41 protein-coding genes and 1 riboswitch are annotated in these 42,029 nt (G+C 67.6%); of the genes, 24 read left to right on the top strand and 17 right to left on the bottom strand.

What is annotated here, in order from left to right:
- The coding region (locus tag HY726_19265) for an adenylate/guanylate cyclase domain-containing protein (protein MBI4611134.1) at positions 1-581 on the bottom strand (581 nt) is incomplete at its 3' end.
- 126 nt (positions 582-707) lie between these two features.
- Between HY726_19265 and HY726_19260 the strand changes: the two genes are divergently transcribed.
- From HY726_19260 to HY726_19245, 4 genes are all read left to right on the top strand, one after another.
- Positions 708-1,049, top strand: a complete 342-nt coding sequence (locus HY726_19260) for a zinc ribbon domain-containing protein (GenBank protein MBI4611133.1) — start codon at positions 708-710, stop codon at positions 1,047-1,049.
- Positions 1,050-1,178: 129 nt separating this feature from the next.
- Positions 1,179-1,445, top strand: a complete 267-nt coding sequence (locus tag HY726_19255; GenBank protein MBI4611132.1) for a hypothetical protein — start codon at positions 1,179-1,181, stop codon at positions 1,443-1,445.
- Positions 1,446-1,872: 427 nt separating this feature from the next.
- Positions 1,873-2,175 carry a type II toxin-antitoxin system Phd/YefM family antitoxin gene (locus HY726_19250; protein ID MBI4611131.1) on the top strand — a complete coding sequence of 101 codons (303 nt, stop codon included), beginning with the start codon at positions 1,873-1,875 and terminating at the stop codon, positions 2,173-2,175.
- Positions 2,162-2,611, top strand: coding sequence for a type II toxin-antitoxin system VapC family toxin (locus HY726_19245; GenBank protein MBI4611130.1), 450 nt, complete (start codon positions 2,162-2,164; stop codon positions 2,609-2,611). The genes HY726_19250 and HY726_19245 overlap by 14 nt, the downstream gene beginning before the upstream one ends.
- A 45-nt stretch (positions 2,612-2,656) precedes the next feature.
- Here HY726_19245 and HY726_19240 read toward each other — a convergent pair whose 3' ends face one another.
- Genes HY726_19240 through HY726_19220 form a run of 5 tightly spaced genes read right to left on the bottom strand, consistent with a single transcriptional unit; the run spans position 2,657 to position 9,947 of the window.
- Positions 2,657-4,354: an amidohydrolase family protein gene (locus HY726_19240; protein MBI4611129.1), complete on the bottom strand. Its 1,698-nt coding sequence runs from the start codon at positions 4,352-4,354 to the stop codon at positions 2,657-2,659.
- A 24-nt stretch (positions 4,355-4,378) separates the two neighbouring features.
- Positions 4,379-5,965, bottom strand: coding sequence for an AMP-binding protein (locus HY726_19235; protein ID MBI4611128.1), 1,587 nt, complete (start codon positions 5,963-5,965; stop codon positions 4,379-4,381).
- Positions 5,965-7,050: a PD40 domain-containing protein gene (locus HY726_19230; protein MBI4611127.1), complete on the bottom strand. Its 1,086-nt coding sequence runs from the start codon at positions 7,048-7,050 to the stop codon at positions 5,965-5,967. The genes HY726_19235 and HY726_19230 overlap by 1 nt, the downstream gene beginning before the upstream one ends.
- On the bottom strand, positions 7,050-8,897 hold the full coding sequence (locus tag HY726_19225) for a M20/M25/M40 family metallo-hydrolase (protein MBI4611126.1): 1,848 nt from the start codon (positions 8,895-8,897) through the stop codon (positions 7,050-7,052). Before HY726_19225 ends, HY726_19230 begins: the two co-directional genes overlap by 1 nt.
- A 54-nt stretch (positions 8,898-8,951) precedes the next feature.
- Positions 8,952-9,947 carry an aldo/keto reductase gene (locus HY726_19220; protein ID MBI4611125.1) on the bottom strand — a complete coding sequence of 332 codons (996 nt, stop codon included), beginning with the start codon at positions 9,945-9,947 and terminating at the stop codon, positions 8,952-8,954.
- 203 nt (positions 9,948-10,150) lie between these two features.
- A riboswitch (cyclic di-GMP riboswitch) is annotated at positions 10,151-10,232 on the top strand.
- A gap of 59 nt (positions 10,233-10,291) precedes the next feature.
- Here HY726_19220 and HY726_19215 point away from each other — a divergent pair.
- The 19 genes from HY726_19215 to HY726_19125 all read left to right on the top strand — a co-directional run bounded on the left by HY726_19215 (position 10,292) and on the right by HY726_19125 (position 29,170).
- Complete coding sequence (locus HY726_19215; protein ID MBI4611124.1) at positions 10,292-11,788, top strand: sigma-54-dependent Fis family transcriptional regulator; 1,497 nt, start codon at positions 10,292-10,294, stop codon at positions 11,786-11,788.
- A gap of 282 nt (positions 11,789-12,070) precedes the next feature.
- Positions 12,071-12,226 carry a hypothetical protein gene (locus tag HY726_19210; protein ID MBI4611123.1) on the top strand — a complete coding sequence of 52 codons (156 nt, stop codon included), beginning with the start codon at positions 12,071-12,073 and terminating at the stop codon, positions 12,224-12,226.
- 123 nt (positions 12,227-12,349) lie between these two features.
- Complete coding sequence (locus HY726_19205) at positions 12,350-12,775, top strand: pilus assembly protein (protein MBI4611122.1); 426 nt, start codon at positions 12,350-12,352, stop codon at positions 12,773-12,775.
- 156 nt (positions 12,776-12,931) lie between these two features.
- On the top strand, positions 12,932-13,753 hold the full coding sequence (gene cpaB / locus HY726_19200) for a Flp pilus assembly protein CpaB (protein MBI4611121.1): 822 nt from the start codon (positions 12,932-12,934) through the stop codon (positions 13,751-13,753).
- A 30-nt stretch (positions 13,754-13,783) separates the two neighbouring features.
- The gene (locus tag HY726_19195) at positions 13,784-14,884 is read left to right on the top strand and encodes a hypothetical protein (protein ID MBI4611120.1); all 1,101 of its coding nucleotides are present in this window, start codon (positions 13,784-13,786) and stop codon (positions 14,882-14,884) included.
- A gap of 17 nt (positions 14,885-14,901) precedes the next feature.
- Complete coding sequence (locus HY726_19190; protein ID MBI4611119.1) at positions 14,902-16,110, top strand: response regulator; 1,209 nt, start codon at positions 14,902-14,904, stop codon at positions 16,108-16,110.
- Positions 16,107-17,486, top strand: a complete 1,380-nt coding sequence (locus HY726_19185; protein ID MBI4611118.1) for a CpaF family protein — start codon at positions 16,107-16,109, stop codon at positions 17,484-17,486. The genes HY726_19190 and HY726_19185 overlap by 4 nt, the downstream gene beginning before the upstream one ends.
- 3 nt (positions 17,487-17,489) lie before the next feature.
- Positions 17,490-18,446, top strand: a complete 957-nt coding sequence (locus HY726_19180) for a type II secretion system F family protein (protein ID MBI4611117.1) — start codon at positions 17,490-17,492, stop codon at positions 18,444-18,446.
- Positions 18,447-18,456: 10 nt separating this feature from the next.
- Positions 18,457-19,407 carry a type II secretion system F family protein gene (locus HY726_19175; GenBank protein ID MBI4611116.1) on the top strand — a complete coding sequence of 317 codons (951 nt, stop codon included), beginning with the start codon at positions 18,457-18,459 and terminating at the stop codon, positions 19,405-19,407.
- A complete protein-coding gene (locus HY726_19170) occupies positions 19,404-20,030 on the top strand; it encodes an isoprenylcysteine carboxyl methyltransferase (protein MBI4611115.1) in 627 nt (208 codons plus the stop codon). The genes HY726_19175 and HY726_19170 overlap by 4 nt, the downstream gene beginning before the upstream one ends.
- Positions 20,031-20,290: 260 nt before the next feature.
- Positions 20,291-20,806 (top strand): pilus assembly protein N-terminal domain-containing protein, encoded by a 516-nt coding sequence (locus HY726_19165; GenBank protein ID MBI4611114.1) that lies wholly within the window; start codon positions 20,291-20,293, stop codon positions 20,804-20,806.
- On the top strand, positions 20,803-22,233 hold the full coding sequence (locus HY726_19160) for a pilus assembly protein N-terminal domain-containing protein (GenBank protein ID MBI4611113.1): 1,431 nt from the start codon (positions 20,803-20,805) through the stop codon (positions 22,231-22,233). Before HY726_19165 ends, HY726_19160 begins: the two co-directional genes overlap by 4 nt.
- Before the next feature lie 535 nt (positions 22,234-22,768).
- Positions 22,769-23,281 (top strand): peptidoglycan-associated lipoprotein Pal, encoded by a 513-nt coding sequence (gene pal / locus HY726_19155; protein ID MBI4611112.1) that lies wholly within the window; start codon positions 22,769-22,771, stop codon positions 23,279-23,281.
- Between the two features lie 211 nt (positions 23,282-23,492).
- A complete protein-coding gene (locus HY726_19150; protein MBI4611111.1) occupies positions 23,493-24,392 on the top strand; it encodes a DUF3568 family protein in 900 nt (299 codons plus the stop codon).
- 516 nt (positions 24,393-24,908) lie between these two features.
- Entirely contained in the window at positions 24,909-25,706 is a 798-nt protein-coding gene (locus tag HY726_19145) for a hypothetical protein (protein ID MBI4611110.1), read from the top strand.
- A 71-nt stretch (positions 25,707-25,777) separates the two neighbouring features.
- On the top strand, positions 25,778-27,814 hold the full coding sequence (locus HY726_19140) for a molybdopterin-dependent oxidoreductase (protein ID MBI4611109.1): 2,037 nt from the start codon (positions 25,778-25,780) through the stop codon (positions 27,812-27,814).
- A gap of 203 nt (positions 27,815-28,017) precedes the next feature.
- Positions 28,018-28,275 (top strand): helix-turn-helix transcriptional regulator, encoded by a 258-nt coding sequence (locus HY726_19135; protein MBI4611108.1) that lies wholly within the window; start codon positions 28,018-28,020, stop codon positions 28,273-28,275.
- A 77-nt stretch (positions 28,276-28,352) separates the two neighbouring features.
- Entirely contained in the window at positions 28,353-28,646 is a 294-nt protein-coding gene (locus HY726_19130) for a nucleotidyltransferase family protein (protein MBI4611107.1), read from the top strand.
- Positions 28,643-29,170, top strand: a complete 528-nt coding sequence (locus HY726_19125) for a DUF86 domain-containing protein (GenBank protein ID MBI4611106.1) — start codon at positions 28,643-28,645, stop codon at positions 29,168-29,170. Before HY726_19130 ends, HY726_19125 begins: the two co-directional genes overlap by 4 nt.
- A 579-nt stretch (positions 29,171-29,749) precedes the next feature.
- Here the strand turns inward: HY726_19125 and HY726_19120 are convergent.
- Positions 29,750-30,835 carry an alpha-hydroxy-acid oxidizing protein gene (locus HY726_19120; GenBank protein ID MBI4611105.1) on the bottom strand — a complete coding sequence of 362 codons (1,086 nt, stop codon included), beginning with the start codon at positions 30,833-30,835 and terminating at the stop codon, positions 29,750-29,752.
- A 199-nt stretch (positions 30,836-31,034) separates the two neighbouring features.
- Between HY726_19120 and HY726_19115 the strand changes: the two genes are divergently transcribed.
- Positions 31,035-31,427 (top strand): carboxymuconolactone decarboxylase family protein, encoded by a 393-nt coding sequence (locus HY726_19115; protein ID MBI4611104.1) that lies wholly within the window; start codon positions 31,035-31,037, stop codon positions 31,425-31,427.
- A 5-nt stretch (positions 31,428-31,432) separates the two neighbouring features.
- On the opposite strand, the gene HY726_19110 is transcribed toward HY726_19115, so the two are convergent.
- From HY726_19110 to HY726_19065, 10 genes are all read right to left on the bottom strand, one after another.
- A complete protein-coding gene (locus HY726_19110; GenBank protein ID MBI4611103.1) occupies positions 31,433-33,592 on the bottom strand; it encodes a hydantoinase/oxoprolinase family protein in 2,160 nt (719 codons plus the stop codon).
- A 14-nt stretch (positions 33,593-33,606) separates the two neighbouring features.
- On the bottom strand, positions 33,607-35,304 hold the full coding sequence (locus HY726_19105) for a hydantoinase B/oxoprolinase family protein (protein ID MBI4611102.1): 1,698 nt from the start codon (positions 35,302-35,304) through the stop codon (positions 33,607-33,609).
- A gap of 18 nt (positions 35,305-35,322) precedes the next feature.
- Positions 35,323-36,264 carry an MBL fold metallo-hydrolase gene (locus HY726_19100; protein MBI4611101.1) on the bottom strand — a complete coding sequence of 314 codons (942 nt, stop codon included), beginning with the start codon at positions 36,262-36,264 and terminating at the stop codon, positions 35,323-35,325.
- Between the two features lie 15 nt (positions 36,265-36,279).
- Positions 36,280-37,158, bottom strand: a complete 879-nt coding sequence (locus HY726_19095) for a polysaccharide deacetylase family protein (protein MBI4611100.1) — start codon at positions 37,156-37,158, stop codon at positions 36,280-36,282.
- Positions 37,159-37,241: 83 nt separating this feature from the next.
- Positions 37,242-37,946 carry an ABC transporter ATP-binding protein gene (locus HY726_19090; protein MBI4611099.1) on the bottom strand — a complete coding sequence of 235 codons (705 nt, stop codon included), beginning with the start codon at positions 37,944-37,946 and terminating at the stop codon, positions 37,242-37,244.
- Positions 37,939-38,796, bottom strand: a complete 858-nt coding sequence (locus HY726_19085) for an ABC transporter ATP-binding protein (protein MBI4611098.1) — start codon at positions 38,794-38,796, stop codon at positions 37,939-37,941. The genes HY726_19090 and HY726_19085 overlap by 8 nt, the downstream gene beginning before the upstream one ends.
- Entirely contained in the window at positions 38,793-39,968 is a 1,176-nt protein-coding gene (locus tag HY726_19080) for a branched-chain amino acid ABC transporter permease (GenBank protein ID MBI4611097.1), read from the bottom strand. Before HY726_19080 ends, HY726_19085 begins: the two co-directional genes overlap by 4 nt.
- A 55-nt stretch (positions 39,969-40,023) precedes the next feature.
- On the bottom strand, positions 40,024-40,587 hold the full coding sequence (locus tag HY726_19075) for a hypothetical protein (GenBank protein ID MBI4611096.1): 564 nt from the start codon (positions 40,585-40,587) through the stop codon (positions 40,024-40,026).
- A 299-nt stretch (positions 40,588-40,886) separates the two neighbouring features.
- On the bottom strand, positions 40,887-41,123 hold the full coding sequence (locus HY726_19070; GenBank protein MBI4611095.1) for a type II toxin-antitoxin system prevent-host-death family antitoxin: 237 nt from the start codon (positions 41,121-41,123) through the stop codon (positions 40,887-40,889).
- 27 nt (positions 41,124-41,150) lie between these two features.
- Positions 41,151-42,029 (bottom strand): branched-chain amino acid ABC transporter permease, encoded by an 879-nt coding sequence (locus HY726_19065; protein MBI4611094.1) that lies wholly within the window; start codon positions 42,027-42,029, stop codon positions 41,151-41,153.

Below are 42,029 nucleotides of genomic sequence, written 5' to 3'. Positions count from 1 at the left end.
GTCAGCCGCCTCCCCTCGAGGCTCTGACGAAACTCGTAGAGGAACCGGGACTTGCCCACGCCGGGCTCGCCCACGATCCCGACCACCTGCCCCTGTCCGCGCTCGATCTGGGCCAGGAGATCGTGCAGGGCGGCCAGCTCGCGCTCCCGCCCCACGAACCGGCTGAGCGGGCGCTCACCGATCGGCTCCAGCGGTGAGCGCCGCGGCCCGACTCCCAGAACCTTATAGGCCGTGATTCGTTCGGTCTTGCCTTTGATCTGGACCGGCTCTAATGCTTCGAGGCGCACGTAGCCCCTGACGAGCCGGCGGGTGGCTTCGCTGACGAGGATGGCGTCCGGCTCAGCCAACTGCTGAAGGCGAGCGGCCAGATGCGTGGTATCCCCAATCGCCGTGTAGTCCATGCGGAGGTTGTCGCCGATCTTGCCCACGACCACGGGGCCCGTGTTGAGGCCCATGCGGAGGGCCAGGTCTTCGCCGAGCGCGGGCCGGTGCTCTTTCAAGGCGCGCTGGATGCCTAGAGCGGCCAGGACGGCGCGGCGGGCGTGATCTTCGTGCGCGAGAGGCGCGCCGAACAACGCCATGAAGCCGTCGCCCAGGAACTGGTTGATCGTCCCCTAGAATAGCGGTGGACCTCGCCGAGGGCCAGCTCAAAGAACTGGTTCAAGAGGGTGTGCATGGCCTCGGGCTGGCTCGCTGGAGGGCCCGGCATGAAGTGCCCCCGGTGCCAGCACGAAAACGCTGCAAGCCTGAAATTCTGCGGGGAGTGCGGCGCCCACCTCGCGTCGGTCTGCTCCGCATGCGGCGCGTCGAATGCTCCGGCCCAGAAGTTCTGCGGTGAATGTGGTGCGCCGCTCACCCAGCCGCCGGCGGAAAAGTTTCCCTCGCCGCAGGCCTACACCCCCCGCCACCTGGCCGAGAAGATCCTGACTTCCCGGGGCGCCCTGGAGGGCGAGCGCAAGCAGGTGACGGTCCTCTTCTGCGACCTCGCCAACTCGACGGCCCTGGCCGAGCGCCTGGCAAGCGGGTACAGGGACAGAACCGTTGGTTGACGCGATCTTAGTCTTGCGCCTACCCGAGGGTCAAGGGGGCGCGAGTCCGCCCCGAGCCATCGCAACTTCTTCCGCACATTATGCGGCGGCGTCAGGGAGGCCGATCAGGAGGCGGGCAGGACCGCGCGCGTGCTCGATGCGCTGGAGAAGATCCGTGAGAAAGTCGGGGAGGTGCTCACCCCGACCGAGCTCCTCCACGTGCTGAAGGCCCGGCTGGGCTGGGATTGGCTCAAGGGCCCGAGACGCCTGGCCAGGCTGCTGAACTGTCTCGGCCTCTTCCGCCAGCAGTGCCGGGAGGGGGCGCGGCGCCGGTGCTGCTACGTGCTCACCGCCGAGACGCTCGCCGACCTCCGGGCGAGGTGTGGCGCTCCCGCCGAGCCCGCTCCCGAGGCGTGAACCATGCTCATTTCCTCTGTTTTCGCCGCTCGATCCGGTGACACGGTGACAACCCGCATTAGTACTGGCGTGTCACCGCTTCATGCAAGTGGTGACGTCACCGGATGCAGAAGCGGTGACAACCCGCACCAATACTGGCCTGTCACCGTGTCACCGCTTCTGCCCCTGAAAACGGAGGAAAGAGGGCTCTCTTGTGAATAGCCTAGCGCCCTGGATCCTCGACTTGGTGAGCCGGCTCTCAGGCCGCGAGGAGCCCGGGCTTCCGAGGATGTTCTCGGCGAGGTTCGCCGGGGCCGCCTCCCCTGGGAGGGTCGAGGAGGGACAACGATAGGGTGGGCCGCCCGGTTGCCCTTCAAAGACTTGACGCAGTTCACGCATTGTAGGATATTTGGACCAAAATGACTAATATAGTCAAAGGAGTGCGGAGATGGCTAAAGAGGTCTCGGTCGGGGAGGCGAAGGCAAAGCTCTCGAGTTTGATCAACGCTGTCGCTTATGGAGGAGAGCGGGTTGTCATCCAGTCCCGGGGCCGGCCTAAGGCGGCGCTGGTCAGCGTGGAAGATCTCCGTCGCCTGGAGGGGGTCCGTCCCGTTCGGCCTTCCACCCCTCAACGAGCCCTCGCGCTCGCCCAGGCCGATCGGGTGAGGCAAGCCCTTGAAGGCTTCAAACTCACTGACTCGGTGGAAGAGCTGGCTCGGATAAGGGAGGAACGCCTGCGTGGTCTCCGCTGACTCCGCTCGCCCGGCGGGCGTGGTGGTTGACGCGAGCGTTGTCTTGAAGCTGCTCCTCCCCGAAGAGCGGAGCGCGGCGGTCCGTCACCTCTGGGGCCGGTGGGTTGAGCAGGAAGTGGAGGTCGTTGCTCCGTTTCTGCTCGCCTACGAGGTCATCGCGGTGCTGCGAAACAAGGTCTTTCGGCGAGAGCTTCCACCCGAGGCGGGTGAGGCCGCGTTTGTCGCCTTCCGGACCCAGGAGATCTTGCTGCTGCATCCAGACGGAATAGAGGAAACGGCGTGGAGACTCGCCAAGCAGCTGAATCTTCCTACCAGCTATGACGCGGCGTACCTGGCGTTGGCGGACCTCATGGAGTACGAGTTCTGGACAGCCGACCGCCGCTTCGCTGCCGGCGTTCGAAAGAAGTTGCCGAGAGTTCGACTGATCGGCCGCTGACCTACTCTGTCAGGGCCATGTCGATGGCGAAGCGGAAAGCAGATCTCAGCCTGTTGGCGTCCGCGGGCGGAGGACTCGACCGGGCCCCGGTCCCTCAGGAGAGATAAGCCGTCCATCGCGGATCAGCGCACGGCCGTTGACGAAGGACCAGCGGATGCCGCTGGCGCGCTGGACCAGGCGCGGCCCGCCATCGGGGAGGTCGTAGACCAGCTCGGGCTCGTGGTCCGCGATCGCGTCCGGGTCAAAGACGACGATGTCGGCGGCGAGCCCGGGGGCCAACCGCCCGCGATCGCGGATTCCGAACACGTCGGCCGGCATTGAGGTGATGCGGCGCACGGCCTCCTCGAGGGAGAGCGCCTTGCGCTCGCGCACCCAGTGGCCCAGCAGCCGGCTCGTCTGGCCGGCCTCGCAGAAGAGCGTGACGTGGGCCCCCGCGTCCGACAGGCCGAGCAGCGACCGCGGATGGGTGAAGATCTCGGCGACCGCCGCCGCGTCGGTGTTCAAGATCGCAACCGTGAACTCGGTCTTGAGGTCCTCGGCCAGGGCCAGGTCGAAGAAGGCGTCGATGACGTCCTTCCCCATGGCGGCGGCAACGTCGGTCATCGTTCGACCTACGAAGCCGGTGTGAGCGGGGTCGCGCACCGCCTTCACGCGCAGCGGGGCGGTGTCGCCCTCGAAGAGCGGCGTCCGGCCGACCGTCGCGCGGAACTCGGCGCGGAATCCCGCGTCCTGGAAGATGGCGCGCCACTCGGAGAGCGGCGCCTCGAGGACGCGGCGCCACACCGGGAAGCGGAAGAAGACGAAGGCGCCGGTGAGGTCGAACGTGGCGGTGAGGGGCGAGCAGGTTCCCTGGGGGTAGATGAGGATGCCTTCGCGGTGGAGCGCCTCGATCCGCGCGAGGATCGTGCGGTGCTCCTCCGGTTTCAGCGGGTTGTGCCGGAGCGACACCAGCGTGACGGGCCGCCGGGCCGCCCGCGCCAGCTCGACGAACCGGTCGATCTCCGCGACCCGGTCCGGGCGGGTGCCCCCGATCGTCAGCTCCAGGATCCCGCGCCTGGTCTCCCCCATCAGCGCGACGAGCCGCGTCAGCTCATCCTCGGTGGCGAGGCGGGTCGGGACGGGCCGGCCGCGGTCGCCGACATGGTTCGTGTTCGTGGAGGAGGAGAGACCGAGGGCTCCGGCCGCCATGGCCTCCCGCACGACCTCGCCCATCCGCGCGACCTCGTCGTCGGAGGCCGCCCGCTCCCAGGCCGCATCGCCCATCACGTACTGGCGGACCGCCGAGTGGCCGATGAGGGCGCCCACATTCACCCAGAGGCCGCTCCGGTCGAGGGCGTCGACGTACTCGCCGAACGTCTCGAACTCCCAGCGGATCCCCTTCCGCATCGCGTCCAGCGACATCCCCTCGACGTACTGCAGCATGCGCATGAGCGTTTCCCGGTTGTGGGGATGGCAGGGCGCGATCGTGAAGCCGCAGTTGCCGGTCACGACCGTCGTGACGCCGTGCCAGGAGGAGCAGGACGCGAGGGGGTCCCAGGTGAGCTGGGCATCGTAGTGGGTGTGGGGATCGATGAAGCCCGGCGTCACGGCGAGGCCGGTCGCGTCGATCTCCTGCCTGCCGGGCCCCGCCGCCGTGGCCACCTCGACGATCTGCCCGCCCATCACCGCGACGTCGGCCCGGCGGGCGGGAGCGCCCGTCCCGTCCACGATGAACCCACCACGGATCACCAGATCATGCGTCATTGAAGCCTCCTGCGGCCGTTCCCGTCAGTGATGGCCGCTCTGATAGACGATGCTCTCGCCGAGTTCGCCGCGCGCGATGAGCTGGCTGAGCCGCGAACGCTGGAGCTTGCCGCTGGAGGTCTTGGGCAGCGCCCGCGGCTTGGTCAGCACGACCCGGGCCGGGTGGTGGCCGCACTGGGCGTGGACGCGCTGCGCGATCTCGCGCACCAGGCGGGAGAGGGTCTCGGAGTCGGCCGTGGGCTCTCTCAGCTCGGCCACGACGTGCAGGCGCTGGGTCCCGAGCCGCTCGCTCTCGACCCCGACCGCGGCCGAGTAGCGGATGCCGGCCACCTGGTCCACCACGTCCTCGATGTCCGCCGGCACGATGTTCTCGCCCGCGACGATGATCAGGTCCTTGAGCCGGCCCGTGATGTAGAGGTAGCCCTCGGCATCGAGGAAGCCCAGGTCGCCGGTGCGGAGCCAGCCGTCGGGCATCAGGACCTGGCGGGTGGCCTCGGGGTCATTGTAGTAGCCCTGCATGACGCCCGGGCCGTTGACCACGATCTCCCCCTCCTTCCCGGCGGGGAGAACCGTCTCGCCTTCCATGATGCGGACGGAGATGCCCGGGCACGGTTGCCCGACCGAGATGAAGCGTCCCGACGAATCCAGGCGGATCGGCTCGCCGCGCGGCCAGATCGTCACGGCTAGCGTCGCCTCGGCGAGGCCGTAGCACGGCACCAGGACATCCTTCACGTTGAACTTCTCCTCGAAGGCCCTGATCGTGGAGAGCCGGACGGGCTCGGCGCCGGACAGGGCCATCTTGAGCGACGAGAGGTCCAGGCCGGTCGTGTCCTTTACGTTTCGCACGCAGTTTCGATAGCCGAAGTCAGGGGATACCGTGAGCGTCCCGCGCTCCCGGGTGATCGTCTCGAGCCACAGCCGGGGGCTGCGCAGATCCGGCGGGAGGAGGATGAGCCGCGCGCCGACGAGAGGCGGCGTGAAGCCGCAGCCGATGAGTCCCATGTCGTGGTAGAGCGGGAGCCAGCTCACCACGGTGTCGGCCGCCGTGAGGCCCGCGGCCCGCGCCATGATCTTCTTGGTCTCCACCACATTGGTGTGTGAGAGCACCACGCCGCGCGGGTGACCGGTGCTCCCCGAGGTGTACTGGACGAAGGCGATGTCCTCGGGGCGCGCCGTGGGGAACGTTGACGGCGGAGCCGCGCCCTCGAGGTCTGACGGGGTGAGGAAGTGGCGGACGTTGGCCGCGGCGGCCTTGGCGTCCTCGATGCCCGGCCTGAACCAGTCGATGGAGACGACGGCCCTCGCCTCGGAGCTCCGGAAGATGTTGGCCATTCCCTCGGGGCTCATGTTCGGGTAGAGCGGCGCGGGAATCGCCCCGAGACGGAGAATGCCGAAGAAGGTGTAGAAGAACTCGGCGCAGGTTGGATAGACGAGGCAGACCGTGTCTCCCGGGCCGATGCCGGCCTTGGCAAGGCCCCCAGCATACCGGCCGCTCAGCTCCCAGAGCTGCCCGTAGGTGACGGGCTGGTCGAGGAGCGTGAAGTAGGTCAGGTCGGGCGTGGCCGCAACCCGATGCTCCATCACCTCGGTGAGCGTTCCGGCTTCCTGCATCAGGCCTCCCAGTCGGCGATGAGCACGTTGATCTCGCGCGGGGCCACTGCGTACCGGTTCCCACAGAAGACCAGCCTGGTGCCGTCGCGCGAGAACATCGGGAAGGAGGCGAAGGAGTCGGCGTACGTCAGGCGCTCGAGCCCGGAGCCGTCCACGTTGATCAGGTAGAGCGCGAACGAGCGCCCGGTCGGATCGTGGAGGTTCGAGGAGAAGATCACCTGCCGGGAGTTCGGGTGCATGAACGGGGCGAAGTTCGCGGCGCCGTTCCGCGTGACCTGAGTGAGACCGGTCCCGTCGGCTCGCATCACAAAGATCTCGAGCGCGCGCGGCCGGACGACCCCCTGGCCGAGCAGCATCCGGTACTCGTCCAGCTCCGCCCGGGTCTCCGGGTGGGCGGACCTCAAGACGATGAAGCGCCCGTCCCAGGAGAAGAACGGGCCGCCGTCGTAGCCGGGCCTGTCGGTGAGTCGCCGCACGTTTGAGCCGTCAGCGTCCATCACGTAGAGGTCCAGGTCGCCGTCGCGGAGAGAGGTGAAGACGATCCGGCTCCCGTCCGGCGAGACCGCCCCTTCGGCGTCGTAGCCGTCGTTCTCCGTCAGCCGTCGGAGGTCTCCGCCGTCCACGTCGGCCGAGAAGATCTCGTAGCCCGGGTAGATGGGCCACACATAGCCCCGGGACCTGTCGGGCGGTGGCGGGCAGGCGCCCTTGTCGAGATGGGTGGAGGCGTAGAGGAAGCGCTTCCCGTCGGGGAAGAAGAACGAGCAGGTCGTCCGTCCTTTGCCCGTCGAGACCAGTCTCACGTCGCTGCCGTCCGCCCGCATCGGGAAGCTCTGATCGCAGCCGACGGGCGGGCGGGTGGACTGGAAGACGAGCCGGGTGCCCGTCCAGTCGAAGTAGGCCTCGGCGTTCTGGCCGCCGAAGGTGAGCTGGCGGAGGTTGGCCAGCCGGCGCTCCCGCGGGTCGGGCTGGAGCGGGGGCGCGGCCGCGCTCGCGCGTCGGGCCCGGATCAGCTCGATCAGGGCCCAGCCGGCACCGGTGACCCCGAGCTTCAGCACCGTCCTCCGGTCGAGCGCCCAGCGGAGCATCAGCGTCGCTCTTCCAGCGTGGCCTCGACCTGGCGCTCCTGCCCGTCGCGGAAGATCACCACGTCCACCCGGTCGCCCGGGCGTCTGCCGCGGAGCGCGAACGTCAGGTCGTCGAGCGTCTTCACCATCACGCCCGCGAACTTCACGATGACATCGCCGGCCTGGACCCCCGCCTTCGCGGCCGGGCTGCCCGGGCGGACCCCGCTGATCCTCACACCCGGGCGCTCGGCCTCGCCGAAGTCCGGAACGATTCCGAAGAACGGGCCGTAGCCGCCGCCCCGGGCGCGGCTCGGTGGGGCCTGGACCTTCACGTAGGCGGGTGGAGTGGCCGCGCTCGCGGCGGCGGCAACGACGCGAGCTGCGAACGTCGTCACGGTCTCCAGCCCCTGGGGATTCAGCTTCTCCCAGGTATCGGTCGGCCGATGGTAATCGCCGTGGGCTCCGGTGAAGAGGAAGAGCACGGGCCGCTCCGCGGTGTAGAAGGCCGTGTGGTCCGACGGGGAGTACGGATCGCCGCGGAGCTGGAGCGAGAGCCCGAGCCCCTGAGCGGCGTCGGTCACCAGCGCGCGGAGGCCGGTGCCGCTGTCCACGCCGGCCGCGTAGAGCTTTCCGTCGCGGAGCCGGCCGATCATGTCCAGGTTTACCATCAGGATCGTCCTTTCGAGCGGGAACGCGGGCCGCTTCACGTAGTGCGAGGACCCGAGCAGCCCCATCTCCTCGCCGGCGAACGCGACGAAGACCAGCGTCCGCGAGAGCCCGCCGGCTGCGGCGAAGGTCCGGGCGAGGGCCATCACGGCGGCCGTGCCCGAGGCGTTGTCGTCAGCGCCGGGGTGGATCGTGCCCGCCTGATCGGGAGCCAGCGAGCCCTCCCCGCCGCGCCCCAGGTGATCGTAGTGGGCGCCGATGACGATCGCCTCGTCCTTGAGCCGCGGGTCGGTGCCCGGCAGGATCCCGACGACGTTGGCTGTCGTCCCGCGCTCGCGCACCAGGTTCACCTCCAGCCTGAGCCTCGTATTGGTGACGAGAAAGGACTGGGGTGTGAGCGTCCGATCGATCCCGTCGGCGAGCTCGGCGAGCCGTTTCCCGGAGGGGGCGAGGAGATCCTCCCCTACGGCGCGCGTCAGGAAGGCGGCCACGATGCCCCACGGCTGGCTGACGCCCCGGAGCGCGGGAAGGGCTTCCGTGTCTGCCGCGGGATGCGCGACCAGGATGATCCCCAGCGCGCCGTGCTCGCGGGCGTTGATGATCTTGTGGTTCCGCTGCGAGTAGTGGTACGCCTCGGGACGCCGGAACGGGCTTCCCGGGTCCTGACTCCGCGGCTCTCGCGTGATCGCCAGCACGATCTTGTCGCGCACGTCGAGGTTCGCGTAGTCATCGTAGTGGAGATCCGGCGCGGTGATCCCGTAGCCGACGAACACAAGCTCCCCGACCGCGCTCCCGTCGGTCGAGACCGCCAGCGGCGTGAACTCGCGGCCGAGCGCCAGCGACCGGAGGGACGGGGCGAGGATGCTCAGCGCGTTGGCCGACCCGAGCCTGATGCCCGTCGGCACCTGGAAGGCTTGGAGGAACCCGCCCGCCTCACCTCCGGGTCTGAGACCGGTCTCCTGGAACACCCGGCCGATGTGACGGGCCGCCCGGTCCGCCCCCGGCGTCCCCGAGCTTCGTCCCTCCATCTCGGGGGCTGAGAGGACTTTGACCTGATCGAGGAGCCAGGCCGCCGGCGGGGCCTGCGGGCTTCCTGACTGCGAGGCCGCGGCCTGAACCAGTGCGACGGCCAGCGTGATCAGAACGGCGAGCGATCGCGGAACGGCACCCGGGCGCACGGTCGTATTGTAGAGGATTCTCACGAGCCGCGAAAGACGAGGGCTCGCGTCGGCCCCCGGTTGCGTCGCTCGTAGCCGCTACTTGGCCGGAGTGGCGAGCTGCTGCCAGAGGCTGGAGAGCCGCGCCAGGGCCGTTCCAGGCAGCGGGCCTCTGGCCACTGCGGCCGCGGCGTACTCGAGGTGGTCGAGGCTCGAGTAGCCCACCAGGAGCGTCGAGACGGTGGCCGTGCTCAACGCGAAGCGCAGGGACGCCTCGATGAGGCTCTGTACGAGACCCTCGTCCACGAGCGCGCCGAGGATCCTGGCCCGCTCCACGTCTGTCCGGTAGTCCGGGCCTGAGGCGAGGGGATCCACGCTCGGCGCTGCGATCGGGTGGCGGGCTTCGGTCGCGCTCAGCGCGCCGGCGGCCAGGACCCGGATGCCGATCACGCCCATCCGCTGCTCGCCCGCCCGATCGAGAAGGCGGCGGAAATCCTGGGCCGGGAAGCCTGGCGGGAGTTCGACACCGGCGCTTGGGTTGAGCAGGTTGTAGCACACCTGGACCGCGTGGAGCGCGCCGGCGGCGATCGCCTGGTGAAGCGCGGCCGTCTCGCCGAACCCGGTGATGCCGTAGAAACGGATCTTGCCCTGCCGCTGGAGCGCCTCGAGAGCGGGGACGACCTCGTCGAGAACCTCCCCGACGCCAAGGGCGCCGCCCCCGCGCTCGGGCGCGATGTGATTATGGAGCTGGAGGAGGTCCACGTGCTCCATGCCGAGCCGCGTGAGGCTCGCCGCCAGCGAGCGCCCGATGGCGCCCCGAACATCGCCCATGTCTGCGGAGCTAAGGCGGAATTTGGTCCCGACATAGACATCGGCCTTGAGAGCCTTCAGCGCCTGGCCCAGATGGCGTTCGGACTGGCCATCGCCGTAGGAAGGAGCCGTGTCGAAGTAGTTGATCCCCAGTTCCAGGGCTCGGGCGATCGCACGCTCTCGCTCCGCCGGCGTGCCCCTCACCATCAGGCCCCCGACGTTCCCGCACCCGAAGCCGAGGGCCGACACGCGCAGCCCTGTCTTTCCGAGGAGACGGTATTCCATTCGAGCCCTCCGATCTCCGCTGGCTGACAAGCCGGACGGGACAAGCAGTGCGCCAAGCTTAGCCGGGCGGCCTGGCACGGTCAAGGACCGGCTCGACTCCGGATTGGAGGCTGAGGCCCATCCCGTCTCCAGGCGTGGGACGGAGATGCCACTTGACACGGCTGAGTCGCCTCGATACGGTGTACGTATAGCGGAGACCCCTTCCCGATAAAGGGCAAACCCGCCGCGAGGCGGGGGCGCAAAGCCACGGGTCAGGTCGCAAGTCCTGACAGCCGGGCTACCGAAGGAAGGGAGACGGCAGGCTCCCCGGGGACATGGTGGTCTTCCGCACAGGGAGGACCCCCATGGCACCAGAAACCCTCATCCCTTCGTCTTTTTCCGATCATGCCCTCGCGTCGCGCGCCAGCATTCCTGCCGCGGCCGACGCCATTCAGGATCCGGAAGCCCTCAACCCACCGGGCGCGCTGAAGATCTTGGTCGTTGATGACGAGCCGGTGATGCGCGAGCTGTTGCGGGAGGCGCTGACCGGATTCGGGCACCGGGTGGCGGTCGCGGCGTCGGGACGGGAGGCCCTCCGGCTGATTCGGGCTGAGAGCTTCCAGGTTCTCCTCCTCGACCTGAGGATGCCGGGTATGGATGGCCTGGACGTGTTGAAGGCCGTGAGAACCGTCGGGTACGACATCGAGGTGGTAGTGCTGACGGGCTACGCGGATGTCGAGAGCGCCGTCGCCGCCATGAAGCTGGGCGCTCATGACTACCTGCGAAAGCCCATCGACCTCTCAGAGCTCGAGCAGGTCGCCCGACGGGCTGTGGCCTTCCAGTGCGCGAAGGGACGGCCCGAAGCGGTGCGGGCGGCCAGCGGAGATCGGGCCTCCCTCCCACTCACGCTCCTCGGGGTCGATCCGAAGATCGCTGCGGTTCGGAAGATCGTCGAGCTGGTGGCGCCGACCGATGCCACGGTCGTCATCACGGGGGAGAGCGGGACAGGCAAGGAGCTGGTGGCCCGCCTGATCCACACCCGGAGCCTGCGCGCCGCGGGCCCCCTCGTCGTCGTCGATTGCCCGTCGGTGCCGGTCTCGCTGTTCGAGAGCGAGCTCTTCGGCCACGAGCGCGGGGCGTTCACCGGCGCCGTGGCCAAACGGCGGGGCAAGGTGGAGGAGGCCAACGGGGGCACGCTCTTCCTCGACGAGGTCGGCGAGCTGCCGCACGACGTCCAGGCCAAGTGCCTTCGGTTCCTCCAGCATCGTCAGGTGACACGTATCGGCGGGAATCTTGCGGTCAATGTCGATACCCGGGTGATCGCCGCGACGAACCGGGACCTCGTTGCCATGGCGGAAGAGGGCGCGTTTCGCCGCGACCTCTTCCACCGCCTGAGCGTCGTCGAGATTGACCTCCCGGCCCTCCGGGAGCGAAAAGAAGACATCCCGCTCCTGGCCACCCACTTCGTGGAACGGTTCTGCCAAGCTGCTGGAATGGTGGGCAAGGAGATTCTGCCGGACTGTCTGGCCCTCCTCAGCGCCTACCCCTGGCCCGGCAACGTGCGCGAGCTGGAGAACGTGATCCAGCGCGCCTCCATCCTGACGCTCGGGCCGGCCCTCACGCCCGAGAGCCTTCCCCCGCGCGTCCTGCGCGCGATCACGCCGAGCGACGTGGGTCCCCTGGTCGGTCCCGAGACGCTCGCTGAGATCGACAAGCGTCACGTCCTCGAGGTCCTGCGCCGCGAGCAGTGGAACATCAGCCGGGCCGCGCGCGTGCTGGGAATCCACCGGGCCACGCTCTACCGCAAGGTCATGGCCCTCGGGCTCCGGCCCGATCACATCAGAACCAGCGAATCCGGCTGACCGCGACGGTCGCGACAGTCGCGTGTCGCACGTTGCGACATCCCCTCCCGTCGGTGCGCCGCAAGCAGGCGATTTTCCGCGCGCTGGCCCGTGGCACACCCTTTGCTCCTACACAGATCGCGAGAGCTGCCTCCGAGTTGGAGGAAGCCAGCGCGGTGGGATGGCAGGCAACTCCGCCGAGAAACAAGGGACAAGGAGGTGGTGTCGAGAGCTGATCGGCACGGGGAGACATCGCTCGCTCCAGTTTCTGCACACCACCGAAGAAACGAAAGGAGACGACCTATGATGAGGCTACTGAGGGAAGAGAAGGGAGCACAGGTCACCGAGTTCGGGATCTACGCCGCCCTGGTCATCGCGGCGGCGGTCGCGCTCCTGACTCCCATCGGGAACGCGGTGGTCGGAGCCTACCAGACCATCGTCGCGGCTCTGGCCCCATAGTTCCGCTCGAATCCCGAGGGTGCCATGGACCGGGGCTCGGCCTCCGGACGGTGTATGCCACCTACCGGGGGCCGGGTCCCATGTCCGACCCCTGGACATCCACCCTTTTCGACAGTAGCTCCGATGCCAGGGTGGGGGCGACGTCACCCGGACACCTGGCGCCAGGCAGGTACGGCGACTCTGGAAATTGGCTTCATCCTCCCCGTGTTTTTGCTGTTGACCCTGGGGATTTTCGAATTCGGGCGCGCCTGGCTGGTCGTAAACACTTTGAACCATGCCACGCGGGAGGCGGTACGGGTTGCGGCGACGACGGAAGGCCTCACGGCGGATGCCCCCGCGGTGATCGATAAAGCGAAGGCGATCCTCGTGGCCGCCGGCTTGGCAGGGGCGTCTGTAGCGAACACGGCCCCCTCCGGCACGCCACCTGAGGTCACCGTCACCACCAATCTCAACTTCGCCTTTCTGACGAGAATCGGCCCGATCCTCGGGTTCGGTTTCTCGGGGAGCATCCCGCTCACCGCTTCAGCCACGATGCGCTATGAACGCTAACCGCGCGGGGCGACACCGTGGACGTTCCAGCCGAGGGGCTCCCAACGAGCCGCAGGCATGGCAGTTCGAGCCGAGGCGCTTCGGCGCCGGCAGCTTCATCGCCGGCGCCAGCGACGAGGCGAGGCCCGAGCAAATCAGACGGAGGCGAGGCCCGAGATGAGGCGCGCGGGGTTCATCCTCGGCGTGGCATTGCTCTGCGGGCTGCTCGCGAGCTACCTCGTTGCGCGCTACGTCCGGCAGCAGGAGCAGCTGGCGCGCGCCGCCACGATCGAGCTCCGGCCCGTCGTGGTGGCCGCGGCGGACATCCCTCTCGGAGCTCGTGTCAGCACCGACCTGGTGGCCGTGCGAGCGTGGCCCAAGGCCGGGGTTCCGCAGGGAGCCGTGTCCGAACCGCACGCGATTGTGGGCCGGGTCGCGAAAGGGGCGATTGCACGCGACGAGCCGGTGCTCGAGCATCGGCTCTTCCCGAAAGATCTGACCGCGGCGCCCGGCGTCATGTCCGTCATCGTTCCGCCGGGCAAGCGTGCCATGACCGTCGGCGTCAACGAGGTGATCGGGGTGAGCGGGTTCATCCTCCCGAAGAACCGGGTGGACGTGATCGCGACCAGGACCGACGCGGGGACGAGCAAAGCCTCCGAGACGATTTTGCAGCACGTCGAGGTGCTGGCGGTCGGGCATCGCTTGGAGCAGAAGGGCGAGCAGCATGTGGAGGTCCCGACGGTCACGCTGGCCGTGACACCCGAGGAGGCCGAGCGCCTGGCCCTCGCGCTCCACGAGGGGAAAATTCACATCGTCTTGCGCTCGATTCTGGACCGGCAGGTGGTTCCGGTGTTGCCCCTCGCGCGCAGGAACGCGGCGGTGGGGACGCAGCACGCCGGACCCCGGCCCGCGGTGGCGGAGCGGCGGGGCGGGAAGACGTTCGTGGTCGAGGTCATCCGAGGGGGGAACCGGACCGTCGAGACCCACCCGCTGGAGTGACGGGTCGCCCCACGGCTTGAGAAGCGGAACATGGGAGAGTCGCTGAGGGATGAACGGGGCAGCATCCTGATCTGGGCCGCCGCCGGCCTCGCAACCCTGATTGCGTTCGCCGGGCTGGCCACCGACCTCCCGTACCTCTACGTCGCCAGGCAGCAGGCTCAGACGGCCGCCGACGCGGGCGCGCTGGCGGGCGCCTACGCGCTGTTCCTCAGCGAGGCGAAGGCGGTGGCCGACGCGAAAGCGTTTGCGGGCCGGACCCCCATCATCGGGCAACTGCTGACGCCGGAGCAGGTTGATGTGTCGCTGTCGAGCAACGGGGGCTCCACGCCTGATGGAGTCCGGTGTGTGACCTACCGAGACGTGACCCATCGGAATCCCATGCAGCTCTTCATGCTCCCGGTTCTCCAGCTCTTCGGCCTGGGGCGGACCACCGCCGATGTGGCCGCCACCGCAACGGCGCGGCTGGTCAACACGTGCAGCAGCGACTGCTTCAAGCCCTGGTCACCGCCTGATCGGTGGATCGATCGGGACGGTAACGGGGAATTCGACCCGGCAATCGACACCTACACCCCGCCGACCGAGCCCGGCGCGACAGGCTACCGGTATCCCGCCGACCAGGGCGTCAGGGTCGTCCTCAAAGTCGGCTCGCCGAGCGAGACCATCGTCCCCAGCATCTTCTACCCTGTTGATTTTCCTGCCATTAACCGGGGGACTCCTCTCGTGGGTGCTGACGCCTATCGTGAGAACATCCTCACCTGCGCGCCGGGCACCTTCGTGTCGGTTGGCGACCAGCTGAAGGTCGAACCCGGCAACATGGTGGGACCCACCCAGCAGGGCGTGCAGGCCCTGATCGACCAGGACCCGACCGCGTTCTGGGACCCGGAATGCAACTGCTTGAACTCGCCCCTCGGGGTGAGCAGCCCGCGGCTCGTCCGCATCTCGTTCTTCGATCCGCGGTATCCGGTTATGTCCGGGCGCAAGCAGATCGTCGTCGGAAACGTGGGGGGCTTCTTTCTCGAGGGCCTGACCTCCGAGGGGGATGTCATCGGTCGCTATACCCTCGTCCCCAGCCGGGGAGGAACACCCAACGCCGTATGCTCCCTCCTCAAGGCGGTCCAGCTGGTGCAGTAGAGACAGGACCCGGCAACGTGTCCGACACGCTCCCCGTGCTGATCATCGATCGCGACCCCGCCCGCCGCCGCGCGCTTCGGGAATTGCTCGCGGACACGGCGACGGTGCGCGTGGAGGCTGAGGCTGCCGATCCGGAGACTGGATACCAGCTCGTCAACCAGCTGAAGCCGGCGATCGTGATCTTCGACCTCGGGAGTCCGCCGGATCCGGACCTCGCTCTCGTCGAGCGGCTGCTGGTCGCGTCCCCCCGGAGCGCGGTCTTCGTCAGCGCCGAGGGCCAGCGGGCCGAGACGATCCTGCGGGCGGTGCGGGCCGGGGCCCGGGAGTTCCTCGTCAGACCGGTGAGCCGGACGGACCTCATCGCCGCGATCCAGCGCGTCGCCCGCCAGCGGGCCCTCGCCAGCGCCGAGTCCGCCTCGCGCGGAAAGGTGATCACACTGTTCGGGTGCAAAGGCGGACGCGGGACCACGGTCCTCGCCCTCAATCTTGCCGTCGCGCTCGCCCAGTCCGGTGCGCCTGCGGTCGGCGTGGACCTCGACCTGCAGGCGGGCGACCTCGGCCTCTTCCTCAGCCTCAAGCCCTCGTACACCATCTCCGATGCGGTCGAGAACCTGGACCGGCTAGATGCCCTCTTCTTGAAGAGTCTTCTGTGCCACCATCCGTCGGGGCTATCCGTCCTTGCTGCGCCGCAGAAGATCGAGGAGATCGACCGGATCACCCCGCTCGGGATCAGCCAGCTCCTCACGCTGCTCAAGGCGAGTTTTGCCTACGTGGTCGTGGATACCGCCCCGACGTACGATGAGCGACTCTTCTCAGTCTTTGACGCGACCGACGAGCTCCTCGTCGTGGTCTCACCCGATTTTTCGACCCTGTACCATGCCCGGCGGTGCTTGGATCTTCTGGATCAGGTCGGGTACGGTCCGGACAAGATCAAGGTCCTCCTCAACCGATGCGCCCTTCCGCTCGGAAAGGCGGTCAAGATGGCCGAGGAAGTTCTTCACCGTCCGGTGTTCTTGGATTTCCCCGAGGATGGGACCGTGATGGCGTCGGTGCTCGCCAATGCACCGCTCGCGCGCAACGGGACCAATTCCCCGTTCGGCACGCACGTGAGCGCGCTGGCGACCAAGCTCGACCGAAGGAGCGGGGGCGCGGTGCCGGAGCCTCACGCGTCCAAAGGCCTGCTCGGCTTCTTTCGCGCGAGACCCGCGAGCATCTCGGCTCGATGACGCTCCGTGATCGCTTGACCCGGACGTTGAGGCCTGCTGCCCAGACAGCCGCCGAATTCCGGCCTCCGGTGGTGGTCCAGGCGGAAGCGCGCCCGCCGCGCGATGCCTATCAGGAGCTGAAGTCACGGATCCACCGCCGGCTCGTGGAGAGCCTCGATCTCTCCAATCTCTCGCGCATCCCGCACGAGGTGCTGGCGTCGGAAATCACGCGGGCGGTTGAGGGGCTCGTTCAGGCGGAGACGGCTCCGCTGAGCCAAATGGAGCGGGAGCGGCTGATCGTGGAGGTGCTGCACGAGACTCTCGGCCTCGGGCCCCTTGAGCCATTGATGCACGACCCCCAGATCTCGGACATCCTGGTGAACGGCCCCCGGCAGGTGTACGTAGAACGCTTTGGCAAGCTCGAGCCCGTGGATGTGGTGTTCAAAGACGACGCGCACCTGATGCAGATCATCGACCGCATCGTCGCGGGAGTGGGCCGGCGCGTGGACGAAGCCTCTCCGATGGTGGATGCTCGGCTGCCGGACGGCTCACGCGTGAACGCGATCATCCCGCCGGTCTCGCTGACAGGGCCCGTGCTCTCGATTCGTCGCTTCGGCAAGGATCCCCTGCGGCTGACCGACCTGCTGGCGTTGCAGACCCTGCCCCCGGCGATGGCAGAGGTGCTGACGGGCGCGGTCCGCGCCCGCTTGAACATCCTGGTCTCCGGGGGGACCGGCTCCGGCAAGACGACCCTCTTGAACGTCCTCTCCGGTGCGATCCCGCCGACGGAGCGGATCATTACCATCGAGGACTCCGCGGAGCTGCACCTCCACCAGGAGCACGTCGTCCGCCTGGAGACCCGGCCCCCGAGCCTCGAGGGGACAGGAGTCGTGAGCCAGCGCGACCTGGTGCGGAATGCCCTGCGCATGCGGCCGGAACGCATCATCGTCGGCGAGGTGCGTGGCAGCGAGGTGCTCGACATGCTCCAGGCGATGAACACGGGGCATGACGGCTCGCTCTCCACCATCCACGCGAATTCCACGCGCGATGCGCTCACGCGATTGGAAACGATGGTGCTCATGGCGGGGATCAACATTCCGGAGCGCGCCCTCCGGGAATGGATCTCTTCGGCCCTGGATCTGGTGGTCCAGCTGGCCCGCTTGAGCGACGGGACACGAAAGATCATGACCGTGTCCGAGATCGTGGGGATGGAAGGCAACGTCATCACGACGCAGGATATCTTTGCCTTTGACAAGGAGGGGATCAACGAGCTGGGGATGGTGGTCGGGCGCCACAGGGCCACGGGAATCCGGCCGAAGTTCGCCGACCGCCTGCGCGCGGCCGGCATTGCGCTGCCGGGCGACCTGTTCGAGGACGGCCTGGACGCTCCCGAGTAGGCGATGCTCCCCGCGGCGATGGGGCTGGCCTTCCTGGCCGCCGTGCTGATGATCTTGGGCGGCGCGTCGGTGTGGGAGGGCATTCGGCGGTCTCCCCTCCGACTGGTGCGTGAGCGGCTCAGCCCGTCGGGCAAACGCGGCCCGATTCTGCGCGTATTTCGCGACGAGACGATGAGCTCCGTTCCCGTGCTCCACCGTTGGCTGAGTCGCGTACCCCTGGCGAGCACGCTCAGGCAACGCCTCGATCAGGCGGAGATCTCTCAGCCGGTGGGCATGGTGCTCGGCGTGATCCTGCTCCTGGCGATCCTCGGTGGCCAGCTGGCCTGGCTGCTGACCTCGTCGTGGTTCTGGTCCATCCTCGCGACGGGCGCCATTGGCGGCGTCCCGGCCCTCTACGTGCTCCGGCGGCGGCGGGCCCGTTTGAGCCGCTACGCCGAACAGCTCCCCGATGCCCTCGACGTGCTGACCCGGGCGCTCCAGGCGGGCCAGTCATTCATGCAGGGGCTCCAGGCGGTGGCCCGGGAGATGCCTGAGCCGGCGGCGACGGAGTTCCGGATGACCTTTGAAGCCCTCCGCCTGGGGCACAGCCTCCGGGAGGCGTTCCAGGCCCATGCGGCCCGGGTGGACAACCTGGACTTCAACTTGTTCGCGACGGCAGTGCTGATTCAGCGCGAGGTGGGCGGCAACCTGACCGAGATCCTCGAAAACGCGAGCCGCACAATTCGCGAGCGCTACAGGTTGCTCGGGCAGATCCGGGCGCTGTCGGCCGAGCACCGGCTCACCGGCCGGATCATCGGCGCCCTGCCGTTGGCCATCGGGGTGATGATCTATCTCCTTCGCCCGGACCTGATCATGGTCCTGTTCAAAGAGGAGCTTGGGCGAACCCTGATGGCGGCCGCCGTGGTGATGCAGGTCCTCGGGTTCTTCGTCATGAAGCGGATCATGACCATCAAGATCTGACGGTAGGCGCATGGTGATTCTCCTCGCGGTCGCGTTCACCTTGATCGGGACGGCGCTGGGCGTGGCGGTCGTCCTGGCGTTGCTGATCCCCGCGCCCGAGGCGCACGTCACCCGGCTTCGAGAGGTCGGCGCAATCCCCGCGAATCCAGGGCCCGTGCACCCGACGTCGACGGGGAGCCGACGCCATCTCGTCGGTCGAATCGAGCGGCTCGTCGAGTGGCTTGGACGGACGCTGACGCCCCCGGATCCGGAAGCTCAATCGACGTGGCGGAAGCTCTTGGTGCAGGCCGGACACCGCAGGGCGAACGCGGTCTTCATCTTCCGGGGGTGCCGAGTCCTGCTGGCGGGGCTGTTGGCCGCCGCGGCCCTGCTCATCGCGCCGCATCTCATGGCGTGGAACGGAGTCCGCGGGCTGGCCGTCGTCCTCGTGTCGGTGGGGGCGGGTCTCTTCGTGCCCCATTGGTGGTTGCTTCGGCACGTCAAGTCGAGGCAAGAGGAGATCACCGACGCGCTCCCGAATGCCCTTGACCTGATGGTGGTGTGTGTCGAGGCCGGGCTCGGCCTCGACGCGACGATCCAGCGCGTGGCGCAGGAACGGCAGTTCACAAAACAGGCGCTCAGCGAGGAGCTCCAGATCGTCCACCACGACACGCGGGCTGGCCGGCCGCGGTCTGAGGCCCTCCTGGCGCTGAAGGAGCGGGTGGAGTTGACCGAGCTGTCGTCCCTGATCGTGGTGCTGGTCCAGGCGGAGAAGATGGGAACGAGCATCGGTCGAGCCCTCCGCGTCCACGCGGACAGCCTGCGAACGAAACGGCGCCAACAGGCCGAGGAGCAGGCAGCCAAGATCCCGGTGAAGATGGTGTTCCCGTTGGTTCTGCTGATCTTCCCCGCGACGCTGCTGGTGCTCCTCGGGCCCTCCTACATCACGATTTTCAAGGCGCTGAACGCGATCGCGCGGTGAGTCGCGCGCCAGCACTCTTTCGCCTCGCCTGTCGGTGCGGAGGGAACGTCGTTCTGGCCCTGCTGTGGGTAAAGGTCGCCGTCGATGCCTACCATCGGTGGGCCAACACGGGGTCACTGATCCTGCTCGGCCTCGTCGCCTTCAACACGCTTCTGGTAGGTGTGACGATCGCGCGTCGCCCCAGCCTGTCCACCTCCACCCGGGTGCGGGACTGGGCGGCGGCGATCGTGACGATGGCGCTCCCGATCATGTTTCGACCCGGCGAATGGCAGCATCCGGTCGGGCACGCGGTGGGCTCCGGTCTCCAGGGCGTCGGGCTCATGATCATGGTCGGCGCGCTCACGAGCCTGGGGACCAGCTTCGGCATCGTGGCCGCCAACCGGGGGATCAAGCGTTCCGGCGCCTACCGCTGGGTGCGCCATCCCCTCTATGCTGGCGAGCTCATCTTCTTCACGGGCTTCCTCCTGACGAACCTTTCCCCCTACAATGTGGTCCCCTGGTACGGGATCGTGTGCGGGCTCGTGCTCCGGGCCTGGGTTGAAGAGCACCATCTCGGGCAAGACCCCGAATACCGCGCCTACAGAAAGGTCGTTGCGTATCGTTTCTTCCCTGGCCTGTTCTAGTCTCCGGAAAAATCTGGTTCGAGCGCGGGCTTGGCCCGCGCAATCGAGGGGGAGGCATCGGAAGGGGGGCGGAGCCCCCCTCCGAGCACTCTATTCCGATGTGTTCTGAGCGCGACAGATGCGACAGGCTTCTGTCGCAGCCTGCGACGATTCATCGCCCCTCGAGGGCGCAAGGAGGCGACTTGACGTACCTTGGCGTCTGGCATGGACTCTGCACACGTAAGCGCGCGTCGGAGCCGATTCCCATGCGGAGACCATCCATGCGTTCGCGACTGCACGGCCTCGCCGGCCAGATCCTCGTGGGACTCCTGACCGCGATCGGTCTGGTGGGCATCGCTCCCGGGCCAGGCCCGGCGGGCGAGCCACTCCCGACGCGCCTCTACCTCACCGTCGACAAATCTCATCTCATCGTCCTGCCGGGAGCGGCGTTCACGAAGGTGTCAGTCGCCAACCCGAAGATTGCGGACGTCCACGTGGTCACCCCCCACCAGCTCCTGGTCCACGGGAAAGCCGCCGGAGTCACCTCGCTGGTCGTCTTCTCACCCAGGAAGGTCCGTCAGGTTGACGTGGTGGTGCAGCCGGCCCCGACGCTGGCCGGCCGGGAGCCGATCCGAAGCTCCGAGCCCCATACGGTGTTGGTCCATCGGGCGGACAGGGTGACCAGCCACCTCTTCGTCCGCGACGACGATCAGTTCTGGGTTGAGCTCGGCTCTGCGCGAACGGAGAGCGATGACCCGCACGCAGGCCGAAGCGCGCAGGGCGTGACTCGCCGGTGAGGCGGGCAGACGGAGCACGCGCGCAACACCATGGCCTCCGGAGCCTGACCGTCCTCGGGCTCCTGGTCGCGACGGTGCTCGTGACCAGCCCCGGCGTCGCGGCCGAGCAAGGGCTTGTTCGCCTCGAGGCGACCATCGGGAAATCGCAGGTGCTCCAGCTGAAAGAACCGTTCACCCGGGTCTCGGTTTCCGACCCCAACATCGCGGACGTGTTCGTCATCACACCGAACCAGATCCTGATCAACGGCAAGGGTGTCGGGGTCACGTCGCTCGTCGTCTTCTACCCGGCGAAGACCCTGTTCTTCGACCTGGTTATCCAGTCCGACATCGCGCTCCTCAACGAGCGGCTCAGTGAGATCGCCCCCCGCGACGAGATTCGGGCGCAGCCGGCGAAGGACGCGATCATCCTCACCGGGAAGGTGTCCAGCGCGGCGGTGATGACGGCCGCGGCGGAGGTCGCTGCCGTCTTCGCGCCCAAAGGCAAGGTCATCAATCTCGTCGGCTTGACCGATACCAAGCCACAGCAGGTGCTGATCCAGATCCATGTGGCGGAGGTCGCCCGCGAGGCCCTGCGCGAGCTTGGCTTCAGTATTCGGGCGCTCGGCCAGGCCCTCCAGGGCGGCAGCTTCCCGGGCTCCAGCTTCTCGACTCCTCTCGGAACGCTCGGGGCAGTCACCGAAAGCGGGAAGCGATCGGTGGTCGGCCGCTCGACGCCCGACTTCGGATTTCTGGGGACCGACTTGTTTTTGGCCTCGGGGCAACGCGACTACGCGGCTGTCGTGCGGGCCTTGGCCGAGCGGAACCTGCTCCGAACCCTGGCGAAGCCCAACCTGATCACCCAGAGCGGCAAGGAAGCCAGGTTCCTCTCCGGCGGTCAGTTCCCGTATCCCATCGCCCAGCGCGAGAACACCATCACGATCGAGTTCAAGGAGTTCGGGGTGGGTCTCGTCTTCACCCCCGTGGTGCAGGAGGATCAGAGCATTACGCTGAAGGTGATGCCGGAGGTCTCGAGCCTCGATTTCACTCAGGGATTGGTCGCCTCGGGGTTCGCCATCCCGGTGCTGCGAAAGAACCACGCCTTCACCACCGTGAACCTGAGGGACGGCGAGAGCTTTGCCATCGCCGGGCTCGTCAACAACGAGGTCCGGCAGTCCGTGTCCAAGGTCCCGTTGCTCGGCGACATCCCGATCCTGGGCGCGCTTTTCAGGAGCACGCGGTTCCAGAACAACGAAACCGAGCTGCTCTTCCTGGTGACGGTGAAGCTGGTGACGCCGCCGCCGCCCGGCTCTGCGTCGATCCCCGACCCTCAAGCGCTGATGGAGCCGCGGGAGAACGAGAAGGCGGAGTTCACGCTTCTGCCGGGAATTCGTGGGGTGGGGGAGGTCGTGGAACGCCCCATTGGCAAGAGCAACCTCGAGGCCCCGTGAGCGGACGGTCGCCGAGGCGGGAAAGAGGGGTCTGGTGGAGCTGAGATCGTTGGTCAGCCTGGCGGGAGCGGTTGTGCTCGCGGTGTGCGTCGGCTCGGCGGCGGCGCAGGAAGTGACTGCCGAGGTGCTGACCTGGGATGGCCAATCGTGGCGTCTCACCGAGCCCTCGCTCGAAATCTTTTACACGATCACGCCGACATCCCGACAGACCGACGGCTACCCACCGGCGCCATCGCCATCTCCTCAGGCAAGCCTGTTCGGGGCGCCGCCTTCCCCGATGGCCGGCCTCCTCCAGTCGAGCAGCCCAGCGACCCAATCCGAGCCGAAGCAGGGTCACACGCGGACGGAGGGCGTGACGCTGTCACGAGCCGGCGTCGAGGTTCGCGTTCCCCTTGCCAGGATGGCGAGTCTGGTCTTATTCCGCCAGCCAGTCCGGCCGCCCTTGCTCCCGCCCTACGTGGCATCCGCTCACTTTCGGTACGCGGCCACCGCGATCCTGGTGGACGGGTCTCGCGTCGAGGGGGATTACGTGAACATGGGGACCACGCTCCTGCGCGGGACGACGCCGCAGGGGCGCGTCGACATCCCGTGGCAGGCGATCGAGCGTGTCAGCTTCGAGCGGGTTCAGACCCGCAAGACCGCCGCGGACCCCGCCCCTCCGTCTCCCGTCTCCCAGGCGCCGGTGTCCCCGGCGCCCGCGGTGAAGGAGGCGATCTCGCGGCTCGAAGATGTCTTCTTTGACTTCGACCGCTATGAGCTGCGGGATGATGCACGCGCGACGTTGGATGGGAACGTGAAGTGGCTCAAGGCGCGTCTCGAGACCAGGGTGGTCGTGGAAGGTCACTGCGATGAGCGGGGGACAAGCGAATACAACCTCGCCCTCGGCGAGCGTCGGGCACAGGCGGTGCGCGATTACCTGGTGGCCGCGGGCGTTGCGGCGAGCCGCCTGTCAACGATCAGTTACGGCGAGGAGCGACCCTTTGTTCCGGGGCCAGGCGAGTCCGCATGGAAGTGGAACCGGCGTGCCCATCTCGTGGTCACGAGGTAATGCGAGGATGGCAGTTCGAGCCGAGGGGCGCCCGACGAGCCGCAGGCGAGGAGCGCCACGAGGCGAGGCCCGAGTAGAAGTTCGAGCCGAGGGGCGCCCGACGAGCCGCACGCATGGCAGTTCGAGCCGAGGCGCTTCGGCGCCGGCCGCTTCATCGCCAGCGACGAGGCGAGGCCCGAGCAAATCAGACGGAGGCGAGGCCCGAACGGTCGTGAGACGAAAAGCGCATGCGAAGTCGAGAAACGCCGCGACGCTTCTCCTGCTCGTCGCGCTGGTCGTCGGCCTGTTGGGAGTCGGCGGGTGCGCCTCTGCCGGCCTGATGATGGCGGGACCGGTGGTGGCAGGGTTCTACGTGCTCAGCGACCGGACTGTCGAGCGAACCCTGGCTGCGGATCTCGCCGCAGCCTGGACTGCCACGCGGGACGCCCTCACCAGACTGGAAATCCGAGTCCGCGAGGCCGACCGGGGCGCCGAGACCTGGGTGCTGGAGGGGACCGGGGAGAAAATCAGCGTCCGCGCCGAACTGACGCCAGTCACGCCCAGGCTGACGAGGCTTTCCGTACGGGTGGAGGCGGGCCGGCTCCTGGCGGACAAGCTGACCGGGGAGGAGATTCTGAAGCAGGTCGCTGTTTCCCTGGCTGGGGCTACGGCTCTCGCCCGCGGCGAGCCGTCCCGGGAGCCGGGTGCCCAGCGCGAGGCCCTGGCCGCCCTCGAGAGGGAGATCCGGCGTCTCAGGTCAGAGCTTGAAGAAATGCGAGGTGCTGTCCGTGCACCGCCTGAGCCGGCGGAAGCGGCCTCGGCCGTGCTCACTGAGCGAGGTTCCGGGATCCTGGTGATTCCCGCCTCCTCCGGCGTTCCGACACTCCCCGTCCCGGCAAACGGGGCTGCCGGGCCGGTTCAGACGCCTTCAGCCGTGGACGTTCGAGCCGAGGGGCTTCGGACGAGCCGCAGGCGAGGACAGCCACGAGGCGAGGCCCGAAATGAAAGCGCGCCCGTGCTGGCCGGCGGGCTCACCGCCAACGCTCCGAAACATGAGCCCGCGGCTCCGCTCAGCCGAGCGGGCACGATGAGCCCTGTCCCGGCGCTCGCAGGCAGACGAGGCGAGCGCTAACACCCCAGCCCAGAACGAGTGCCCGGCCATGAGCAGGGCGGCCGCTTTCCTTTGCCTGTAGATGGCGGGCGTCGGCAAGATCCGTTCCCCCGGCTGGACACCCTCCGGCGTGAAAGAGCACGACGATGGGCCCGCCGCCGGAAGCGCCTCGCCCTTGCCTGCTCGCTTCTGGTCCACGCAGGGCTCGCGGGCTTCCTGTTCCGCTTCGCTGTTGCGCCTGCACGGGGACCCGCGCTGGACAGTTTCCAGGAAGCGCCATGGGTGGCCTTGAGCGCGACGATCGAGACGGGTGCGAGCGACTCCGAGCCGGAGTCGCCGATGCCCACGGCCGTGCCGCCCCCGGCTGTGGAGATGACTCGCGCTCCGCGAGCTCCGAGTGGTCGGAAGCCTCCGGGGAGACTCGACGCTCCCTTAGCGCGGGCCGAGGTTCCGCGGCCGACCGGTCCGGCCGCGCCTGTCTTGCCGGAGGCCTCGACCGCGCCCGAGGCGAAGCTGTCGGCGGAGGGCCCGGTCCCGGTGACGCTCCAGGTTGAGCCTCTCGCGCCGCGTGCGTCACACGGCATCGTGATCACGTCACCGCCTGACGGACATACACTGACGCCCGCCGCGCCCCCGATCATCGTCGTCGAGGGACGCTCGGAGGATCCGGGGGCCTCCGCCATCTGGCTCGTCGCAAACGGGCGCCGGATTGCCGTGCGTACCCACGGCGGACGCTTTCGCCAGGTGGTCCAGGCCTTCGAACCTGTGCTCCGGCTCTGGGCTGAGACGTCGTCGAACGGCGCCCCAGCCCACCGGAGCGAGACGGTGACGGTGCACGCCAGCCCGGCGAGTCCCGCCGCGGGCCTCCTGGTGGTGGACGCACCGCAGCGAGCCGAGGGCCTGTACCTGGAGGTGAACGCCAGCTGGCGCGCCAGTCCCGAGCGCCTCGACGCTCCTGTCCAGACAGTCGCGTTGAAGGTCCTCGATGTCGCGCCGGGCGCGTTCGCCGGGGCCTTCTCCCTTCCGCCGTTGAAGCCGGGCGTCTACACGTTCGAGCTTCGCTACCGAGCTCCGGTCGCGGTCAGCGACGTGCGTCCGAGCCTGTACCTGCCCGGGAACAGCCACCCCGGTCCGCTCAACCTGAAGCCGGTCTCCCTGATGGGGATGGGTAAGCTCGTCCTGGCAAAGGTTCTCTTCCCCCACGGGATCCTGTGGGAGCAGGATGAGTGGTTCAGCGGGCACAGCGAGACCGTGGACAGGGTAACCAAGTTCCGCTTCCCGGAGGGGATTAGCTGGGCCGAGTGGAAGGCGGACCTCCTGTCGGGTCAACGCTAGGGCCGATCCCCCGGGACCGATCGGCAGCCCAGGCTTTTCCGCGGCTGGCGGTTCGCGGTATCCTTTGAGCCATGGTCGAGGGTGAGCGCCGCGTCTTCCGGACCATGTGTCCCATGAACTGCCACCCGACCCTGTGCGGCATGCTGGTCGAGCTTGAGGACGGGCGCGTCGTCAAGGTCAGCGGCGATCCGGAAAACCCCGATAGCCAGGGCTTTCTGTGCGTCCGCGGCCACGCGGCGCGCGACATCATCGGCAACCCGCGGCGGCTCCTTCATCCGCTGGTCCGGGCGCGGCGCAGCGAGGATGCCTGGCGCCAGGCGAGCTGGGACGAAGCCCTCGACCTGATCGTTGCGCGGATGCGCGCCGTGGGCCGGGAGGCCGTCGCGACATGGTCAGGCCACGGCGTCTTCGCCAACAACTACGGGACCCGCCTCAACTCGCACCTGATCCGCCGCTTCTCCAACCTCTACGGCTGCCAGTGGTGGAGTCCGGCGATCATCTGCTGGGGGCTCGGCGCCTTCGGCCTCGGGCTGACCGGCGTGCTCGAGACCAATACCAAGGAGGACATGGGGATCAACTCGGCCCTCATCATCCTCTGGGGGGCGAACCTGGCGAGCCAGCCGAACACCGCGCGCCACATCGCCGCGGCGCGGCGGCGCGGGGCGTACATCGTCACCATCGACGTGCGGGAGAGCGAGGCCGCATCTCAGTCTGACGAGGTTCTGCTCCTACGGCCCGGCACCGACGCCGCGCTGGCGCTCGCGATGATGCACGTCATCATCGAGGAGGGGCTCCACGACCGGGAGTTCGTTGTACGCCACACGGTCGGCTTCGACGCGCTGGCGGCTCACGTCCAGACCTGCTCGCCGGCGTGGGCGGCCGGCGTCACCGGTGTTCCCGCCGAGCGGATCACGGACCTCGCGCGCCGCTACGCGACGACCAAGCCCGCGGTGATCGTCCTCGGCGGCAGCTCCATGCACAAGGGGGCGAACGGCTGGCAGGGCGGCCGCGCTGTCGGCTGCCTCCCGGCCCTCACCGGCAACCTCGGCGTGCCGGGCGGAGGGCTGGGGCCGCGCCACGGCAGCTCGACTCACGGCCAGGCGCTCGCGAGCATCGTCGCCCTCGAGAAGCGCCCGCCGGGGAACTACATCCCGAACCAGATGTCTCGGATCACCCAAGCGCTCCTGGACGGGACCGTGCGCGTGCTGCTGCTCTTCGGGACCGACATGCTCTCGTCGTTTGCCGAGGCCGGGCGCGTCGCCGAGGGTCTCGCGCGGGCCGAGCTGGTCGTGAGCTACGACCTGTTCCTGAACGACACGGCGCGCCAGTACGCCGACGTCGTCCTGCCGAGCACCTCCTGGCTCGAGGAGGTCGGGTGCAAGAGCACGAACACCCACCTCTACCTGATGCCCCAGGTCCTCGATCCGCCGGGCGCGGCGCGCTCGGTGGCGTGGGTCCTGAAGGAGCTTGCGGGCAGGCTCGGGATCGCGGAGTTCTTTCCTTGGGAGACCCACGAGGGGCCGATCGACGCGATCCTGGACCATCCGTCCACAGGCCACGCCACGGTTGCCGCGCTCCGCGCCGAGGGCGGGATCCGCAGCCTCAGGATCTCTCACGTCGCCTACCCGGGGCTCGCCTTCCACACGCCGTCGGGCAAGGTCGAGTTCTACTCCGAGCGCGCCCGCGCTCTCGGGCTCCCGCCGCTCCCCGTGTACGAGGAGTTGCCCGCGTCGAGCTATCCGCTCGCCTTCAGGCAGGGGCGGACGCTGACCCACTTTCACGGCTTCTACGAGCACGGGCGCGCCCTGCCGACGCTGGCCAAGGCCGACCCGGAGCCGTACCTCTGGATCTCGCCGTCGGATGCGGCTGCGCGCAGGATCCGGGATGAGGCCGCGATCCGGATCTACAACGAGCGCGGCGAGTTCCGCGCCCGCGCCCGGGTCACGGCGAAAATCCCGCCCGGAACCGTCTGGATGCGCGACGGGTGGGAGGGGCTCAACCGGCTGACGTCTGGGCGCCCGTCGATCCCCGACGACGCCGTCGATCTCTTCGCCTTCTCCGCCGGCCAGGCAGCCTTCGACGCCATGGTCGAGGTCGCGCCGGCCTGAGCCCGGCCGCGCGCGACCGGCCCGCTGGACGATGGGCTGGCGCTCCCCATAGAAAGCCTTCTACTCCTTGATGCTCCGCTTATACCGAAACTCGTCGGCCTCGCAGAAAGCTTCCGGAGGTTTGGCTCTTGACTCCATCGCCCGGAGAGGTCTACTATCATAGTAGTGATAAAGAAAGCCAACTATTGAAATAGTTGATGACGATGAGGAAGGCAACCGATTTGTCCCCGCTGGCAAGAAATCTGAGGAGGTTGAGAGAAGAGCGCGGCCTCTCCCAGGATCGACTCTCCAAGCTCGCCGATGTGTCACACAATACCATCATCAAGATAGAAACCGGGGCGATTCAAAGCCCAACCGTAGACACCGCGCAAAAGATCGCCAGGGCCCTCGGGGTTACCTTGGATCAGTTGACGAAGGACCAACCTTCGCACGAAAGAAGTCCCAGCAGGCAGAAGGGGTAGGCGATCAATGACTCGAGAAGAGAAGTGTTTCAACGCCCGGCGCGATGTCTTTGTAGGCGCCACGGTGGGGAAGGGGCATGAAAACCCTTGAAGAAATCCGCGCGGTGATTCGCGCGCATCAGGATGAGCTTCACCGGCGCTACAAGGCGCGTGTGGTGGGGATATTCGGATCCTATGTCCGCGGCGAGCAAAGAGAGGATAGCGATCTAGATCTGCTCGCCGAATTCGATAAAACCGCCTCGCTTCTCGATCTCGGTGGCGCACAGGTCTTGCTTTCGGAACTCCTGGGGGTAAAAGTCGACCTCGTCCCGCGCGAGGATATCAGGGCCGAGTTAAAGGAATCCATTGAATTGGCGGCCGTCGAGGTATGACCCGGAATACGGTCGTCTACCTTCGGGATATCCTTGACAACCTGAACCTGGCAATAGAATTCGTTGGGGACCGAACGTATGACCAATTCACCGCCGACCGCAAGACCGTCTATGCGGTCCTGCGATGCCTAGAAGTGGTCGGAGAAGCTGCCAAGAATGTCCCGGCGCCCGTTCGCGAGCGATACCCTAGTATTCCTTGGAAAGACATGGGCAGCGCAACGCGCAAGGCCACGTTTCGAAAACTGTTGCATCTTTCTCGAACGTGTCCTCGGCTTCAGGTGAGGTTGTGGAATTGTGCTGGGCACAAGCAGTTTCACGGCAAGCTGTACCTATGGCGTAGCGGCTCGCAGGGCATCGCGTGGATAGGCTCGCCGAACTTTACGTCCGGTAGACAGCCGAGTGCTCCTGGTGGATTAGCGAGGGCTGGAGAAGTCGTGCTGGAACTGCGCGACGCGTGCAGCAGTAACGTATTAAAGAAGATTCGTGACCTCTTTTGCCGAGAATGGGCGCGCGTAAGCGCCTGACTAAAGGATGGATAGAACAATATAGGGAGGCATCTCGCGCCAAACTGCCTCCTGATATTCGCGACAAACTCCCTCCTGATATGTCCCCAATGGTTCCTCCTGTTAAAATTGTTCCTCCTGTTCACATAAAAACTGATAGCGGACGGCGCAGAATTGATCGCAAAGCAGAAGTCAAGGACTACGATCCTCATCCGGAGTACATTGAATGTTATGTGACATCGCCCAATCTGGCCCTGCGTCCTGCAGTGATCTGGACTATCGAGAGCATCCAGAAGCGGATCAGAATACACGCGAGATTCTGGGGCATCTGTACCGAGCGATCGAGTTGTGTTTAGTGTAGCCGCTAGGCAACATCGGGTGACGTCCCCGGTCGCCCGGCCAGTGAGCTTGCAGTCCGCCTATGGGGGCGCGCATCGAGAGGCGGGAGGCACTACACGGAACGCTGGCGGCCCCGACCCGTGCCGGAGTGAGATCGGAGTGTAACGCGAGGGGGCGATCCGCGCCTGAGCGACTCGGAGAGCGTGGAGCGAAGCCAGATCCTGTCGCGCAGGTTACCGGAGGTTCCGAAGCTCGTCGTGATTAGTAGCCTTCCTCGAGGAGCGGAAAGGCGCTCGTCACGTGCGGCAGGTCCACCGGGCGCGCCGGGTGGAGATAGGAAGCATCGAGCGCGCCCAGCCGGTCCACGCCCAGGAGCCCGAGGCAGATCCTGATCTCGCCTTCGAGGATCTCGAGCACGCGAACCAGGCCGGCCTGTCCCGCGGCGGCCAGCCCGATGCACTGGAGCCTGCCGATCCCGACCGCGTGCGCGCCGAGGGCGATCGCCTTGACCACGTCGGTGCCCCGCATGCACCCGCCGTCGAAGATGATCGGGGCCCGGCCTCCGACGGCCGCGACGACCTCGGGGAGCACCTCGATCGCGCCGCGCCCGTGGTCGAGCTGGCGCCCCCCGTGGTTAGAGACGTAGATCACCTCGACGCTGTGCTCGCAGGCGAGCCCCGCGTCCTCGGCCGTCGCGATGCCCTTCAGGATGAGCGGGAGGCCGTGGAGGTCCTTGAAGCGCTTGACGTGGTCCCAGGAGAGCCGGGCCTGGTACTCGCGCCCGGTTGCGCGGGCGCGCGAGGCGGCCCTCACGGATCGCTTGGCCAGATCGCGTTCGCGGCGGCTGTAGAGGGCCGAGTCCACGGTGAGGCAGAAGGCCGTGTAGCCGTTGTCCACGGCGCGCTTCACGTGGTCGTCCACCCAGGCGTCGTCGCCACGGACGTAGAGCTGGAAGATGCGGAAGTTGTCGGTGGCTGCGGCGACAGCCTCGAGACCAGGACTGCACACCGAGCTCAGCATGTGGGGGACGCCGAACTCCGCGGATGCCTTTGCGGCGGTCGCGCCCCCGCCGGGGTCGAAGCTCTCGAGGGCGCCGATGGGGGCCAGCAGTACCGGGATGCGCATCGGCTTGCCGAGGAGCGTCGACGTGCAGTCCACCTTCGAGACGTCCCGCAGGACCCGCGGCCTGAAGGCCATCGAGTCCAGGGCCTGGCGGTTCCGCTTGAGCGTGGTCTCGGTCTCGCTGCCGCCGGCCAGGTAATCCCACGCGTCCCGCGCCAGGTTGGATCGAGCGGCCTTGACCAGCTCGTGAAGTGTCTGGAACCGGTCCTCGAGATTCGACGCCATTGACGCCTCCCGTGCAGGGGATACCGTTCAGGTGAACACGCCAAACCCAAGGTAGTTCGAGCCGAGGCGCTTCGGACGAGCCGCAGGCGTGGCAATTCGAGCCGAGGCGCTTCGGCGCAGGCAGCTTCATCGCCTGCGCCAGCGACGAGGTGAGGCCCGAGTCAATAGCCACAAGGCGAGGCCCAATAAGGAGGGCACGATGACCGAGAGCGAGCGATACCGGAGGGGAAGCGAGATCCGCCGGCAGCTCCTGGGCGACGCGTACGTCGAGCGGGTGAACCGGACGACGTACAGCGACCCCACGATGCGCACCTTCATCGACACCATGACGGAGATGATCTTCGGTACCCTTTGGACCCGGCCCGGCCTGGACCTGAAGACCCGGACGCTGGTGTGCGTGGTGTCGGATGCCGCGACGGGCCGGAGCGCGGAGCTCGGCATCCACCTCAGGATGGCGCTCCGCCAGGGCTGGACGGAGGGCGAGCTGACCGAGGTCCTGCTCCACCTGGCCGGCTATGTCGGCGCGCCGGTCGTCCGCGAAGCCCTCCTCGCTGCGAAGGATCTCTTCGCCGAGGTCAGAGCCGGAGGCTAGCGCGCTCATCGCTCGATCGTTACCCTCAGGTTGAGATACGCGTCCACTTCGATGCGGGCGCGCGGGCCGAGGACCGCCGTGGACTCGCGCTCCTCGACGATCGCCGGGCCTCCGAACCGCTGCCCGACAGCGAGACGGTAGCGGTCGTAGACGGGACAGTCGACGAAGGCGCCCACCTCAGGGAAGTAGGCCGGGCGCACCCCCTTCTGGGCGCTCCCGGCGGGTGCTGGGGTGGAAGGCGGCGCGAGGGAGAGCGCCGGCTTCGGTCCCCGCGCGCGGAGGCGCCAGTTGAGGACCTCGAGCTTCGCCCCGGGCGTCAGCCGTTGGTAGAGCCGCGTGTACTCAGCTTCGAAGGCCGCGATCAGCGCGACGCGCGTCTCGGGCGCCATGCGGGTCCGGGGCAGCGGCGCCGTGACCTCGTACCCTTGCCCGATGTAGCGGAAGTCCCCTGAGCGCTCCAGGATCATCTCCGTCTCCACCACACCCGCGCCCCTGAGGAGGTGGATCGCCTCGGTTTCCATCTCCTGGAAGAGGGCATTCACCCGCTCCCAGTCCAGGTCGTCCAGTCGTGTCACGTGAGAGCGGACCAGGTCGAACGCGGGTGGCGCTCCCAGGAGCCCCACGGCGGAGGTGACACCGGCCGCCAGGGGCAGGATCACGCGGGAGAGCCCGAGCTTTTTCGCTACTTCATAGGCGTGAACCGGCCCCGAGCCGCCGAAGGCGATCAGGGTGTACTGCTGGAGGTCGCGGCCGCGCTCGGCCGCGTGGACGCGGACCATGTTCGCCATGTTCTCGTTCACCACGTCCGAGATCCCCTGGGCAACCCGTCGCCAGTCCAGGCCGAGGCGGGCGCCGAGCTCTTCCATCCCGCGGCGGGCACCCCCGGCGTCGAGGCGCATCCTCCCCCCGAGGAAGTAGTCGGGGTTCAGATATCCCAGGACGAGATCGGCGTCGGTGACCGTGGGCTCCGTGCCGCCGCGATCGTAGCAGATGGGACCCGGCGCGGCTCCGGCGCTCTGAGGGCCAACCTTCAGGAGCCCCATGGCGTCAATCCGCGCCAGGCTCCCGCCGCCGGCGCCGATCTCGACCATCCCGATCACCGGCACGCGTACGGGGAGCCCGCTCCCCTTCTTGTGCTGGTACACCCGGTCCACCTCAAAGTCGGTGGTGACGGCCGGGACGCCATCCTCGATCAGGCAGGTCTTCGCCGTGGTGCCGCCCATGTCGAAGGAGAGGACGCGCGGGGTTCCGGTCAGCCCGCCGATGAGCGTGGCGGCGAGGGCGCCGGCCGCCGGCCCCGACTCCACCAGGCGGACCGGGAACTGGCTCGCCGTCGCGCAGGTGCCGGTGCCCCCGCTGGAGAGCATCAGGAACAGCTCGGCGGGGACCCCGAGCTTCCGCAGCGCGGTCTCCAAGCGGTCGAGGTAGCGGGTGACGACGGGCTTGACGTACGCGTTGGCGACCGTCGTGGACGTCCGCTCGTACTCCCGGATCTCCGGCAGCACCTCCGAAGAGAGCGAATAGGGCAGCTCCGGCGAAACCTCTTTCAGGAGTGCGGCGACCTGGCGCTCGTGGGAGGGGTTCATGAAGGAGTGGATGAAGCAGATTGCGAGGGCCTCGACGCCGTTCTCGACGAGCTCCTGGAGCGCCTCCCGTGCCTCGTCGGCGCTCAGCGGAGTGACGACGCGCCCCTCGTTATCCACGCGCTCGGTCACCTCACGGCGCAGGGAGCGGGGCGCCAGCGGGGGCTTGGGCATCTCGAGGAAGATGTCGTAGATGTCGTAGCGCTTCTCGCGGCCGATCTCCAGGATGTCGCGGAAGCCCCGCGTCGTGACGAGGCCGGCCTTCGCCCCCTTGCGCTCGATGAGCGTGTTGGTCACCAGCGTCGTGCCGTGGATGACCGTGGTCACCGCCTCGGGCGGGAGCCCCTGCCTGCGGAGGAGGGCGGCGATGCCCTCGATCGCGGCGTGCGACGGATCGTCGGGCGTCGTCAGGAGCTTGTGGATATGGAGGCGGCCCGTGGCCTCTTCCACGATGACGACGTCGGTGAAGGTCCCGCCGATGTCCACGCCGCAGCGGAGCCGTGGTAGTTCGAGCCGAAGGAGTTCGGAGGAGCCGCAGGCGACGACACTCACGAGGCGAGGCCCGAGTTGATCCTGAGCCATGGCGATTCCGGGCGTCAGCCTCGCGCGCGCTTCCTGAGCTGGCGCGTTCGCTCCCGGTCGACCTCCGACCCGTCTTTCCTGATGGCGACGCGGTAGACCTGCTCGGCGGCGTCCAGGCTCACGATCCCGTTCCTCACGTCCTCCAGAACGCGCTGTGGGTCGCGTGTCTCCGGCGGGAAGAGCCCACCCCCTCCCGGCGTGTGGAAGCGGACGCAGTCGCCGTGCTTCATGAAATACTTGCGCTTGGGGTGGAGGGCCGTTGTCTCGTTCAGCACGATGAGCCCGGTGGCGCCCGCCCCGCCGCCGTGGAAGCCCTGGGGCGGGAAGCTGATGCGATCCATCCGCATGGCGACGGCCGTGAGCGTGTCGGCGAGGAACGTGAGGACCACGCGCTGGCCGCACCCGCCGCGGAACCGGCCGGCGCCCCCCGAGTCCGGGAGGAGCGATTTCTCCTCGAAGCGGACGGGGACGTTGTTCTCGAAGACCTCCAGCGGGGTGTTGGAGATGTTGCTCGGGAAGCTCAGGCAGTGGATGCCGTCGGAGCCGGGCCGGGCTCCCTGGCCGCCGTTGAAGAAGTAGATGTCGGAGAACTTGCGGCCCCCGAAGGTTCCCGAGAAGACGGGCCCCCAGAGGGGGGACCCGCTGTCGGCGGCCACGCGCTGGGGGATGACGGGGGCCAGCGCGCCGAAGATGGCCGACGGGAGGAAATGCCCCATCTGCGCGCGCGAGCCCACGGCGGCGGGATAGGTCGGGTTCAGGATGCAGCCTTCGGGCGCCGTGACCCTCACCGGCCTGAAGCCGCCCTCGTTGTTGGGAATGAGCGGGTTGGTCAGGCATTTCACCGCGAACAGCGAGTAGGCGTACGTGTAGTTCATGACGCAGTTGATGCCGCGCTCGATCTGGCGCGACGTCCCCGCGTAGTCGATGTGGATGTCGCTCCCCCGGACGCCGACGCTGCAGTGGATCTCGATGGGCGCGTCGAAGCCGTCGGTCATCACGACGTGGCGGTACTCCCCGTCCGGGATCTGGGCGATCGCCGCCCGCATGGCCGCCTCCGACCGGCCGTGCAGCTCCTCGGCGAGCGGGATCAAGTCGTCGAGGCCGCGCTCGTCCATCAGGCCCAGCAGCCGTCTGCCGCCGGTGGCGTTTGCGGCGAGCTGGGCGTGGAGGTCGCCGAGCACCTGATCGGGCACGCGCACGTTCGCCCGGAGCAGGCGCACCAGCGTCGGGTTCAGCTCGCCGCGCTGGCAGAGCTTCAGGATCGGGATCTGGAGGCCCTCCTCGTAGACCTCGCGCGACTCTCCCGAGAGCCCGGATCCGCCCATGTCGGGCGAGTGCGCGATGCTGCCGACGAAGGCCACGAGCCTGCGGTCACGGAAGATCGGGGTGACGATCGTCAGGTCGGGCAGATGCCCCGTGCCCATCCAGGGATCGTTCGTGATCAGGCTGTCGCCGGGTTCGAGACTGACGGCGGGATGCTCCGCGAGCATGTGGCGGAGCGTGATCGGCAGCGTGCCGGTGAAGGAGGGGACGCTCCAGACCGACTGAGCGAGCGAGCGCCCGAGCGGATCCAGGATGACGCAGGCGAAGTCGTTGGACTCCCGCACGATGGTCGAGAACGACGTGCGCTGGAGCGTCGCCCCGGTCTCGTCGACGATCGAGATCAGGCGGTTCCACAGGACCTCGAGCGTCACGGGATCGAACGCGGCCATGCCGTCGGTCAACCTCGACTACAGGCACATGTGATCGGCGCGCGCGCCGCGAAGCCGCTCCATTCCGTCGATCATCTGCGCCAGGTCGAGCGGCAGGTGGGTCTCGTTCCGAAACTCCTGGTAGCAGCGCAGGACGTTCGGCAGGATCCGCTCGGCCTCGCGCCACGCCGCGTACACGCCCAGCTTGACCTCATGGGCCGTGGCCTCGGCCGGCATGCCGGCGTCGAAGCAGCGCCGGGCCTCGCGCCGGACGAACGCCAGGTAGTCGCGCATCGCCTTCAGATCCTTCTTTGTCCCGATCGGCCCGTGGCCGGGGACGATCACGTCAGCCGCGTAGGTCAGCAGGCGGTCGGCGGCCCTGATCCAGTTGCCGACGTGGCCCTGGAAGGCGAGGGGCGTCACGTAGTGGAAGGCCAGGTCCCCCGCGAACAGGACCCGCTCCTTCGGCAGGAACACGGCCGCGTCGCCGGGCGTGTGGGCGGTGGCGCCGGGGTGCCAGAGCTGGATCTCGCGCTCGCCGTCGTGGAGCACCATGCGGTCGGGGAACGTCACCGTCGGGAGCGCCACCCTGAGCAGCGGGAACTCCCGCGCGAAGCGGGGCATGAAGAGCTGGAGCAGGGGCAGGGGCGGAAAGCCCGGCGCGAGGGCCTCGCGGCACTTCTCTGTGGCGATGATGGCCGCCACCCGGAAGAGCCGGTTGCCGCCGGTATGATCGAGGTGATGATGGGTGTTGATGAGCGGGCCGATGGGCTTGCGCGTCGTCCGCTTGATGGCCGCGAGGAGCCGGCGCGTCATCGACGGCACCATCAGCGCGTCCACCGCGATGGCGGCGGCCTGCCCGACGATCAGCCCCGAGTTCGAGATGCCGGTCTCGCCCGTGGCCTGGACGTAGGCGAAGATCTTCGGCCCGACCTCGATCATGCCGGTCTTCCAGTCCCGGGGCACGGTGTGGCGTGCCATCGGCGCGCGGGTGCGTCAGCGGCGTTCCCTGGTGCGGCGGTACCAGTCCAGGATGTCCTCGCCCCTCCAGAAGAGCACGCCCGGCCTCTTCTTCATGTACGCGTAGATCTTCTCGAAGTACTTGATCCGGTGCGGGACGCCGCTGATGTAGGGGTGCACGGCGATGGCCATGATCCGCGCGCTGTGGCGCGCCTCCTCGTAGAGCCTGTCGAACTGATCGCGGGCTCGATCGAACAGCTCGTGCGCTTCGTGGTGTTGGATCAGCATCATCGGGATGTCGTTGATCTCGAGACTGTAGGGAACCATGACCAGGGGCCGGGCCGTCGTCTTGATCTCGTAGGGCTGGTCGTCGTTCACCCAGTCCGAGACGTACTCGATCCCCTCCTCGGCCAGGATGTCGAGCGTCTGCCAGGTCTCCGTGAGTCCCGGCCCCAGCCAGCCGCGGGGCGGCTTGCCGGTGAACTTCTTGATGGTCTCCACGGACTTGCGGATGGCCTCGCGCTCGTTGGTGAGGAGGTGCATCGAGCCCTGGACGAAGCCATGGCCCATGAACTCCCAGCCGGCCTGGAGCGCCGCTTCGGCGATCCGAGGGTACGTCAGGCAGACCGAGGCGTTGATGGCCATCGTGGCCTTGACCTTGTGCTTGTCGAGGGCGGCCTTGAGCCGCCAGAAGCCCGCGCGCATCCCGTACTCGTGCCAGGCCCAGTTCGGGACGTCCGGAATCCCGCCCGTTCCCTGCGGCGGGGACAGAACGGTCCGGGGCATGGGCTTCTCGATGTCCCACTCCTCGACGTTGACGATGGTCCAGACCGCCACGCGCGCGCCCTTGGGCAGCTTCAGCGGCTTCCGGTCAACCGTCGCGGAGTAGTCGTAGCGCTCTCTCGGGTGTCTCATGGCGTCCTCCTTTCGGGCCTCGCCTCGTGCCGGGCCTGCCTGCGGCACGGCCGACGGCCCTCGGCTCGACCTGCCACTGCTGGCTACGCCGTCAGGTAGGCGTGGCGAACCACCTCGGATTCCCGGAGTTCTGCGGCACTGCCGGAGCCGACGATCTCCCCTTTCTGGATCAGATAGCCGTGATGCGCCAGCGCCAGGGTCTTGCGGGCGTTCTGCTCGACGAGGAACACCGTCGTCCCCTGGCGGTTGATCGCGTGGATCATCTCGAAGATCTGCTCGACCAGGAGCGGGGAGAGGCCGAGCGAGGGCTCGTCGAGGAGGAGCAGCTTCGGCCGTCCCATCAGCGCGCGCCCGATCGCGAGCATCGCCTGCTCGCCGCCGCTCAGCGTGCCCGCGGCCTGGCGGTGCCGCTCCCGGAGGCGCGGGAACTGCTCGAAGATCTCGCGCATCCGGTCCGCGACGTCACTCGCGCCCCAGTCGAAGAAGGCCCCCATCCGGAGGTTCTCCTCGACCGTCATCTTGGGGAAGATGCGCCGTCCTTCGGGAACGACCCCGATCCCCCGCCGGACGATCGCGCTGGTCTTCAGACCATCGATCCGCCCGCCCTGAAACACGACCGACCCCTCGACCGGGCGGACGATCCCGAGGATCGTCCGGATCAGCGTGGTCTTCCCCGCGCCGTTCGGTCCCAGGAGGCAGGCAATCTCGCCTTCGCGGAGCATGACCGAGACGTTCCTCAGCATGGAGATCTGGCCGTAACGGGTTGAGACTCCCCGCACCTCAAGCACGGGTCGGCTCCCCGGCCTCCCCCTCGCCCTGCCCTCCCGCCCCGTGGGGGAGAGGATGAAGGTGAGGGGGTTGGGCCGTCTCCCCGCTCCGCCCGAGGTAGGCCTCGCGCACCTCCTCGTTCCGGGCGACCTGGGCGAAGCTTCCCTCGGCGATCTTCCGGCCGTAGTTGAACGCGACGACGCGCTCGCTCACGCCCTCGATGACGAACATGTCGTGCTCGATGATGATGATGCTGAGCCCCGGCATCTCCTCGCGCACGATCTGGAGATCCTTCATCAGCTCCACGGTCTCCTGCGGGTTCATGCCGGCCGAGGGCTCGTCGAGGAGGAGGAGCCGCGGCCGCGCCGCTAGCGCCCGGCAGATCTCGACGCGGCGGCGGTCGATCTGAGGCAGCGTCCCGACCGGGTCGAAGCCCCGCGCGACCAGGTCGGCGTTGAAGAGGCTCAGGAGATGGGCGGCCCGCCTGAGCGCCTCGCGCACCTCGGACATGAGCCGCCTGCGGCGAAACAGTGCGTCCAGAAGGCTGCTCCGAGCCTGCGTATGCATCCCGATCAGGACGTTGTCGAAGACGCTCAGCCCGAGGCAGAGCCGGCTCGCCTGGAACGTGCGCGCGATCCCCCGCTGGCAGATGGCGTGGGGCTCGAGCCCGCCGAGGGCATCCCCGCGGAAGTGGACGTCGCCGGTCGCAGGGACCAGCCCTGTGACCGCGTTGAAGAACGTGGTCTTCCCCGAGCCATTCGGCCCGATGAGTCCCAGGGTCTCGCCCTCGTCCACGCGCACGTCCACGCGGTCCACGGCTGTGAGCCCGCCGAAGCGAACCGTGAGCCCGCGCGCGGCGAAGAGGCTCACCGCTGACCCCCCGCCGCTGCGAAGCTCCCCGCCGGGTCGCGCAGGCCGTACCGCCGGACGGTGGCCGGCCAGAGGCCCCGCGGCCTGAACAGGAGCATGAGCACGATCGCGATCCCGTAGAGGAGCAGCCGGTACTCGTGGAGGAACCTGAAGCGCTCGGGCAGCGGGATCAGGAGGCACGCGCCCACGATGATCCCCGGGATCGAATCCAGCCCCCCCAGGATGATGACCGACAGCATGATCAGCGAGTAGCCGAAGTCGAAGTCAGGTGGGGAGACGAAGCCCACCATGACGGCGTAGAAGGCGCCGCCGAGACCGACCGAGAAGTTCCCGATGGAGAAGGCGAGCAGCTTGTAGCGGGCCACGGAGACGCCGCTGCACTTGGCTGCGATCTCGTCATCGCGGAGCGTGTTCAGGGTGAGCCCGAGCCAGGAGTTGTAGAGCCGCCACGTGAGCCACGTCACCAACGCCGCCATCGCGAGCGCCGCGTAATAGAAGTTGGCGTGGTAGGGGAGCGTCATTCCGAACAGGTGAGGCGGCGTGGTGAACGCGTAACCGAACGGCCGGAGCGTCGGGATGTTCTTGATGCCCTGGGGGCCGCCGGTGAACTCCAGGTTGTTCATCAGGATGTTGAAGATGAAGCCGAAGGCAATCGTGACGAGCGCCAGGTAGTGTCCGCGGACCTTGAGGATCGGGATGAAGAGGAGGGCGCCGACGATGACGGCGACCAGCGGGCCGACCAGGAGCGCCAGCCACGGGGGGAGGCCGAGCCGGACTGTCAAAAGCCCCACCGTGTAGCCACCGAGGCCGGCGAAAGCCGCGCCCGCCAGATTAAGGACGCCCGCCGTGCCGATCTGGAGGTTGAGGCCCTGGCCGATCGTGACGTAGAGGAGCGCCATCGTGGCGACGAAGGTCCAGTAGGGGCTCGCCCGGAGGAAGAACGGCAGCGCGAGGGCCAGGACCGCCCCGCCGGCCAGAGCCGCGACGCGGTGGGTCAGGAACGCGGTCGTCACCCACTGCCCGACGCGCGCGGACGTGCGGGCCACGATCGCGACGATAGCTATCGCGGCGATCGTCGCCGCCAGCGGGACCGGCCGCTCGGCCAGCAGCGCCGCCACGATCAGCGCGAACAGAACGAGCTCAACCGCCCAGACCGCAATCACACCGCCCACAACACCAGCTCCTCGCGCTCCCCAATGCCTCCGTACATGTTCACCCCGCAGCCACTTATCCTAGCCTCCGAGGATCCCTCGCGCGAAGCTCAAGCAGCCGTAGGATGTCGTCCCCCGAGTACTCGTCGTATTGAAAGTCGGTGCCTGTTACCTCTCTATAAAGTTGACTAAAGACATGCCATAGGGCTTCGATAGCCTGCTGAACGCTTTTCCCCTTGATCGCGGCGAGTTGATAGATTGCTGATGGGTTAAAGACACCTTGTTTGTCTATGTGGACAAATACTTTGTTTCTTATGACCCTCAATCGGTCAGATAAATCTTCCAGCTCACTGAGTTGGGTCCCAGTTACCTTGAGCAACTGCTCAATCCGTTTGGGGTCGCACCGATAGAGGTACCAGAATGAGGCGACCTTTTTGCTATTTTCAAAAACTCGAACCAGACGGATGAGTCGATCTCCCCCTAGGGCTGTGTAAGCAACCAGGAAGAAGTCAACTCCTATATGATCCCTGCCTTCGAGCATCTGAAGCGCCTTCTGTTCCGTCCGAAGCCAGTAGACTTCAGTCAGCAGACGCTTCGTTGTACGAGCAAACCTGTTCGGCAGCCTGATGACCCTTTTCATGGAACGTCCTTCAGTCATGCAATACAATCCTTTGCTGCTGTTGCGGGCTGCTGCTGTTACGGCCTGTGAGGCGGCGGCAGGGAAGATTATGCCGGATCTCCCGGCACCACCTTCTCCGTCGTGCACTCCCTCGGGTGCTTCGGGCATTCCCACAACTGCCCCCTGCCACGGCGCACACGGCGGTACTTAGTACGACCGTCAACCTGGCACCGCGGAGCCTCCCTAAATGGCGGCCGCTCGAGGGTCGGCGCCTGATCGCAGAGAGGTCTGTAAACGGAAGCAAAAGGAGATCGCCCCGCTTAAGCCTTGTTCCAGATCTCGTCGTCTTCATTGTCCCAGAAGTCAAAGGCCGATGCGGAGAGCTTGAGCCATCCCCGGCCCTCTAAGATCAGGCGCTCGGCCTCTTCCTCGCGCAGGCGAGCGATCACCGCAAAGGGTTTGCCTCTTCTGGTCAGAATGACCCTATTGCCTTTCTGCACAGTGCTTAACGCCTCGGCGGTCTTATTCCTCAGCTCCCGCACTTCAATGAGCTTCATGAAACGACCTGGCGTTGTGCGTCGGCGTCACACGCGCTCAACGGTCTTCTCGCCGAGGATACCTGTGGGCCGGAAGACCATGAAGACCATGACGACGGCGAAGGCGACGACGTCGCGGAACTCGGAGCCGCGCGGAATGAAGGCCGCGGCGAGCGTCTGGAGGACGCCGAAGAGGAGGCCGCCCAGGATCGCGCCGTACACGTTGCCGAGGCCGCCGATAGCGGCCGCGGAAAAGCCGATGACGCCCCCCATGATCCCCATGACGAAGTGGATCTCGCTGTAGTAGAGGCCGTTCAGGATCCCGGCCACGGCGGCCAGGGCCGCGCCGAGAAAGAACGTAACATCCACGGTCCGGTCGAGATCAACGCCCATCATCTGCGCAGCTTCCGGGTCCTGGGCCACGGCGCGGATGCTCGCGCCGATCCGCGTCCGGTTGATCAGGAGGTCCACCAGCACCATGGACGCTCCACCGATGGCCAGGATGGCGAGGTTCTCGTAGCGGATGACGACCCCGCCGATCTCGAAGAGCCCGCCCGGCAGCAGGGCGGGGAAGGGCTTGGGGTCCGCCCCGCGGGGGTAGAAGACGAGGACGGCCTCGCGGATGACGAGGCCGAGGGAAAGGGTCGCGAGAAGGGTCATCAGCGGTGGTGCCTTTGCGAGAGGCTTGACGCAGGCCCGCTCGGTCAGGACGCCGATCAGGCCGATCAGGAGGATCGCGCCCAGGAAGGTGAGGGGGAGGGCGACGGCCGGGCTGCCGAGCCCGACGGCCGTCCAGAGGAACGTGAGGCTCAGGCCGGCGAAGGCCCCGAGCATGAAGATGTCGCCGTGGGAGAAGTGGATCACGTCCAGCACCCCGAAGAACAGGGTGAAGCCTACGGCGATGAGCGCGTACATGACCCCCAGCAT

Source organism: Candidatus Rokuibacteriota bacterium (assembly GCA_016209385.1).
In the GTDB taxonomy this organism is placed as follows: Bacteria; Methylomirabilota; Methylomirabilia; order Rokubacteriales; family CSP1-6; genus JACQWB01.
The sequence above is the reverse complement of the archived record's forward strand: the minus strand, read 5'-3'. Positions and strand labels throughout refer to the sequence as shown.

Bases quoted from the DNA above. Each gene is read 5' to 3' on its own strand.
- HY726_19260 (MBI4611133.1), top strand. From the start codon at position 708: ATGAAGTGCCCCCGGTGCCAGCACGAAAACGCTGCAAGCCTGAAATTC.
- HY726_19250 (MBI4611131.1), top strand. From the start codon at position 1,873: ATGGCTAAAGAGGTCTCGGTCGGGGAGGCGAAGGCAAAGCTCTCGAGT.
- HY726_19240 (MBI4611129.1), bottom strand. From the start codon at position 4,354: ATGACGCATGATCTGGTGATCCGTGGTGGGTTCATCGTGGACGGGACG.
- HY726_19235 (MBI4611128.1), bottom strand. From the start codon at position 5,965: ATGCAGGAAGCCGGAACGCTCACCGAGGTGATGGAGCATCGGGTTGCG.
- HY726_19230 (MBI4611127.1), bottom strand. From the start codon at position 7,050: ATGCTCCGCTGGGCGCTCGACCGGAGGACGGTGCTGAAGCTCGGGGTC.
- HY726_19220 (MBI4611125.1), bottom strand. From the start codon at position 9,947: ATGGAATACCGTCTCCTCGGAAAGACAGGGCTGCGCGTGTCGGCCCTC.
- HY726_19215 (MBI4611124.1), top strand. From the start codon at position 10,292: ATGGCACCAGAAACCCTCATCCCTTCGTCTTTTTCCGATCATGCCCTC.
- HY726_19210 (MBI4611123.1), top strand. From the start codon at position 12,071: ATGATGAGGCTACTGAGGGAAGAGAAGGGAGCACAGGTCACCGAGTTC.
- HY726_19205 (MBI4611122.1), top strand. From the start codon at position 12,350: ATGCCAGGGTGGGGGCGACGTCACCCGGACACCTGGCGCCAGGCAGGT.
- cpaB (MBI4611121.1), top strand. From the start codon at position 12,932: ATGAGGCGCGCGGGGTTCATCCTCGGCGTGGCATTGCTCTGCGGGCTG.
- HY726_19195 (MBI4611120.1), top strand. From the start codon at position 13,784: ATGGGAGAGTCGCTGAGGGATGAACGGGGCAGCATCCTGATCTGGGCC.
- HY726_19185 (MBI4611118.1), top strand. From the start codon at position 16,107: ATGACGCTCCGTGATCGCTTGACCCGGACGTTGAGGCCTGCTGCCCAG.
- HY726_19180 (MBI4611117.1), top strand. From the start codon at position 17,490: ATGCTCCCCGCGGCGATGGGGCTGGCCTTCCTGGCCGCCGTGCTGATG.
- HY726_19175 (MBI4611116.1), top strand. From the start codon at position 18,457: ATGGTGATTCTCCTCGCGGTCGCGTTCACCTTGATCGGGACGGCGCTG.
- HY726_19165 (MBI4611114.1), top strand. From the start codon at position 20,291: ATGCGTTCGCGACTGCACGGCCTCGCCGGCCAGATCCTCGTGGGACTC.
- pal (MBI4611112.1), top strand. From the start codon at position 22,769: ATGGGGACCACGCTCCTGCGCGGGACGACGCCGCAGGGGCGCGTCGAC.
- HY726_19140 (MBI4611109.1), top strand. From the start codon at position 25,778: ATGGTCGAGGGTGAGCGCCGCGTCTTCCGGACCATGTGTCCCATGAAC.
- HY726_19135 (MBI4611108.1), top strand. From the start codon at position 28,018: ATGAGGAAGGCAACCGATTTGTCCCCGCTGGCAAGAAATCTGAGGAGG.
- HY726_19130 (MBI4611107.1), top strand. From the start codon at position 28,353: ATGAAAACCCTTGAAGAAATCCGCGCGGTGATTCGCGCGCATCAGGAT.
- HY726_19125 (MBI4611106.1), top strand. From the start codon at position 28,643: ATGACCCGGAATACGGTCGTCTACCTTCGGGATATCCTTGACAACCTG.
- HY726_19120 (MBI4611105.1), bottom strand. From the start codon at position 30,835: ATGGCGTCGAATCTCGAGGACCGGTTCCAGACACTTCACGAGCTGGTC.
- HY726_19115 (MBI4611104.1), top strand. From the start codon at position 31,035: ATGACCGAGAGCGAGCGATACCGGAGGGGAAGCGAGATCCGCCGGCAG.
- HY726_19110 (MBI4611103.1), bottom strand. From the start codon at position 33,592: ATGGCTCAGGATCAACTCGGGCCTCGCCTCGTGAGTGTCGTCGCCTGC.
- HY726_19105 (MBI4611102.1), bottom strand. From the start codon at position 35,304: ATGGCCGCGTTCGATCCCGTGACGCTCGAGGTCCTGTGGAACCGCCTG.
- HY726_19100 (MBI4611101.1), bottom strand. From the start codon at position 36,264: ATGGCACGCCACACCGTGCCCCGGGACTGGAAGACCGGCATGATCGAG.
- HY726_19095 (MBI4611100.1), bottom strand. From the start codon at position 37,158: ATGAGACACCCGAGAGAGCGCTACGACTACTCCGCGACGGTTGACCGG.
- HY726_19075 (MBI4611096.1), bottom strand. From the start codon at position 40,587: ATGAAAAGGGTCATCAGGCTGCCGAACAGGTTTGCTCGTACAACGAAG.
- HY726_19070 (MBI4611095.1), bottom strand. From the start codon at position 41,123: ATGAAGCTCATTGAAGTGCGGGAGCTGAGGAATAAGACCGCCGAGGCG.
- HY726_19065 (MBI4611094.1), bottom strand. From the start codon at position 42,029: ATGCTGGGGGTCATGTACGCGCTCATCGCCGTAGGCTTCACCCTGTTC.